This window comes from Providencia sp. PROV032, from assembly GCF_028484875.1.
Lineage (GTDB): Bacteria > Pseudomonadota > Gammaproteobacteria > Enterobacterales > Enterobacteriaceae > Providencia > Providencia rettgeri_E.
The window spans coordinates 57,672-107,229 of record NZ_JAMPSX010000021.1 but is presented as its reverse complement, the minus strand read 5'-3'; the positions used below and the strand labels follow the sequence as shown (position 1 = coordinate 107,229).

The 49,558-nt window shown below is 39.2% G+C and carries 46 protein-coding genes and 1 pseudogene (1 of these 47 running past the window's edge); 30 read left to right on the top strand and 17 right to left on the bottom strand.

The genetic code is table 11. The features are described from left to right. The 4 genes from PSF42_RS14955 to PSF42_RS14940 all read left to right on the top strand — a co-directional run. The coding region (locus PSF42_RS14955) for a hypothetical protein (protein ID WP_272680297.1) at positions 1-1,247 on the top strand (1,247 nt) is incomplete at its 5' end. A gap of 237 nt (positions 1,248-1,484) precedes the next feature. Beyond that, complete coding sequence (locus tag PSF42_RS14950; RefSeq protein WP_125891835.1) at positions 1,485-2,225, top strand: MurR/RpiR family transcriptional regulator; 741 nt, start codon at positions 1,485-1,487, stop codon at positions 2,223-2,225. A gap of 184 nt (positions 2,226-2,409) precedes the next feature. Then, a complete protein-coding gene (locus tag PSF42_RS14945) occupies positions 2,410-3,966 on the top strand; it encodes a PTS transporter subunit EIIC (protein WP_125891834.1) in 1,557 nt (518 codons plus the stop codon). A 14-nt stretch (positions 3,967-3,980) separates the two neighbouring features. Continuing rightward, positions 3,981-5,351, top strand: a complete 1,371-nt coding sequence (locus PSF42_RS14940; RefSeq protein WP_213914428.1) for a class-II fumarase/aspartase family protein — start codon at positions 3,981-3,983, stop codon at positions 5,349-5,351. Positions 5,352-5,411: 60 nt separating this feature from the next. Here the strand turns inward: PSF42_RS14940 and ytfE are convergent, their stop codons facing one another. Together ytfE and norV are read right to left on the bottom strand one after the other, a co-directional pair. After that, positions 5,412-6,074, bottom strand: coding sequence for an iron-sulfur cluster repair protein YtfE (gene ytfE / locus PSF42_RS14935; protein ID WP_125891832.1), 663 nt, complete (start codon positions 6,072-6,074; stop codon positions 5,412-5,414). A gap of 59 nt (positions 6,075-6,133) precedes the next feature. Beyond that, positions 6,134-7,330, bottom strand: a pseudogene (gene norV / locus PSF42_RS14930) (anaerobic nitric oxide reductase flavorubredoxin); the annotation flags it as partial. Between the two features lie 180 nt (positions 7,331-7,510). Between norV and norR the strand changes: the two are divergent. Further along, a complete protein-coding gene (gene norR / locus PSF42_RS14925) occupies positions 7,511-9,025 on the top strand; it encodes a nitric oxide reductase transcriptional regulator NorR (protein ID WP_272680296.1) in 1,515 nt (504 codons plus the stop codon). Positions 9,026-9,061: 36 nt separating this feature from the next. On the opposite strand, the gene PSF42_RS14920 is transcribed toward norR, so the two are convergent. After that, positions 9,062-9,685, bottom strand: a complete 624-nt coding sequence (locus PSF42_RS14920; RefSeq protein ID WP_125891830.1) for a TetR/AcrR family transcriptional regulator C-terminal domain-containing protein — start codon at positions 9,683-9,685, stop codon at positions 9,062-9,064. A gap of 141 nt (positions 9,686-9,826) precedes the next feature. On the opposite strand from PSF42_RS14920, the gene PSF42_RS14915 reads away from it, so the two are divergent. Both PSF42_RS14915 and PSF42_RS14910 read left to right on the top strand, forming a co-directional pair. Beyond that, complete coding sequence (locus PSF42_RS14915; RefSeq protein ID WP_213914430.1) at positions 9,827-10,909, top strand: HlyD family secretion protein; 1,083 nt, start codon at positions 9,827-9,829, stop codon at positions 10,907-10,909. Between the two features lies 1 nt (position 10,910). After that, a complete protein-coding gene (locus PSF42_RS14910) occupies positions 10,911-12,425 on the top strand; it encodes an MFS transporter (protein WP_272680295.1) in 1,515 nt (504 codons plus the stop codon). Here PSF42_RS14910 and PSF42_RS14905 read toward each other — a convergent pair. Then, positions 12,415-14,271, bottom strand: coding sequence for an FUSC family protein (locus PSF42_RS14905; RefSeq protein WP_272680294.1), 1,857 nt, complete (start codon positions 14,269-14,271; stop codon positions 12,415-12,417). The genes PSF42_RS14910 and PSF42_RS14905 overlap by 11 nt on opposite strands. A 108-nt stretch (positions 14,272-14,379) precedes the next feature. Here PSF42_RS14905 and PSF42_RS14900 point away from each other — a divergent pair, with 108 nt between their 5' ends. Beyond that, entirely contained in the window at positions 14,380-14,841 is a 462-nt protein-coding gene (locus PSF42_RS14900; protein WP_248467348.1) for a MarR family winged helix-turn-helix transcriptional regulator, read from the top strand. A gap of 102 nt (positions 14,842-14,943) precedes the next feature. Here the strand turns inward: PSF42_RS14900 and PSF42_RS14895 are convergent, their stop codons facing one another. From PSF42_RS14895 to PSF42_RS14855, 9 genes are all read right to left on the bottom strand, one after another. After that, positions 14,944-15,390 carry a YbaY family lipoprotein gene (locus PSF42_RS14895; protein ID WP_248467349.1) on the bottom strand — a complete coding sequence of 149 codons (447 nt, stop codon included), beginning with the start codon at positions 15,388-15,390 and terminating at the stop codon, positions 14,944-14,946. A gap of 26 nt (positions 15,391-15,416) precedes the next feature. Then, positions 15,417-15,845 carry a winged helix-turn-helix domain-containing protein gene (locus tag PSF42_RS14890; protein ID WP_125891847.1) on the bottom strand — a complete coding sequence of 143 codons (429 nt, stop codon included), beginning with the start codon at positions 15,843-15,845 and terminating at the stop codon, positions 15,417-15,419. Between the two features lie 317 nt (positions 15,846-16,162). Beyond that, on the bottom strand, positions 16,163-16,642 hold the full coding sequence (locus tag PSF42_RS14885; RefSeq protein WP_125891824.1) for a hypothetical protein: 480 nt from the start codon (positions 16,640-16,642) through the stop codon (positions 16,163-16,165). Further along, positions 16,620-17,282 carry a hypothetical protein gene (locus PSF42_RS14880; RefSeq protein ID WP_213914434.1) on the bottom strand — a complete coding sequence of 221 codons (663 nt, stop codon included), beginning with the start codon at positions 17,280-17,282 and terminating at the stop codon, positions 16,620-16,622. Before PSF42_RS14880 ends, PSF42_RS14885 begins: the two co-directional genes overlap by 23 nt. After that, the gene (locus PSF42_RS14875) at positions 17,254-17,811 is read right to left on the bottom strand and encodes a hypothetical protein (RefSeq protein ID WP_125891822.1); all 558 of its coding nucleotides are present in this window, start codon (positions 17,809-17,811) and stop codon (positions 17,254-17,256) included. The genes PSF42_RS14880 and PSF42_RS14875 overlap by 29 nt, the downstream gene beginning before the upstream one ends. Next, positions 17,795-18,544 (bottom strand): type III secretion system inner membrane ring lipoprotein SctJ, encoded by a 750-nt coding sequence (gene sctJ / locus PSF42_RS14870; RefSeq protein ID WP_272680293.1) that lies wholly within the window; start codon positions 18,542-18,544, stop codon positions 17,795-17,797. Before sctJ ends, PSF42_RS14875 begins: the two co-directional genes overlap by 17 nt. 3 nt (positions 18,545-18,547) lie before the next feature. Continuing rightward, complete coding sequence (sctI, locus tag PSF42_RS14865; RefSeq protein ID WP_272680292.1) at positions 18,548-18,844, bottom strand: type III secretion system inner rod subunit SctI; 297 nt, start codon at positions 18,842-18,844, stop codon at positions 18,548-18,550. A gap of 52 nt (positions 18,845-18,896) precedes the next feature. Then, positions 18,897-19,217, bottom strand: coding sequence for an EscF/YscF/HrpA family type III secretion system needle major subunit (locus PSF42_RS14860; protein WP_125891819.1), 321 nt, complete (start codon positions 19,215-19,217; stop codon positions 18,897-18,899). Positions 19,218-19,251: 34 nt separating this feature from the next. Then, complete coding sequence (locus tag PSF42_RS14855; protein WP_272680291.1) at positions 19,252-20,472, bottom strand: PrgH/EprH family type III secretion apparatus protein; 1,221 nt, start codon at positions 20,470-20,472, stop codon at positions 19,252-19,254. Between the two features lie 227 nt (positions 20,473-20,699). Between PSF42_RS14855 and PSF42_RS14850 the strand changes: the two genes are divergently transcribed. From PSF42_RS14850 to PSF42_RS14745, 22 genes are all read left to right on the top strand, one after another. Then, on the top strand, positions 20,700-21,479 hold the full coding sequence (locus PSF42_RS14850) for a helix-turn-helix domain-containing protein (protein ID WP_125891817.1): 780 nt from the start codon (positions 20,700-20,702) through the stop codon (positions 21,477-21,479). Beyond that, a complete protein-coding gene (gene sctC / locus PSF42_RS14845; protein ID WP_125891816.1) occupies positions 21,469-23,172 on the top strand; it encodes a type III secretion system outer membrane ring subunit SctC in 1,704 nt (567 codons plus the stop codon). The genes PSF42_RS14850 and sctC overlap by 11 nt, the downstream gene beginning before the upstream one ends. Beyond that, positions 23,163-24,263 (top strand): type III secretion system gatekeeper subunit SctW, encoded by a 1,101-nt coding sequence (sctW, locus tag PSF42_RS14840; RefSeq protein ID WP_272680290.1) that lies wholly within the window; start codon positions 23,163-23,165, stop codon positions 24,261-24,263. Before sctC ends, sctW begins: the two co-directional genes overlap by 10 nt. 21 nt (positions 24,264-24,284) lie before the next feature. Further along, the gene (locus PSF42_RS14835; protein ID WP_125891814.1) at positions 24,285-26,351 is read left to right on the top strand and encodes an EscV/YscV/HrcV family type III secretion system export apparatus protein; all 2,067 of its coding nucleotides are present in this window, start codon (positions 24,285-24,287) and stop codon (positions 26,349-26,351) included. A 96-nt stretch (positions 26,352-26,447) separates the two neighbouring features. Next, positions 26,448-26,852 carry a type III secretion system protein gene (locus tag PSF42_RS14830; RefSeq protein ID WP_272680289.1) on the top strand — a complete coding sequence of 135 codons (405 nt, stop codon included), beginning with the start codon at positions 26,448-26,450 and terminating at the stop codon, positions 26,850-26,852. A gap of 6 nt (positions 26,853-26,858) precedes the next feature. After that, positions 26,859-28,151 carry a type III secretion system ATPase SctN gene (sctN, locus tag PSF42_RS14825; protein WP_272680288.1) on the top strand — a complete coding sequence of 431 codons (1,293 nt, stop codon included), beginning with the start codon at positions 26,859-26,861 and terminating at the stop codon, positions 28,149-28,151. Continuing rightward, the gene (locus tag PSF42_RS14820) at positions 28,151-28,606 is read left to right on the top strand and encodes a hypothetical protein (RefSeq protein ID WP_272680287.1); all 456 of its coding nucleotides are present in this window, start codon (positions 28,151-28,153) and stop codon (positions 28,604-28,606) included. Before sctN ends, PSF42_RS14820 begins: the two co-directional genes overlap by 1 nt. Then, entirely contained in the window at positions 28,578-29,900 is a 1,323-nt protein-coding gene (locus tag PSF42_RS14815) for a SpaN/EivJ family type III secretion system needle length determinant (RefSeq protein WP_272680286.1), read from the top strand. The genes PSF42_RS14820 and PSF42_RS14815 overlap by 29 nt, the downstream gene beginning before the upstream one ends. A gap of 2 nt (positions 29,901-29,902) precedes the next feature. Continuing rightward, positions 29,903-30,835 (top strand): FliM/FliN family flagellar motor switch protein, encoded by a 933-nt coding sequence (locus tag PSF42_RS14810; protein ID WP_272680285.1) that lies wholly within the window; start codon positions 29,903-29,905, stop codon positions 30,833-30,835. A gap of 10 nt (positions 30,836-30,845) precedes the next feature. Beyond that, positions 30,846-31,502 (top strand): EscR/YscR/HrcR family type III secretion system export apparatus protein, encoded by a 657-nt coding sequence (locus PSF42_RS14805; protein ID WP_413776240.1) that lies wholly within the window; start codon positions 30,846-30,848, stop codon positions 31,500-31,502. Between the two features lie 13 nt (positions 31,503-31,515). Further along, on the top strand, positions 31,516-31,788 hold the full coding sequence (gene sctS, locus PSF42_RS14800; RefSeq protein ID WP_125891807.1) for a type III secretion system export apparatus subunit SctS: 273 nt from the start codon (positions 31,516-31,518) through the stop codon (positions 31,786-31,788). Then, positions 31,785-32,579: a type III secretion system export apparatus subunit SctT gene (gene sctT / locus PSF42_RS14795; RefSeq protein ID WP_125891806.1), complete on the top strand. Its 795-nt coding sequence runs from the start codon at positions 31,785-31,787 to the stop codon at positions 32,577-32,579. Before sctS ends, sctT begins: the two co-directional genes overlap by 4 nt. A gap of 20 nt (positions 32,580-32,599) precedes the next feature. Further along, positions 32,600-33,709, top strand: a complete 1,110-nt coding sequence (locus PSF42_RS14790) for an EscU/YscU/HrcU family type III secretion system export apparatus switch protein (RefSeq protein WP_272680284.1) — start codon at positions 32,600-32,602, stop codon at positions 33,707-33,709. Between the two features lie 116 nt (positions 33,710-33,825). Beyond that, positions 33,826-34,338 (top strand): type III secretion system translocator chaperone SicA, encoded by a 513-nt coding sequence (gene sicA, locus PSF42_RS14785; RefSeq protein ID WP_272680299.1) that lies wholly within the window; start codon positions 33,826-33,828, stop codon positions 34,336-34,338. A 10-nt stretch (positions 34,339-34,348) separates the two neighbouring features. Then, on the top strand, positions 34,349-36,262 hold the full coding sequence (gene sctE / locus PSF42_RS14780) for a type III secretion system translocon subunit SctE (protein ID WP_272680283.1): 1,914 nt from the start codon (positions 34,349-34,351) through the stop codon (positions 36,260-36,262). 29 nt (positions 36,263-36,291) lie between these two features. Next, complete coding sequence (locus PSF42_RS14775; RefSeq protein WP_272680282.1) at positions 36,292-37,620, top strand: type III secretion target, IpaC/SipC family protein; 1,329 nt, start codon at positions 36,292-36,294, stop codon at positions 37,618-37,620. Positions 37,621-37,623: 3 nt separating this feature from the next. After that, complete coding sequence (locus PSF42_RS14770) at positions 37,624-38,763, top strand: hypothetical protein (protein ID WP_272680281.1); 1,140 nt, start codon at positions 37,624-37,626, stop codon at positions 38,761-38,763. Between the two features lie 76 nt (positions 38,764-38,839). Beyond that, on the top strand, positions 38,840-40,423 hold the full coding sequence (locus tag PSF42_RS14765; RefSeq protein WP_272680280.1) for a hypothetical protein: 1,584 nt from the start codon (positions 38,840-38,842) through the stop codon (positions 40,421-40,423). A gap of 8 nt (positions 40,424-40,431) precedes the next feature. After that, positions 40,432-40,686 carry an acyl carrier protein gene (locus tag PSF42_RS14760; protein WP_125891799.1) on the top strand — a complete coding sequence of 85 codons (255 nt, stop codon included), beginning with the start codon at positions 40,432-40,434 and terminating at the stop codon, positions 40,684-40,686. A gap of 253 nt (positions 40,687-40,939) precedes the next feature. Further along, positions 40,940-42,325: an MFS transporter gene (locus tag PSF42_RS14755; RefSeq protein ID WP_125891798.1), complete on the top strand. Its 1,386-nt coding sequence runs from the start codon at positions 40,940-40,942 to the stop codon at positions 42,323-42,325. A gap of 76 nt (positions 42,326-42,401) precedes the next feature. After that, positions 42,402-43,403, top strand: a complete 1,002-nt coding sequence (locus tag PSF42_RS14750; RefSeq protein ID WP_125891797.1) for a LacI family DNA-binding transcriptional regulator — start codon at positions 42,402-42,404, stop codon at positions 43,401-43,403. Between the two features lie 24 nt (positions 43,404-43,427). Next, on the top strand, positions 43,428-44,402 hold the full coding sequence (locus PSF42_RS14745; protein ID WP_272680279.1) for a nucleoside hydrolase: 975 nt from the start codon (positions 43,428-43,430) through the stop codon (positions 44,400-44,402). Between the two features lie 40 nt (positions 44,403-44,442). Here PSF42_RS14745 and PSF42_RS14740 read toward each other — a convergent pair whose 3' ends face one another. From PSF42_RS14740 to PSF42_RS14725, 4 genes are all read right to left on the bottom strand, one after another. Next, positions 44,443-45,828 (bottom strand): amidohydrolase family protein, encoded by a 1,386-nt coding sequence (locus tag PSF42_RS14740; RefSeq protein WP_125891795.1) that lies wholly within the window; start codon positions 45,826-45,828, stop codon positions 44,443-44,445. Positions 45,829-45,968: 140 nt separating this feature from the next. Then, entirely contained in the window at positions 45,969-46,919 is a 951-nt protein-coding gene (locus PSF42_RS14735; RefSeq protein WP_213914457.1) for a carbamate kinase family protein, read from the bottom strand. A gap of 76 nt (positions 46,920-46,995) precedes the next feature. Beyond that, a complete protein-coding gene (locus PSF42_RS14730) occupies positions 46,996-48,558 on the bottom strand; it encodes a xanthine permease (RefSeq protein ID WP_125891793.1) in 1,563 nt (520 codons plus the stop codon). Between the two features lie 251 nt (positions 48,559-48,809). Further along, on the bottom strand, positions 48,810-49,558 hold the 3' portion of the coding sequence (locus PSF42_RS14725) for a DUF1116 domain-containing protein (protein ID WP_125891792.1). 667 nt of this gene lie beyond the right edge of the window; only the last 749 of its 1,416 coding nucleotides appear in the window; the start codon falls outside the window, past its right edge; its stop codon occupies positions 48,810-48,812.

Genomic DNA, 49,558 nt, shown 5'->3' with positions numbered 1-49,558 from the left:
AAGGTATGACTATGAAAAAGACCTCTTCTATCTTCTCCCGCTATCTAAGCATGAGTCTTTCTTATGCAGTATTGTTAGGTTGTGCATTTACAGCCTCCGCTGCTGGAGATAAATTAACTGTCAGAGCAGGTCAAACAGGATATTTAGGTGAGTTATACCCTTCGAATCGCAGTGCTTATTTAAGTACTCATGCACAGTATTGGTCTATTACATCAGGTCCAATCAGTGATCCCAACGTCAACTATCCGATGTTACCTAAGAGAGATACTTATCTTAAATTTGCCACTGTCGCTAATAGTGTGATCCAATCTAATTTTCCCAAATATAACGGGGCGCCAGGGATCCGATTGATTAATGAAAATGATAGCAGCCGGATTATCATTTTATTATTAAATGGGACTGTTTCAACCTCTTATAAAAACTCAAGCTATCGATCTGTTGTCAAAACGGCCACTTTAAAACAATCACAGCAAATTGCAGGCGATTTGAAGTCCAGCGGGGACTTAGCTTGGGGATTGGAATACAGCCCAACACCGATTAATAATTATTTCCAAGCAGGAGGCACCCCGACGGGGTATATTCGTGCAGATATTACGAGTTTTTCGGCTTTTGCTAGTTCTCAATCAGGCGGGCCCACTGCGGTGGTGAAAGGGCGTTATAAGCTCTCCTCGGGGGAGCAACTGGTATTTGGGCAAGGTTCAATCTACTCCTACATGGGGTTCAGTACTTCAAACACTAAATTACTGTCGGATAGCACGCTGAGTATTGAAGCGTTGGATTCTTGTGTTGTTACCCCCATTACAAGTAACAATATTATCTTTAATACCCAGTTGGCGGGTAATAAGCAAAATGAATTATTGGAAACTCGGCCAGCCAGTATGAGCATTAACTGTGTGACCACTGGAAAATTGTTGATGGTATTATCTGCAAATCAACAGTTACACGGCCAAAGTAGTTCAGGAACAACCTCGGGTACTAACTTAGCGGGAATGGCGCTGGATAATACTTCGGGGGACTCATCGGATACAACGGAGCGCCCGTATATTGTGACCTCCCAAACGGTACCTTCTGCAGATATTTGTCGTCGAGGAAACGCGGATGCGATCCAGTACTATGAACGCATTAAATTAGGGGATATCACGACGACGAGTTTGAAGAAGAACCTGTATTTTAACTTGTGTCGTAACGGTAATGTCAAAGCCGGTAGCTATCACGGCAGTATTGATGTGTCGTTTTTCCTTGAGTAGCGATGGTCATTCTAAGCTGCCATTGAGTATTGTATCGATGAATGATGCTAATGGCAGTGATTTTCTCTATATCAAAATCACCTTTCGTGATAGGTACCATTAGTATTTCACAAATTTCCTCTTAAACTCAGCGAAAAATAGTAATCTGACGTATAATCAACCAATTGAATGCCTTTGTTAACTTTATTATCATAAAAAATAATCACTTATAGGCTGGGTAAGTTCATTGGAGGGGATATGTTAGATTTTTTAAAAAACTACGATAATTTAACGATTAGCGAAAAAAAAGTTTTAAAATACCTGACCGATAATATTACGGATATCCCCTACTTAAATATTAATGAGCTTGTCGCTAAAACCTTCGTGTCTAAAACAGTGATCATTAACTTATCTCAAAAACTAGGCTTTAGTGGCTTTAAAGAGCTTAAATTTCAGATTAATAATTATATTTTAACGAAAAATAAAACCGAAAAAACAATTCCCTCATCGTATAAAAAACAGCTCGAAAAAAACATTAATAAAAGTTTTACATTAATTAATGAGGCTCAAATTAATGATTGCGCTAAAATATTGCATAAATCGAGGAATATTTTTATTGTGGCAAGAGGGACAAGTAAAGCGGTTGGTTATTATCTTGAACATTTGTTATTTGCATTAGGCTTGCATTGTTTTTTTATTAATGACTACAACTTATCTGATTCCTTCACACGACTCGTTAGCAAAGATGACACTGTCATTTTTATCTCACTGTCTGGCGGCACTAAAAAAATCATTGAAACAGCCAAAATTGTACAATTGAAAGGGGCAAATATCATTAGTATGACTGCGTTTAATACGAATGAATTAACCAGTTATACAGATAATACGCTGTTTTGTTTTGCTGATGATTTTGATACCAAACGGGATGATACAAAATCCAGAATCGGATTTTTTATACTGGTTGATTTACTTATCAATGAATTAGAAAATCTACTTTAACTTACCGTTTTATTATCCCATCTATTTTTTATGGTTAGATTCATTCATTAATGCGTTATAAGAAATGACTTGGGTCATAATTTCTGACCTAAGATAATTTTTAAAACCGCGACATCATTTCTTTTATAAAACCCCCAAGCTAGTATGCCCTTAATTCTAATAATAGAAGTCATAAGGAAATAGTATGGCCAGAAGAAAGTTTGGTGAATCAATTCAACGCTTTGGGAGAACATTACTCCTTCCGATCGGTGTATTAGCACCAATTGGGATGATATTGGGGATCAGTGGTGCGTTAGTGCAAACTTATATGATTGCACGTTTTCCATTTCTCGGTAATGAAACGGTTAACGCATTACTTGTTAGCATTCGTTCAATTGCAGGTGTCATTTTTGATAATATTCCCTTGCTGTTTGCAATGGGGGTTGCTTATGGTATGAGCCATCGAGATAAGGGGATTGCTGTCTTCGCGTCGGTTGTCGGTTATTTATCGCTGATCATCACCATGAATATTTGGCTAGTGCTTACCGGTAAACTTGCAGATCCTGCAATGATGGGTCAAGTGGGACAAATTAAAGTTCTTGGTATACAAACCTTAAACATCAGCGCCGCCGGGGGAATTATTACCGGTTTGATTGCCGCTTGGGCGACCGATAAGTTTTATAACCTTGAATTACCTACCGCATTTGCTTTCTTTTCAGGTAAAAAATCCGTTTCTATTATCATGATAGGATTGATGATCGGGGTGGGGGCGTTATTACCGTTTATTTGGGAAGTATTAGTTCAAGGATTAATGAAACTCTCCTCTGTATTTTTAAGTCCAGTGGGGCCATTTTTTACCGCAGGTGGTGAACGTTTATTTATTCCATTTGGTTTACACCATGTTTGGAACGTTTTATTTAGATTTACTGAAGCAGGTGGTACTTATGTTATTGATGGCCAAACCTTTGTTGGTGTTGTCCCCGCGCTAACAGAAGTGCTATTTAACCAAGGCCCGGATAGTGAATATTGGGCGATGATGCCAAGTTTGACTCGCTTTATGGCGCAGCAACAAATGTTGGTCACATTATTCTTATTCCCCGCGATTGCTCTCGCTATTTATAAAACATCGAAGAAAGAAAACCGTGCAGAAGTGAAATCCATGCTTGTCACGATGGTATTAACTGCCATGCTTGGTAACGTTACGGAGCCACTCGAATTTACCTTCGTATTTATCGCGCCATTACTGTATTTAATTTACGCCATTATTGTCGGTATCGGTGCGGTACTGCTTTCTTTGGCGGAAGTTGGTATTGGTTATATTCGTGGAACGGTATTTGATTTCACTATTTTTGGCCTACTGTACGAAAACACTAACTGGATCTTCTTGGTTATTATCGGTAGCTGTTTAGCCGTCGTCACTTACTTTATTTTTTACTGGGCAATTATTAAGTTTGATATAAAAACTCCGGGCCGTGAAGAATCGAGTAATCTTAAAAATACCTTAATTAAAGAAAAACGTTATGGGGAAATCGCAGAAATTTTAATCCAAGCGTTAGGTGGAAAACAAAATATTCGAAACGTAGATAACTGTATTACCCGTATGCGTATTGATGTCGGAGAAGTGAACCAAATTGATAAAGATTTAATGTTGGAATCAGGATGTACCGCATTCTTCTTTCCATCGGCAAACCACGTCCATGTTGTGTATGGGCCAAAGGTTGAATTTGTTCGCAATGCTGTTGATGACGCAATGAAGAAATAAAGAAGGGATACGAAATGAGAGCATTATACGATTCTAAAAGTAAAACAATTGATGACCGTGGAATTAAAGATTTATTGTCTGATGAAGCAAAATATTCTACTTGGTTAATGTTTGAATCCATGTTGGCCCAAGCTCAAGCGGAACTCGGGTTTATTCCCCAGTCAGCGGCAGATGAAATTAAAGAAAAGGCTGTAATCGAAAATATCGATTTTGAAGAAATGAGCCGTATCTACCAAAAAATAGGCCATGGCTTTGTACCTTTCTTAAAAGTGTTAGTGAATGCGTGTTCTGAAGAAAGCGGTAAATATATCCATTATGGAATTACCACGCAAAATATACAGCAAAGTTCACAGCTCTATATGATGAAAACGGTACACCATAAATTTATGTTGTTACTGGGTGAAATCATCGAAAACTTGGCAGATTTGGCCGAAAGAACCAAACATATGGTGATGCCGGGAAGAACGCATGGACGTCATGCCATCCCTATCACCTACGGCTATAAAGTTTCGGTGTGGATCAGCGATTTTATTGATTGCTATCAACGCATGAAAGAGTGTGAAAAACGCGTTTTCACTATCATGATGGGGGGGGCAGTTGGTGCATTTAACTCAATGCCTGGTGTTGGTATGGCAGTACAAAAACGTGTCGCTGAACTGGTGGGTATGGAAGCCATGGAAGTACCATCCAGAAACTTGAGCACACATAAACTTGAATATATGGCAAATTTAGCGTTAATGGCGAACATTTGTCATAAAATTGGTGAAGAAGTTTATAGCACGACGTTAGAAGAAATTGCAGAGGTTTCTGAAGGGTTTACCAAAGGAACCGTGGGCAGTAGCACCATGCCACATAAAATTAACCCGAAATTAGCCAAGGGAATTATTGCCAACTCGCAGAAACTTTATTCCTTACCAAGCGTGGGGATGTATTCTGCGGTAAGACCTTATGAGGGCGATAGTAGTTCTTATATGTTATTTGATGGGTTAATCGAAGAAGCTTTGGAATTGACCACGGAAATCTTATTAAGAACCGAGGAGCTTTCGAGGACGATTGTGCCACATGAAGAGAGAATGCTTCATAATGTATTGCGAAACAAAGGGTTGGATAATACCGAGTATGTCATGATGAAGATGGCGGAAAAATTGGGTAAAGATAAAGCGCACTCTCTCCTGTATGAAGAAGCCATTAAAACGGCGGCGGATGGGGAAGATTTCTATACAAATTTAACCAAAAATAGTGTGATATCAGCGGCATTTAGTGATGAAGAAATTAAAGCCATGCTTGACCCGAGGTCTTATATCGGGTTATCCGTTGAAATTGCAGAAAAAGAAGCAAAACGTGGGCGAGTTACGGCACAAGAAATTAAACAACAATATAAATAGATATTTTTAGCAGGATTAAAAATAAGGGCCTATCTATTATATAGATAGGCCCTTGCTTATTTATTCACCCGCGAGTGCTCTTGGGAATAATAAATTATTTTCTAGGTTAATGTGATTCATTAAATCATCAATCAGTTCATTGATACCATTATACAATACACGCCAGGTGGTACAGGCTTCTGGTGGTGGTGTAACATTATTGGTAATACCTTTAATGGCCTCTAAGATATCACCCGCATCGTCATGTTCTTGTTCCATAACGCTGATTGGGCCGGCTGCGTTTTTGCCCATTCCGTTTTTTATCATAGGAAATAAAACACGTTCTTCTTTCATCATATGGCTAGTCAACTCTTCTAGTAATGCTTCTAAGTATTTTGATAGCCCTGCTGGTACGGTTGGCTTGTTTGCATGAACTCGTTCAACCTTTTGTGCTTGTAGAATAAGTTCAGGTAATTGCTCTCTATGCCTATCATGGTAGCGCACAATAATGAAATCAATAATGTCACTGAGTGGAGCTTCTCGCCAATCTTTCTCTAAGGTTTCTGTCGATAACTCAAGTAATTGGCTTTCTAATAGGCCAATATCCAAATTTAATTTTTCTGCGCTGCGGCTGAGTGTTTGTTTGCCACCACAACAGTAATCCATATTATATTGGCGGAATAGAGAGGAAGCTCTGGGAATGGATAATGCGAGCTGTCCAAGTGTTTTATCTCTAAATTGCATATGAGGTATCCTCTAAAAAATCATAAAATTCTGATGCTCTTTTCTAAATAAATTTATGCAGATAGCGCCCATTGACGAGCAATATTACGCCCATATTCACGGCAGTCATCTAATGTTTTTGAATCAGGCTTCCATTTTGCTTTTAAAGATAATGCAGTATCAAAACCGGCATCCATTAAACGTGTTTGAACACGGTCAACAGCACCACCATTCCAGCCAAAACTACCAAAAGCCGCTGCTTTTTTATTTAAAAAACGTAAACCAGTAATTTCTTCCAGCATACCTGCAATTTTGGGCATCATGACATTATTCATGGTTGAAGTACCGATTAAGGCTGCCTTGGAGCGAAAAAGATGGGTAATAATGTCGTTTTTATCACTGCGTGCAACGTTAAATATTTTGACGGCGACATTAGGATCAGCTTCATTAATGCCTTGAGCGATTGCATCCGCCATTAAGCGGGTATTATTTGACATGGTATCGTAGAAAATAGTAATGCGATCCTCTTGATAATCTGCTGCCCATTTCAAATATAATTCAATGATTTGATTTGGATTATCACGCCATACTACGCCATGAGACGTGGCTATCATATCGACAGGTAGGTTAAAGCCTAATATTTCATTTATTTTTGGCGTTACTAAGCGGCTAAACGGCGTAAGAATATTCGCGTAGTAGCGTTGGCATTGTTCAAATAACTCATTTTGGTCGACTTCATCATTAAATAACCGCTCATCACAATAGTGCTGCCCGAAAGCATCATTGCTGAAAAGTACTGCATCTTCAGAAAGATAAGTCATCATGCTATCAGGCCAGTGTAGCATTGGTGTTTCAATGAAAATTAATTGCTTATTGTTACCTATATCGAGTGTATCCCCTGTTTTAACGATTTTGAAATTCCATTCAGGGTGGTGATGGTGACCATTTATTGAATCAATAGCATTGGCGGTGCAATAGATTGGGGCATTCGGAATAAAGCGCATTAATTCAGTTAACGCGCCCGCGTGATCTTCTTCTGCATGGTTAATGACGATGTAGTCAATGTCATTTAAATCAATTTGTGAGCGTAAATTTTCAACAAACTCACGGCTAAATTTATGATCGACAGTATCAATGAGGACATTTTTTTCTTCGCGGATTAAATAACTATTATAGCTACTTCCCTTTAACGTTTTGTACTCGGTTCCATGAAAATCACGAACTTCCCAATCACGTTGGCCCACCCAATGAATGTTATTTTTTACATGAATCGTCATATTAATTTTGTCCTATATTTTTCAAAGTATAAGAAGACATAATCAACATTCATGCCAACATTTAATACGTTGATTTATAAATGAATTAAAATATTTTTTTTAGATTGTGGTCATAATGACTATATTGGTCATAGTCATTATGACTATAATGATTGTCAAATTGACTATGGGGAATGGATCATGGGTTTTTCTGTTGAGGCATTAGCAAAGATTGCAATAGAATTACAAGATGGTATGGGGCATGCAGATCGTTTTCAGCGTTTGATTACCACGCTAAGGCAATCATTGGGGTGTGATGCTTGTGCGTTATTACGCTATGAATCTGGTCAATTTATTCCTTTAGCAATAGACGGATTAATGGCTGATGTTTTAGGTCGCCGATTCTCTTTGGCTGGGCACCCTCGGCTAGAGGCCATTGCAAGAGCCGGTGATGTCGTGCGTTTTCCAGCGGATAGTCAGCTTCCTGACCCATATGATGGGTTAATTCCTCATCATCAGCACTTAAAAGTTCATGCTTGCGTCGGCTTACCCTTATATGCGGGGCAAAATCTTATCGGCGCATTAACATTAGATGGCATGGAGCCTGATCAATTTGATGCATTTAGTGATGAATCACTTAGATTAATTGCCGCATTAGCCGCAGGTGCATTAAATAATGCATTGCTTATTGAACAGCTTGAAAACCAAAATATATTGCCGAATAACACCGTACTATTTAAACCTGCAGGTGAAACTGAAATTATTGGCTTATCCCTTTGTATGCAGCAATTAAAAAAGGAAATTGATATTGTTGCAGGGTCAGAATTAAATGTTCTGGTTGGCGGAGAAACGGGAACAGGAAAAGAGTTAGTTGTTAAATCTATCCATGAAAAATCTCTTCGGGCTAAACATCCTCTTATTTATTTAAACTGTGCCGCATTACCTGAGAGTGTGGCAGAAAGTGAATTATTTGGTCATGTTAAAGGTGCGTTTACTGGGGCAATTAGCCACCGCAGTGGTAAATTTGAAATGGCGGATAATGGCACCTTATTTTTAGATGAAATCGGAGAGCTTTCATTAGCATTGCAGGCAAAATTACTGCGAGTATTGCAATATGGTGATATTCAACGAGTCGGTGATGACCGTAGTTTACGTGTTAATGTCCGTGTGTTAGCGGCAACTAACCGTGATCTACGCGAAGAAGTGTTAGAAGGTCGGTTTAGGGCCGATTTATTTCATCGTTTAAGCGTATTTCCTCTATTTGTTCCTCCATTAAAGGAGCGCGGAGACGATATTATTTTATTAGCAGGGTATTTTTGTGAGCAATATCGTCAGCGTTTTGGCTTATCCAGTGTAGTACTGAATACATCTTTACAGCGTTATTTACTTAATTATTCATGGCCAGGCAATGTGCGTGAATTAGAGCATGCGATTCATCGTGCCATTGTTCTTGCTCGTGCTTCCAGTGATACGGGGGACATTATCTTACAGCCTCAATATTTTATTTTTGGTAATAATGAATATGAGTTAACGGAAACACCACAAGAAGTCATATCACTTACTCAAAACTTACGTGAAGCAACGGATAACTTTCAGCGTACGCTTATTAAACAGGTACTGGAAAAAAAACACCATAATTGGTCTGCATGTGCTAGGGAATTATCTTTAGATATTGCTAATTTACATCGGTTAGCTAAACGACTAGGCTTGAAATAAAGTACTAAGGGCATCGTAATCGTTGCCCTTAGAGTCTTAATTCTCCAATCCCTTAATAATGAGCTGTAGGCCATCAATAAATTTTATATCGTAGTTGTCAGCAAACAATACTTCTTTAGCCTGCCATGTATAGGGGTATTTATCTTTAGATAACTGTGTAAATTCAGACTCTTTATTGATTAAATTACTGTCTGCTGAAAAGGTGGATGTTTGTTGTTCTATACAACAGCCTAAAATAAAATAAAATACGGTCATAGTGCAACTCGCTGCTTTTTCTACAGGGAGTTCTGCCTGCATAAAAGTTTTTATCAAAGCATTATTAATACGTAGTACATTGTCAGAAATAACGTATGTTCCAGCAAAAACACGAGCTCCGTCTCGGTGCTGCAATAATGCACTTCGTAGTTGCGACGTGATTTCAATGAGATTGGTTACCCAATAACTGTTATATTGAAAATCCACGGCGACCATGGCCACCATATGGTCGGCCATCCCTTCGAGTAAAGCCTGCTTATTACTAAAATGCCAATATAATGATGCAGCCTTAACATTTAGCGCATCAGCAAGCTTCCGCATGGTTAAACCTTCTATACCTTCCGTATTAAGTAACGTTAATGCGGCTTCAAGTACTTGTAAACGTGTGATTTTAGGATTTCTCATTAATAATTCTCATTTGATACTTTATTATCTAACAATGTTAGTTTAACATACTTTATAAACCTAACGATGTTAGATTACTGGTGTTATTTGTTGTGTCAAAAATATTTAATATGGTTATTGAGTGGTATTGAGGTTAATCCAATGACAACAAAAGAAGTGAAAACTTTTTCACAAAAGGTAATTTTTCTTACACCTTGGCTTAGTGTGTTATGCATTGGTTGTTTAATTTTGTTGACGACCTTGAATTGGGGACAATGGCAAGGAAACCGACGTTATCAAGAATCAAATAATGCGTATATTAAAGCGGACTCAGCCATATTAAAGTCACGTATGACGGGTTATGTCTCTCGTATCTTAGTTGATGATTATCAGTTTGTTCAACGTGGTGATGTCATTGCAGAAATTAATAACCAGGAAGAGCGTTTCAACCTGCAGATAGCGCAAGCTAACTACCAAAAAGCCCAACAGCAATTAAGTAACTTAGCAAATGAAATTAAAGAGCAAGATCTTACTGTTGAAATGTTACTGAACCGTTATCAAGCTGCATCGATTGAAGTGGAGCAAATGAAACGAAGCCCATTACTACGAAAATCATTAATTAATAGTGGGGCGATCACTCAACAAAATTATTTAGATGCTAATTCAGATTTACAGCGGTTAATTAAGTTAGAGCAAGCGGCAAAGGCACAGTGGGAGCAAGCAAAGCAGTCGCGACATATATTAAATCAGCAAGAAAAAATAAGAATTGCAGAACGGGATGTGACCTTGGCAAATTTAAAACAAGCTGAGACTCAAGTTTCCTATGCAACTATTACAGCTCCATTTGATGGTCAACTCAATAAAATTAAACTAAATATTGGTAGTCTTGTTATTTCAGGAACGGAAGTCGTCACTGTGACTCCCAATAAAACGCCTTATATTATTGCTAACTTAAAAGAAACTCAGCTTAAAAACGTTTATGCAGGGCAAGCCGTTTCTATCACCGTTGATGCTTTTCCTGATTTTGTATTTAAAGGAGTTGTTCGCGATATTGGGGCACAAAGTAGTGGGGAATCAGCGTTAATTCCTGCAGATAATAGTAGTGGAAATTTCACTAAAGTTGTTCAGCGTATCCCTGTTTATATTAGTTTTTTATCTGAGCAGAATAGCTTATCACGTTTACGTCCTGGGATGTCTGTGGTTGTAAATATCGATACACAGAGTATGGGCAAAAAAGGGGAATAAGATGTTTGCTAACTTATTTCAAGAAACAAAGGAAATAAGGCCCTCACTAGCTGTGGTTTCTGTTTTTTTAGGTGCTATTTTATCGACATTGTTTATTCGTATGTTTTCTCTGTCATTAGCTGATATCAGAGGTGTGTTTGCACTTGATGTACAAGAAGGAACTTGGATAAATATCGCTTTAAATGCAGCACAATTAGCAAGTATGACATTGACCCCTTGGTTTATGGTGGTATTTGGCGCAGAAAGAATACTCATGACGACGAGTGCTATCCTACTTGGTATTTTTTGCAGTTTTCCTGTTATTGCTGGGGACTATGGGTTAGTCGAGTTATTGGTGGTACATAGTATTATTGGGTTCAATCTAGGGGTTTATTTGCCTATGACAATTTCTTTAGCGCTAAGGAATTTACAACCGAGTATGTGGTTAATTGTCATGGCGGCTTATAGTCTAAGAGTTTCCCTGGGAATGGATGCTGGGGTTGGAGTGTCAGGACAATTTATTGAAGTTATTGGATGGCAATGGCTATATTGGGGATGTGCATTTTTTACTGTATTTATTTTTATATTGGCATGGAAAGGATTACCGTTAAGTGGAATTAATCACATTCTTTACGCTCAAACAGATTGGGGAGGAATGATACTTAAAATTTCCAGTTTATTATTACTATATATTGGCGTTGTTCAGGGGGAGAGTTTAGGTTGGGATGATTCTGGATTTATTATTTCTTGCCTTGTTAGCAGCATTGTTTTATTTATAATTTTCATTATACGAGCCTTATCTTTTGATAACACGTTTGCACATCCTCGTTGGTTAACAAATCGAAATTTATGTATTTGCTTTATTATTGCATGTTTATATGGCTTTTTAATGCTAGCTAATTCCTTGTTTATTCCATCATTTTTATCCTCTATTGGTGGTCTAAAACCATATCAAATTGGTGAAATCACCAACATCGCATTCATTGTCTATTTATTGTTTAGCCCAGTGGCAGTCTGGCTTGCCAAACGTATTGATGCACGATTATTGATGACCGTTGGCGTGGTTTTCATTGGGTGCAGCTGTATACTGGGAATGCAGGTGGATTATCAATGGGGTATTGATGAGTTTATTCCCCTAATGACGATACAGTCAGTTGGCGAATGTTTAGTGTTAATTGGTTTGATTTCGTCATTTGTTGTGAATATGCAACCACAATTCGCATTACATTTAGGCGCTTATGTTTCGATTGCGCGAGTATTGATGCCTGCTCTAGCAGGAGCACTAATGAATACGTATTTGCGAATTAAATTTGATGATTCCTTTGATACAAAGCGTGCATTAATCAAAACCACTGAGGATAATTTTCGCTCCGGCACAACAAATATTGATATATTGTCATTAGTGACTCGAGAAGCTCATATTGGCGCGTTTATTAATGGCTTTAATCTGACATTCGTTATTGTCATTGTCGTGCTTGTGCTCATCTTATTTCTAAAGCCTGCGCCACTTAATAATATCGTGCCATCTAAAGCGTAATGTTGGAATAAATATTTACCATATTATTAGCACTGTTCCCTTTCATATAGTGTTTTACATATTTTTTGAGTTGTTCAATTTCCTCATTCATTTCTTCATTATGTTGTAAGTAACTGAATAATATAGAGATTTTCTTTGAGTCAACGCGGTTTTGTTGAATACGTTTTTCAAGCGCAATAAGGGCTCTTTTCTTTGATGTGTGGTGTACAAATTGTTTGTGCAAAATAAGGAGGTACAACCAAATACTTTGCCGAGTTATAAAAAAATCGAATATAGGTGGATGAGGGAGATTTGCTTTTTGGGCTAGCAATAACGCACTAAATAAACGGTGCATAAATTGGGTGGTGGAAGGTTTATTTCCTTGAATTAAAGCCGTTATTCCCTGTTTAAATTGCTGCTCAGAGAGGTAAATTAATTGTTGATAGCGCTTGGTTGGGTTGGTTGGATAAATCCACGCGAAAGCAGCCATTGCAACTAATGGGCCAGAAACTATTGCAATGGCATTACCTATGCTTTGAGGGAGTGAAAGCGAAAAAGGATAGCTAGGTTGAAGTAAAATTAAAGAGACCATAATGTAATCAAAAGCAATTAAAATTAGGCGGTTGTGGGAAAAAATGACAACACCACTAATAATCACTGGAATAATGAAAAAGGTCATCTGCCATGATGAAGAGGCAAAGGGCCATAAGTACCATGTGCAGATTAACGCGGTAATAGCCCCCAATAATTGGCCTGTGAAAATATTTTTCATGAACTTAGCGGGGTAATCGAGGGAGGCGAATAGAGCCAACATTACCGAAAGACCAAGAGTAAGATAAGCCAATACCTGCCATTGCGTCCATAACCACAATAAACCAACTACAGCGATAGCCATAAAGGAGCGAGCAAAAGCATGCCACGCTGAAATTCTATCTTGATGTAGCTTCAGTTTATCCACTTTTTCAATGTTTTTCGTTGATTTACCTAAAATAGCGTAGTAAAGGGGGATTAATAGTGTTTTAAGCACTCCAGTGGGGCACAATGATAGAATATGTTTCCATTGGGTATTCGTTGGCGCTTTCGCAGGAAAATAAAAAGGGGCTATAGATTGGTATTTATCCAAGTGTAACAGTATTTGGCTTTGGAACATAAGTGTTTGACGCGCTTTGGCGACTTGCTTACGATGATAATGCCAACCAATACGGTGAGTTTCTAAAATTTCTTCATAGCTTGCCATGGTTTGCCAAAGATGGTCGATCTCGTATTGTTTAATTGGGCGCTTTTTCTCGAGTGAGTCATGTAATATTTGGAAGAATAGCGTATCAATTTGATTTTTAAGGGTGATGACATTATCTTGTTCACGCTTAGGCGTAAAAAGGAAATTGAAAATCACGGCTGAGAGTACGCCAACCAAAATCGTCCATAGCCGATCCCAAGCGACCATAAATAAATTATCAGTAATGTGAACGCTCAACATACTCACCATCACAGCGGAGTAACCTGCTAGAAAAGTACCATAAGCAACAAAGCCCTTTTGTAATTGGCCAATACCACTGCACATACCTAACCAACTCGCGAGCCCAATAATAAATAGTAATGGGTGAATAAGGTGAAGTTGAATTAAAACGGCGCCAGCGAGTACACCAAAAACCGTTCCTGCAAAACGCCACCAACTTTTTTCCAGTAAATTTTCGCGCCATGGTTGTGCTGAAGCCCAGACGGTCATCGCTGCCCATTGGGGATGCACCAACTCTAAATATTGAGCGATAAACAGTGCTGCAATTGATGCACAGGCCGTAATAGCAGCAAAACGAAAGCGTGCGGGGTTAAATCCCAAGGAATTCAGTAAAGTTATTATTTTTGACATAGAATATGAGTAAATTTGGCGTGTTAAAAAGGTGTTTAGTTGATAAAATCAACTAAACTTAGGGGGATTATTCACTAATTGGTTGATAAAATCAACTAAAGAGGAATTATGCGTACAGAACAGGCTCGCGTATTTGGCGTGATTAGCCGAGCAGCTCACCATTATATGAAATGGATGGGGGAACCTTACGGTATCAATGCTATTGAGTGTTTGATGATTTTACATATTGACCAGTATGATGCATCGACCTTAGAGCAGATCACAAAAGCAATGGTTGTAGATAAATCCGTGACGACTCGAGGTGTGAGCAAATTTTTATCTAGCGGGTGGGTGGCTAAAACGAATAGCGCAGTGGATAAACGGGTTTATCATGTTTCGTTGACACCACTCGGCAAAACGATTGTGAATGAGTTAAATTGTAAATTAAATAAGTGGAATGATTATTTAGCTGCGGACTTGCCAGAACAAGAGGCTGAGCAGTTATTTAACGCGTTAGAAAGTTTGGCAAAGCGAGCCATTGAAAGCTCAGCAGCAGATTTTCCACGTTTATTAGAAGATCCAGCTGAGTGATGTTTGGTGACTAATGTTATGGCTTGCTTGAAAATAGGTAAATATTATTTCTCATTAAGTGTAGAGAATGCTTCTAATTGATATTGGGTGAAATATAGATTGTTATTGTTGAATCGCGGACACCGGAAGTAATACGATTTCAGATAAATTCTCAGGGATCGGGCTTAGCTTATTACTCATCATGATTAGTTCACCATCTTTTTCAATTCTTGCACTTATTCCGAATGTATATCTTTTGGACTGAAACTCTTCAGGAAGGGTGATCGCAAATTCTATACTACGTCCTGTGTTTTGCGTTTTAAAGCTGTAATCCAAATTAGATTTTGCATTATTTTCGTTTGGCTGGATTGAGGTCAACGATAATGTTACTGTCGCATTCTCAGGAATATCATAAGAGTGAGAATAAATATTACCATTGATATGGTAAGCGGGGGTATGAGTAAAGTAACTCATTAAAGTATGACTACAAGCAGATAACATGAAAGTTACAATAAGTATAAATAATGGGAAAAAACATTTTTTTGGTAAGTTAGGATTAATATTTAACATTAAAATTACTCTCTAGAAAAATATAATTATAGTGATGAACGAATAAACACTTTCTGAAGAAGATATCGTATATAAGTATAAATGCTTTTTCTTGTATCATATTTAGAGAGTGTTGGCATTTCTGATTTTTCTCCTGTGTATAAGATACCTATTCGAGGTAAAGTCATAATTAAATTTTCATCAAGATCGACTTTTTTAAAGGATTGTCGCAGTTGTCTGACAAGTTTGTAATAGCTACTTTCAGTCACGATTGTGCCTCTTTTTTCCCAGATTTCATACATGACCTCTCTTTTACTATTTGTTTTTATTAATAATAATTTAAGTAGGCATGATTCATTTTCGGAAAGGTTAACGACATTTTTTTCACGAGAAAGTGTTCGCTTGAGTGGGTCATATACGACATTCCCAGATAAGAGGATCATTGATTCCTTTTCATTGTAGTCAATATTATTCATAAAATTTTGTACTGTTGATAAATCGGTCATAATTTATATCTATCCTGATTATCGATGAAATATATATCAATACAAAAAACGATGTTAGATAAGATGATTTAAAAATAAAATCGTTTTTTGATATTGAACTCATATGTTTTGATGGGGTGAATTTAAACTATATTTGGAGGTTGTATATATCAATTTTTATTTGTATTTTTTATATTTTCTGATTTTTGCTAAGTAAATAGGCTTAGAATATTAAAAAAATAGACTAAACCTATAAATATTAGTCGAGGATGATGAATGTAAGATGAGAATGGTAGGGAGAATAAATATTAAATTAGTAATTCTTCTTCCTCATCATCATTCCCTTCCAAATTAAAACTAGTCATATTATGACGAATTTGGTTGTTAAGAGGAGCACTCATCAAACTGATAGACATATAATGGCTGAGTGAGCGCTTAAATTTTTGATTTAGTGAGGCAATTTCAGGGTCACTTGATGAGCCCAATGTTTGGTGAACACCGGTAATAAAGTTTTGTTTCTCATCTCTACCCAACTTAATCATTGTTTTAAAGACATGCGCAAAAAATATTTTGTCATCTTCTTTTGACTTAAGCTCATCAATGAACTTGTTAATTTTATTTTTTTCTTTGGGGGATAAATCTATTTTTTCGCTGTATTGATGCTTGTTTTGGATCTCCATATTTTTCTTCTGCCATAATGAAGTCATTTTACTTTGAATATCTTCAGGATGAGTTTGAGGCTCGCTGTGTTGAGAATTGATAGCCTTAGATTGTAGATTGGTTAGCATCTTTGTGTTTTTCCTGTATTGAATTTATTGTTTTTATCAAGCTTTGATAGGCTTCTTTATGCATTTTTAAAATTTGGCACTGTATTGGAACAGAAAATACATGAGGGAAAATATTTTTAGAGGCAATAATAGGGGAGAAATAGGTAATCTTATTATCAACCTCTAATGCGATGGTATTATCAGAAGAGGTTGAAAATTTCATATCAGAGTCATTCTTAGCAATACGAGCTTGCATGTTTGCAGGTAGGTGTAATGTAGAATTGGTTATTTTTGCGTATTTTTTTTCAAAATAGGCTGCAACCGTCTCTTGTAAATGGTTATCACCAAAAAGCTCATTCAATATTTTCATCAGCTGCTCTTTACTTTGACTCGTATTTTCTTGGTACTGAATTTCACTGTTCTCTATCGCAGTAATAAAATCCGTTAACAATTGTTTAATGCCATCGTTATAGCCTTGGTGATAAGCCGTTTGGTAGAGCGCTTCTTGCTGTTGTTTTGCTTGTTGGTAATGTTCACTCGCCTTTTTTTGAGCTAGTTGAATGATAGTTCTGTGGTATCTATCGGCACTTAATGCTTGATATTTGATCAAGACTTTTTCAGACATTGTCTGTTTAACATTCAGGGGTGCTTTCTCTGACATATCGGCATGTTTCTTCAATAGTATTCCAAGGTAGCATCGTTTTTATGGATGGCGGAATAAGTTGTTGGGTTTCAAGACTAAACATATATTTAGCTCGAAGGGTATAAGCGGGGCCAAAGGGCGCTAAACACTGTAGTAATTGTTGTGCTCCAAGGGCTGTTAAGACTTGCGGTGAAGTTGTAGGTTGGTTTTCTGATTGCCAAAGTGGGCGACTTAACTGTGTATGTAATACACGGTATTTGGAAAGCTCAACCCACCAAGGGAGCGGTTCAGCGTGTAACAGAACCCCTAATCCTAACGCCACCTCCGGTAGTAAAGCCCAATGTTCCGATAATGTTTTGGGTAATAAGGGGGTTCTCTTATTAGGCAAAGGTAATGCATATCGCTGAATTAACTGTTGGTTATGCTTACGTTGCAGCATCGGGGGAAAGTCGTTATATCCGACTCCATTAAATTCACTATGAAAATAGCTGCCTGGCGCTAGGAATATATTCCCTTGCGTAATTAGTAGGTTATTCAGCGTAGTCATCAACAGGTTTCTCCAACAGACCAGTTGTGGACTTTTTGCTACTTAGTTGGCGCCACAGTAACAGTAAAATAGAAAATAGAATGGTAATCGCAGCGATAATCGCGCTAATTATAATTGGATTAAATGTATATTCTGGCTCAGATTTAATTTGATATTGTAATGGTGGCCGGTTGACGACGACGACAGAGACATTATCGTAAGTTGCTTCAGCAAAACTGTTTGTTAGAAACAATTTAATTTTATGCATCATCATCTGGGGGTCATCACTTCCAGAATAGGTCACCAAGCTAGAGACGTTTTGTATTTGCTTGGTCGGATTATTGCCATTTAATGGGTAGCTGACATGAACTCGCGCATTAATGATATCGGGAATGGTGAGCAATGATTGCTCAAGGCGCTGTTCAATTAAAGAAAGCAAGCGGGTACGTTCTGCTTGCGGTGATGCCACCAAAGAATCGCCAGGGAATGCTTGGATGATTTCTATTGGATCTTTTGAGGGCAAATTATATTGGCGTAGTAAATCTACCGCAATCACAAAATCACTAGGTTGAACACGGATGGAATCCCCGTTTTTATTATTTTGCTTACGTGTAGCTTCAACACCATGTTCTTGTAGTATGGCTAATACTTCATTGCTTTGTCGTTGGCTCAACTGACTGAGTAATAACTGATTATCGCAACCAACTAAGAAGCTAATAACTCCAATCAAGATAAATTTCTTTAAAATATTCATGGTTTATTGGGCTTTTAAGACAGTATCAATCGCAGAGACACTTTTGTGCGTCAGTGTACTAATCATATTCATCGTCAGGCTGTAATTACCGACGCGGTTTTGAAATTGCAGTAATTCGGCTGGGTTACTTGGGTCAATATTGTTTACACTCTCAGTTAGTGCTTTTTTTTCTTGGCTAATAGTGGCTGTGTATTCAGCAAATAACTTTTTGACTTTGTCTTCAATCGGAGCTGGTGATGAGAAAGCCGATGATGCTTCTGTTGGAACCGTAAGCGGTAAATGTGGTGTAATAGCTAACATAGATTATTTCCTTAATAAAATAGAGCATTATATTTAATAATGCTCTTTAAAATTAAACGTTACGAATAATGGCTTGGTCAGTATCTTTAATTGATTTCATAAAGTTACTTTGTAGTTGGCGAGCCATATTATAATTACCACTCATAGCGGTGATTCGAGCCAGTACCACAGGGTTATCGACTTCTAAAGTTGAGGAGGAAAGAATGGTATTTAATTCATCTCCGAACAGCTTAGCTTTTTCACTAATACTTGCTGAAGTACGATAGATCATACCTAGATTATTTTTATCTTTCCCCTCGGTTTCTAAAGCTGAGCTTACCCAGCGGCCATTATCTAAGCCTGGAATAACTGTAGCTGCACCTGTATTTGACATATGTGATTTCCTTTATATTAAAAAATTATTTCGATTAAAAAGTAAATAAATTTAAAGACCAATGATTGTTTCCTAATAAAATATAACCATTTGCATTGGTGACAAATGATTTCCCCAAGAGTTTGTTATTTGCAAGTGAAATAGAAAATTGAATGTGATTCTCCCCCCATTTTTTATAAAATGTATTTGTGAAGTTAATTAATGAGACGGTCTGGTTATCATCTAAACTATCTTTTATTATAAAGATAACCTTGTTGTCTTTCGTGATTTTACGCCATTGAACATTGCTTTCTGTTAATCCTAACTCTGCTTTTTGTAATAATTCACCCAATATTACTTTTTTTATTTCGCTTTTAGTATAACAACGAAAATAGCTGGATAATAGTTTGTCTATTTTCTTCTGTGTATCTGTTGATATATTATTATCTATAATTGTGATTGTGGGATTACATGGGTTACTAATATCTAATTTTAACGTATCTGGAAATACTTCAACGATTTTATTTTCAATTTCTTTTTCGAGTTTATTTATTATTCTAATTGAGAATTTTTCATTGTATTTAGCCTTGACTAGGCGTTGCATACTCCAATCTGCATCTCTTTGTGTTTTGACTAAAATGACACTTTCGTTGCTTACATTTTGAGTCACAGTTATAGGATAGTGGCTACCTTGAAGTATGTGTTCTAATGTTTTTACTTTTTTCTCAGCACTTTGATCTGGGATGTATTGAAAAATAACGTAAAAAATAAATATTGCAAATAAAGTAAAGAAAAAAAGCAGCATAGTTTGTTTATTAAAAAGAGGTGGTTTTTCTGTAGCTGATTTTCTTACCTTATTTCTGGTCGTCGTTTTGGTAGCAGGTAATGAGCCTTCCACTTCTGACATTAATGCATTTTCAAGTGGTTGGGGGCTTTGCCAATCAGTATCCTGCATTTTTATTGCGATAGGAAATATATCAGCTAAAAGTAATTGCTGGAAAATGATAGGAATTTCAGTACTTAATCCATTATTATTTAGGCGAATAGCTATACCGCTTTCAGTATATTGGCTTGCTGTAATAATTGAAAACTCACAAGTAATGCCATTGCTAGGAATTTGGTAAGTGGTAACCCCATCATTATTGATGTCAGTTTTGTAATCTAAGCCATCACCAATGATAATGAGATTGTTATCAGCATTAACCATTAATTCTTGGCCAGCCATTGGGCCACTAGCAATCTTTATTATGCATATTCGACTGTTTGTATCACTCATAAAAATAATCTCATGGAGTTAATTTAATTTTAGTTATGGATTGATTGGGTCTCGTTATTGGCCGAAAGTAAAACAAGAAATATTTTTTTTGTCAGTTGAATTGTTCTTATTCATTCACACCTTTAAGTTGGAACGGAAAGTATAAAGGATTCCAGAATATTCCCTTGAGGCTCTTTCCGCTATCGCTCATTCTGTATACACAAAATTACGTTAATAAGGCCTGTATAATGTTAAATAAAGATATTGCTACATTATTAGAAAGTAGAGGCTGTTGCTTTTCTTTGCAGGATAAACTGGTCTTGGCTATACCGAATAAGAATTCAGCGCCTTTTTTTTATAAATCCCTATATTCAAATTTAAATATCTCAATTGAAAACCAGTCTATATTTATTTGCCAAGAGAATGAGTGGGAGTTGATAGATAAGTCACATTGGAGGTTGTGTACAATGGATTTATCAGAATTAGTTGAGATATTAGCCGTTATTGACACCGCGACAGGGCAAGCATTTCTCGCTAAAAAAGAGAAAACGAAAGTTGATGAAAGCAGTCAAGATGAATTCATTGTGTTGTCTGAAAATTATCCCTTAACCACTTCGATTAAAAATATAGTGATTGATTTAATTATTAGAAATCATCCTGTATTTGATAGTTGGTGTGAAATATTGAGACGATATGAAGCCTACGGCATGATGAGATTTATTCTTACTTCCGCTCAAGATGATAAGAATGCCAACATTAATCAGTTATGTGCGCGTTATGGTATATCAGCTTCTTATTTTAGGCAGCTTTACCGAGAAAACTTTAATAAAACAGCAAAGCGAAAAATTATGAGTGTTCGTATGGCTAATGCCATTCTGCAACTAATTGAAAGTGACGATTCAATATTAGATGTCGGGTTGGAAGCAGGTTATTGCTCAGCCTCTCATTTTACGAATGATATTAAAAAAGAGTTAGGCCTAACACCATCAGAAATTAGGCACATTGGAGCGACATTATATGAGCAGTAAAAAAAATCGAGTGTTAGGGGTAACACTATTTTTACTGAGTATGAATTTCTATTCGGCACAAGCAGAAATTATTGTGGCGGAACCCGTTACGCAGTCAAAAAACCACGATACATTTGTCGCAAATAATATTGCGGTAGGTAAGGTGTTTGATGCGGTTGCTGAGCGTCTAAATAAACCGATTATTCTTAGTAAATTAGCCGCGCAAAAAAAGGTAACCGGTAATTTTAATTTGGCCAATGCAGATGAAATGTTTAAAGCATTAGCCCGACGAATTGCGCTAGTGTGGTATGACGATGGTGCAAGTATTTATGTTTATGATAACAGTGAAATGCGTAGCGCAATTATTCCAACGAATAATGTCAGTAGCAATCAACTGCTGAATTATATTCAACGAAATGGCATTTATGACTCACGCTTTCCTGTGCGTTCACAAGAGGGAGAAAGGCTATTATTTGTCTCTGGGCCACCTCTCTATATTGAATTAATAAAAGCTGCTTCTTTATATCTTGCAGAACAAATTAGGAAAGAGGAATTATCCAGCGGTGAAGTTGCTGTTATTCCATTAAAGCACGCCTCAGTAACCGATAGAAGCTATTCATTACGCGGGCAAAATATTACGATCCCTGGCCTGCTGAATGTCATCAATAATTTATTCAAAAATGGTGCTGAAATGGATGAAATACTCACTATCCAGCCTCCATCGGTAGCAATTAATTCAACAGGTGACTCAATAGATGAATTAATGGATGCGCCAATTGGTGACTCGTTGCCTACAGCGAATAAACTTCAGCAGGTAACTAAAAAGTCCTCTAATCGTTCTTTTTCTTTGGTGGCACACCCTGATAGTAATAGCTTGATTGTTAAAGGAAGCCAAGAGCAAATCCGTTATGTTCGCCAGCTAGTGAATACATTGGATATGCGTCGCCGCCAAGTGGAGTTGTCATTATGGATTATCGATATTACCCGTTCTGAGTTAGATAATTTAGGCGTGAATTGGGAAGTTGGCACATTTAATACGGGAAAGGGGTCAGTATCATTTAATCGAAGTACATTATCGAATAGTCAGCAATTCCTATTACAGATTGATGCACTGAATAAGACGGGCAACGGGCACATTGTTTCTCGTCCGGTGCTATTAACTCAAGAAAACATTCCTGCTTTATTTGATAACAACACTAGTTTTTACGCCAAATTACAAGGCGAGCGCATTGCAACTCTTGAGCAAGTGACTTACGGCACAATGGTGAGTGTGATGCCCCGTATCTCTGCAGGTAATAACGTTGAAATGGAAGTCAACATTGAGGATGGTGCAGAAAATCGCGATAGCATGGGGAAAACATCTAGCGTTGAAGGGTTACCTGCCGTTAATCGAACCAGTATTAACACAGTGGCGCGTATAGCAAAAGACAGTAGTTTGCTTATTGGTGGATATACACGTGAGCAATTTGTTGAAAATGAAAGCAAAATTCCTTTTCTAGGCGATCTTCCTTATGTGGGGGGATTATTTAGCCATTCATCGACTAACCAACAAAAAATGGTTCGCTTATTTTTAATCCAACCGCGTTTATTGGATGAAAATGAAGGGTGGGATGGGCGACAATTCTCCGAAAAGGCGCGGATCACCAGCCATGACAGTCAATTGCACGGTACGGTCCAATTTCTCCAACAATACATGAGTGAGTCATGGCAATAACACCACTGAGTTTTAATCACCGTTTTTCTGTTAATACTCAAAATAAAAGTCGCGCACCTGTGAGTAGCAGTAGCGATGACTCGGATGAAGTCGCTCGTGGTGCTGGCATCATTGATAGTTCCAGTGAATATGCATCGATGTCGATGTTGGCGGCAAGCCATATACGCCGAGGAAGCTCTAAAAAGGGCAGTGAAGAAGAGTGGATACAATTTTCTGAACGCATTTTAGATAAAGATGCGGATGATAAAGTATTACACATAGAAGGGTTATTGAGTAAGCAGTTAATGACCCCAAAGCAGTTGCGAGCCTTTTTATTACAATTTTTTACCGACCCTAGTGATTTATTGATGCTACTTGCTGCATTAATTAATCGAAAAAAATTAAAAAAAGAACAAATTGATAGCCTTGAAGCTTTGGTCGAATTACTGCAAGCGGAAGATACGAAACGGAGTGCTCAAGCTGGTATTAATATTGCGCTAATTGCAAAGGCATTCGCAGAAAAATTACATTTTAGTGCTGCAAATTTACGGACGTTATATCGCGAATTTATTAGTTATGACGGGCCAGTTGTTTATTTATATGAACAATGGGTTGAAGAAATGGAAATCCAAGAGCGTGAGAATATGATGCGTTATCTTGGTCGGGCGCTTGCTTGTGATTTACAAGCGTTGCCATTAGGTGATTTGAATATCAGTGCATTCGGAAGTTTTTTTAATCGTGTTGGCCGGTTACGGGAACTGCAGTCGTTAGACTATGTATTTTGTCAGCAATTTTTTCAATCTGGCTTTTTTCGCCATAATGAAAAATCAAATAAATCAAAGCTTGAAAAAGAGCTAAGTCAATTATTTACCCGAGGAATACGTAATCATATTGGCTTTGAAGAAGCCGTCATCACGTTTATTAATAATATATTGAATATAATGAGCTCCGATATTCGAGGCCAATTTTTACAATTACTCTTACTGGCGTTTTCTATCATTCCAGTTACGGTGTTTCCGTCATTGGAAGCACGAGAGGAACTTATTGTTCAATTAAAGAAACTCATGGACCCAATTATGGTGCAAGAGCTGTTTTTACACCGAAATTCGTAGTTTGATAGGAAAAGTAATTTAATGAAAAATATAACCGGATTTTTATTACAAATCCGTAATCGCCCAGAGCTAATGGTATTAGTTATCATGGTTATGGTTATTGCGATGTTGATTATTCCATTACCCACAATATTGGTCGACTTATTGATTGGCTTGAATATTATGATCTCAGTACTTATTTTTATGAGCTCTTTTTATATCACTCGGGTACTGAATTTTCAGTCATTTCCATCCATATTGCTAATTAGTACGTTATTTCGGCTTGCTTTATCAATTAGTACTAGCCGTCTAATTTTATTAGAAGCAGATGCTGGGGATATTATCGCAACTTTTGGTGAGTTTGTTATTCAAGATAACCTAGTCGTTGGTATGGTGGTATTTGCGATTGTTACCATTGTACAGTTTATTGTTATTACTAAAGGCTCTGAACGTATTGCGGAAGTCGCAGCACGTTTTTCTCTTGATGCGATGCCCGGTAAACAAATGAGTATCGATGCCGATTTACGTGCGGGGGTGATTGATGAGGCGGCAGTTAAAGAGAAACGTGGTGACCTTGAAAAAGAGAGCCAGCTATTTGGTTCTTTTGATGGTGCGATGAAATTCATTAAAGGGGATGCAATCGCAGGAATTATCATCATTTTTGTTAACTTAATTGGTGGGATCTCTGTTGGTACTGCTCAACAGGGAATGGATGTTTCAACAGCACTAAATACTTTTTCCTTATTAACTATTGGTGATGGCTTAGTCGCTCAAATCCCTGCGCTGCTCATTTCTATTAGCGCGGGTTTTATTGTGACTCGAGTCGGCGGTAATGATAAGAACCTAGGCGAAAATATTGTTTCAGAGTTATTTGCAAATGACTTTACGATTTTAATCACAGCATTTATTGTACTTTCCATGGGTTTTTTGCCTGGTTTTCCAACCGTTATATTTTTATTGCTATCGGGGCTTCTTATTGGATTATTTGCTTTTAGGTCTTTTAACAAGAAAAAAAATAAGCAAAAAACAGTGAAGGGTGAAGCTGAAATCATTAATTCAGATGTGATGGAAGGTGAAACGCAAAGAGAAAATAGTGATATTGTAGATGAATATATTCCAGAAACGTTACCGGTGATCATTTCTGTTAATCAGAAATATAAAAAACATTTAGAGGATAATAAGTTTTTGTCTCGAATGAAAAAAGATATTTTTATTCGTTACGGGTATAGGATCCCTGATATTGCCATTAATTATTCACCGATCATCCCTGAAAATAAAATGGTGGTTTTAATTAATGAAATTAAAGCAGGAGAATATGATATCTATTTTCATGGGTATCGTTTACTGACGATTAATGATGAACCCGAATATCTGGGTATGACATTGACAAAGTTTACGGATGAATATGGTTCAGTGAGTACGTGGTTTGAACAAAAGGACCGACTCAATATTGAACAGCTTGGTTTAATAGCGCGAGATGATGTGACAGAAGCGATTGATTGTGTCAGTACTTTGCTGTTGAGGTTTATTAATGAATTCTTTGGTATTCAAGAAACAAAAAATTTACTTGATGATCTTGAGAGAAAATATCCTGAATTACTAAAAGAGTGCTATCGCCATACTACGGTACAAAAAGTAACCGAAGTTTTCCAGCGCTTATTAATGGAAAAAATATCAGTTCGCAATATGAAATTGATTATTGAAACCTTAGTGCAATGGGTACCAAAAGAAAAAGACAGCTTAATGTTAGTCGAGCACGTAAGAAGTTCAATGGCACGTTATATTTCATCTTGTTTCTCTGTGGATGGGCGCTTGAATGTCCTCATGATTAACTCAGAGTTAGAAGACACAATACGCCAAGGGGTCCGGCAAGCTTCTGGTGGGGTTTACTTGCATCTTGAACCTGAAAAAACCAATGAGTTGATTCAGGCCGCTGAACTTGCTTTAGAAAATAGTTACTTATCTGTGAGGGATGTCAACATTTTAGTGCCGGTTGATATTCGTCGTTTTGTCAAAAAAATCGTAGAAGGCCGTTTTCCAGAGTTAGAAGTACTCTCTTTTAATGAAGTTTCTGAAATGGTCAAGGTCAATGTGGTCAAAACTATATAATCAAAAAATTGGCTTTATTAACAAATAAAGCAACCGAATTCAATATAAATAAAGATGTTGAATAATTAAAATATATTCAAAATATAAGGATTACCAATGAAATATAGATTTATAGAAATGCTTAATGAGTTTTTAAACTCTATGGGACGTAGTGATCTGGTTAATTCAAAACTAGATTGCCATTCTAATATTCAATTGGAAATGAATGATTTTCCTGCAATTAATATTGATTTATCAACAGATGATATTATTATTTGGTGTAATTTAGCTGATTGTAATTACAGTAAGCTGGATTTAGTCAGTGCATCTTTATTGAAAACATTATTAGAATACCCGCCAAATAATTTCCAGCCAGGCCAACCGGCATTGAATATTGTGGATGATGTTTACGTGCTCTCTGCTGTTTTAAAGCAATCATCTTTAAATGAAATGCAATTATTTGCAGATAGTTTTGAAGAGTTCTTTGAGCGTGCAAATGAGCTTAGCGCTCAGCTATCGTAGCCTATTATGACGTTATTCGATTTCTGCGCGCATCCTGCGCGCATTCATGGGTGCTTAATTGAAGCGCCCTTACACGGTGTTTTTATCGGTGAAATTTGTTTTATTGAGCGGTCTCTTACGCAGCCCGATATTATTGCAAAAGCACAGGTGGTTGGCTTTAAAGAAGGGCTCACGGTACTGAGTTTAATCGGTCGCACACAAGGTTTAACGCGAGAAGTGGTTATTCGCCCGAGTGGTTACCCGTTTGTCTTTGAAGTTGGTGAACATTTAGCGGGTAAAATTTTTAATGCAGCAGGAGAGCAAGTTGGTGCATTGAGTGAAGACCTATCTGAGACAATGTTACTCAATACAAAATTACTGCGTATTGATAGCCCTCCGGTTAGCGTTACACAAAGACGGCCAGTGTCTGAGCCGATGGTAACTGGGGTACGTGCGATTGATAGCTTACTGACATGTGGGTTAGGGCAACGTATAGGTATATTTGCTGCTGCGGGTAGTGGTAAAACCTCACTAATGAATATGATCATCAACCATGCTCATGCGGATATCCATGTCGTTGCTTTAATTGGTGAACGAGGTCGAGAAGTTATTGAGTTTATTGAAGAATTAAAAGAGTCGCCCCATGCGGCACAGACAATTTTAATTTATGCGACTTCAGACAGCCCACCGATTGAACGGTGTAATGCCGCATTGCTTGCGACTACGATTGCTGAATATTTTCGTGACTGTGGTCGTAATGTATTGCTGTATGTTGATTCAATGACTCGATATGCGCGGGCATTGCGAGACGTGGCTTTAGCCACCGGAGAACTCCCAGCCAGACGAGGTTATCCAGCCTCTGTTTTTGAACAACTTCCAATGTTATTGGAGCGCCCAGGGCAACTGAAACATGGCTCGATTACCGCATTTTATACGGTGTTATTAGAAAGCGAAGAAGAAGCCGACCCGATTGGGGATGAGATCCGTTCAATTTTGGATGGTCATATCTACTTGAGTCACAAACTGGCAGGACGTGGACATTACCCTGCGATTGATATCTTACACAGTATTAGTCGCGTATTTCAAAAGGTGACAACTCCAGAGCATCGCCAGTGCGCGATTGATTTGCGTGACATGATTTCAAGGCTTGAACAAATTCAGCTTTATCTTGAACTGGGTGAATATCAACGTGGAGAAAGTCATGAAAATGACCGAGCTTTAGATAAAAAAGATCAAATTGACGGTTTTTTAAAACAAGCCATGGATGAGCCGATGAGTTTCGAAAAAATGTTAAACATACTCAATGACTTGGCATCTTAATGATTTCTAATTTATTGGCTTTAACTGAGCGACGTTTTGACCGGACATTACAAGAACAATCGCAGCTAAATTCAATCATAAAGCAACAGCAACAGCAATGTGTGGATATTCGCCAGCGTATTTTAGTTCTGGCAACACAGGCCGCATCTTATGAAAAATCAGAAGAGTTAAGCCGAACTGCTTTTTGGGAAAGACAGCGGCTGAAGGCAGTGGTTTTAGCTGAAATTGCTCAATTTGAATTTCAAATAGAAACCCTCACAGGTGAAATATCAAAAAATAAAGTACAGCTGTCTGAAATTGCTAAACGTGCATTCGTATTACGTAATAAGTGCGAGAAATTCCGAAAATATCTCAAACAACAACGTATAGCAAGAAGGTTAAAATTAGAGCTTCAGCAGCAAAATGAAATTGAGGAGTTATTCGTACATGTCAGTCATAAGAACGAACTCAAATGAAAAAGTACCTCATATCGTTATCGAAGGAGCAACAGTATCATCTGAATATAGCACCACTGAATCTAACCATAAAAATATAACCCAAAAAATGGTAAAAGCAGTGAACGACAAAAATAGGATAAAGCTCTTTGAATATAAAAAGAAACATCAGCTAAAAGAAGCATCTATTTTCATACCTGTAGCCCTTCCTTTTATGCAACAAATATCGCAATTGAGTGACTTAGCAAAGGGCGTTATGGCATGGAAAGAAAATGGATACATTGGAGAAGGTATTCAAACGGTTGGCCAAAATAAAGAATTAGGCATCAAAGCGACGGAACTGCCAATTAATCACCCTGTATTTACGCAAGTGAATATAGCCGATGGTGATAGTCCATTGGCTGATTCAATGACGATGGCACCAATCGAAATTAACTGCGAATTCGTTGAGGACCCTCTGCCGGTGGCGTCGACGATCCCAGTTGAACAAAAGATTACCGACGAAGATGAGGTGCCTTTATTTAATATTCTGATATCTGGCGTCCCATTGCAAAATATTCCACCGAAAGTAAAGGGGAAATTTAACGGTAATTCAGTTCAATACGGGAACAATAAATTCCAATTAAGTGAAAATAGTCAGCTTAATAAGGAAACCCCGTTGGTGGAATTAGTCTCGAAGCGTGTTTTAGAACCAAAATCAAAAGAGTTAAAACCGCAGATTATTACTGAGCAGCCGCAGATTGAACATTCAGTCAATACTGCAATTAAATCAGCAATTGAACGAGAAATCGGTGGGGAGCAATCAAAGCCAATTAATAATCAACAAATTGATTCACCTGATACCACGTTATTAAATATGCACTCACAAAAAAACAGCCTATTCAAAGAGGCGCCATTAAAAGACGATCCATTAAAAAATAGCACCCTTCTTGGATTACAGCTAGCAACCCATCATGTGGATGGCCAACAGAGTATTAATCAAGGTATTAAAGATCATACCCATCATGATGTTGGCGCACAGTTTGAATTTGCTTTTACAGAAAATGCCCCTCTTTTAGGCGAGAACCAACAGCCGAAAGCGATGGCACGTAGCCTCACCTATACCTTTAGCCAATGGCAGAGTAGCCCATCAGTGACCTTTGAATTGGCAGCGAAAGGGGAGTTTATTGCTTCGACAGCGAGCCAAGAAGTTCAAATGGCATTGAATGAAAATAAGCATTTATTGAGTGATGAAAGTCGTGTGCATATTCGACGTGAAGACGGACGTCAGCAGCAGCGCAACCAGCAGCACGACCAACAGCAAGAAGAAGATTAATTATGTTAAAGATCCGACGGATTAGCTCTCAAGAAAAACAACTTAAAATTTGGCAGCAATGCTATACAGTTAATACACAAATAGAGCAATCTAACCGCAGTGTTCGTTATTTCCAATTATCGCTAGTCAGTGACAGACAGAAAATAAAGGCGTTAGTTGCTGTTGAAAGCTGGTGTCATTATCGTTGGCCTAAACTGCTTCATTATGCATGGAGCTCATTATCAATTAATGAGTTATGCGAGTTATTTGCCTCAGAATATATTGGAATGACATTTTTCTCCCAGAAATTCCGTTGTGAATCTGTCGAGATAGTTGATGATATGCGTATCAACTACCAGCCTTGGTTAATCGTGCAGGAAGTTAACCTTGGGGAAGTGTTATTAGCAAAGCCAATTGAAGGCCTCGAAAAAAAACAGCGAAGCGAACAGATATTTGGCTATGTAAAATTACACGCTGATTGGGTATTGGGATATAGCTATATCAGCGCCAAACTTCTGCAAACCATAGAATTACGTGATGTGCTGAGCATCCAACAATTACAGTTAAATATGTCTGTTACAGGGCAGACATTAGCGCGGTTTCAAAAGCAAGAAGAAGGATTACTTATGATTGAAGAATTAGTGGCACCAGAAGAAAAAGAAGAGTTTGTATTTTCTGAAGAAGATGAAGTGCAAGAAGTTGTTCGTCCCTTTAATGTGAACGAAATGAATATTAAATTAACCTTTGTTTTAGGTCATAGCGATATTACCGTTGATGAGCTTTCAAAGATAGAGCCTGGTTATATTTATTCTATCGGTGAAAATAAAGAACGTGAAGTTAAAGTCTATGCTAATAAACAACTTATTGCAGAAGGGGAACTTATTTATATTGGCAATAGCGACGAGTTAGGTTTGGAAATCACACATATTGTGAGCCTGGGTGATAAAAGAGTTTAATATGCCTACAATACCAGAAGGAATTCCATTATTAGCGATTATCGCATTTTCAACGTTACTGCCATTTATTATCGCTGCGGGTACCTGTTATTTAAAAATCTCTATTGTATTAATTATGGTACGTAATGCGATGGGGGTTCAACAAGTTCCTTCTACCATGGTATTAAATGGTATTGCATTATTGCTCTCTATTTTTGTGATGATGCCAGTATTACAGGATGTGAATAGTTATATGCGGCAAGAACAGGTTGATTTTAGTCATGCTGAATCAATCGATAATTTTGTTGATAATGGGTTGGGGGGGTATAAAGCGTATTTGAAAAAGTATTCTGACCCTCAGTTAGTTACTTTCTTTGAATCAATACAGCAAGGCCGAAGTGAAGAGGAAGTGGCTGCTGATGAAGGTGAGGCTACATTATTTTCTTTATTACCCGCTTACGCATTAAGCGAGATTAAGTCAGCTTTTGAAATCGGCTTTTATATTTATTTACCATTTGTTGTCGTTGATTTGGTGATTTCCAGTATTTTATTGGCGTTGGGTATGATGATGATGAGTCCTGTGACGATTTCGATTCCGGTTAAATTAATTCTCTTTGTCGCAATTGATGGATGGTCACTGATATCTAAAGGGTTAGTGATGCAATACATTGAATTAGCACAGCATTAAAGCGAATAACATTATGGATCAAATCGTTTATTTAAGTAATAAAACGATGTTATTAATCGTTATATTATCGGCAATACCAGTCATAGTGGCGACTGCGGTAGGGTTATTAGTGGGGTTACTACAAACGGTCACGCAACTTCAAGAGCAAACATTACCTTTTGGTATCAAATTATTAGCTGTTTTTGGCTCGCTCTTTATGATTTCAGGTTGGTTATCCGATAAGGTGATGAATTTTGCATTAGAGGCCTTAGGCGCAGCGATCCCTGCTATCGGGTTATTCGGATGAACCAGGAAGTGCTATCGCTGATGTCCTCACTCTATTTTATCTTTCAAGAGGGGTTGATAAAAATAGCGTTAGCTTGGCTAAGGATTGCACCAGTGATGTTTTTATTACCTTTTTTAAGTAATAAATTACTCAATGGTGGCGTGATTAAAAACTGTGTGGTGGCTTATATTGCGCTAGGTTTATGGCCTTTTTTTTCGTCCTATGAACTCCAATGGAATGAAATTAATTTTATTGATGTATTTATTTATGAAATTTCGATTGGGCTTGTATTAGCCTTGATATTGGCGTTGCCTTTTATGATAGCCAATGTCATTGGTGAGTTAATTGATACACAGCGCGGTGAAACGATCAGCAGTATTGTCGACCCAGCAAGTGGTTCAGAGGCCTCAGAGTTGGCTGTTTTATTAAGTCATATTACATGTATGGTATTTTTAGCCCAAGGGGGAATGTATCAACTTGCTAATATATTTGCACAAAGTTATCAGTTATTACCCTTTGCGCATGGGTTTACGTCGTTTAATAGCCTTCCATTAGGGGAATGGTTAAATAAAATGGTTGTTAATGGGGTTATTTTAACAGCGCCAATATTAGTGACATTGTTTATTACAGAGGTTGCTCTAGGGCTATATTCCCGATTTTGCCCTCAATTAAATGCATTTTCGTTATCTTTAGCAATAAAATCAATCATCGCCTTTTGTGTCTTTTTGCTTTATTTCCATAATGAAGTGCCTGACATTTTAGTGAATATGATTTCGATTTCACCATTACGAGATATATTTCTTTCTTCTTAAGTTTATAGATATAAATAAAAATGGCTGAAAAAACAGAGAAACCTACCGATAAAAAAATTAGAGATTCAGCTAAAAAAGGGCAAAGTTTTAAAAGTAAAGATAGTGTCGCAGCAATTGTGCTAGTCGTTAGTGCATTTGTAATCGAAGGGTTTTCTAGTTTATATGAACTCAGTGGGTTAATGCGTAAGATATTTTTACATCCAACAGAGATAAAAATTGATGCATTATTATGGCAATTTTTTACTGTCTTTTTAAGTATTGTTTTACCAGTGCTATTTGCCTGTTTTTTATCTGGTACGTTAGTTTCATTATTGCAAAGTCGATTTAGGTTAGCTAGTGAAGCTATTAAACTCGACTTTACAAAGTTAAATCCTATTGCGGGATTAAAAAAAATATTTTCATTGAATTCATTGAAAGAATTAATTAAAGCTATTTTGTATTTAATCGTTTTTATTGTATCAACATTAGTCTTTTTTATTGTCTGGCGAAAAGACATTTTTATGCTCTACCGAACGATGATAAATGGAATGATTAATCAGTGGGTCAAACTATGTGTAACATTTATTGTCGTTTTTTTAGCAGTCGCTCTTATTATTATATTGGTAGATGCAATAGCAGAATTCTTTTTGTACATTAAAAACTTAAAAATGGAAAAACAGGAGGTAAAAAAGGAACACAAAGATAATGAGGGGGACCCTCAAATTAAGAGCGCACGCAGAGGAATGCATCAGGAATTACTGTCGGAAGAGGTTAAAACAAATGTGCGTAATTCCACATTTGTCATGGCCAACCCAACCCATATTGCACTACTTATCTATTACGATTCGGATATTGCGCCATTACCTTTTTTGTTCTCTAAAAGTAAAGGTGTGCAAGCAAAAGCTATTGTTAAATATGCAGAGCAACAAGGCGTTCCCGTTATTAGAGATATAGTCCTAGCAAGGCAAATATGGCGGTCATATAAGAATGACAGTTTTATTGATGAAAAAGGATTAGAGGATGTTATGCAAATAATATCATGGTTAGTACGCATCGAATTAGTAAAAATGGGAATTGATGTTGATAATGCCCTAGAGAAAATAGCAATGAACGAAACACACGCACAAAATAATATCGGCATTAATTATTAAATCATTTATTACTTTAATCGTTTTTTTAAAGAAAGAACCCAACTGGTTAATTATGATGCAAGCATAATGTATACGTTATGCATTGCACGCAACAATAAGGTAAACATATGAATAAAATGGAAACAAAGAACTTTAAAGGTTCTGACATGGAAGGATTACTTGACAATATTACGTCCGCATTAATGGATGGGGCAACCTATAAAGATATTCATGGTATTCCACAGAGTACGATGGATGGTATTTATTCCTATGCATATGAATTCTATCAACAAGGAAAATTAAAAGAAGCGGAAACTTTTTTTCGATTCTTGAGTATTTATGATTTCTATAATACAGATTATGTGATGGGACTTGCTGCTGTCTATCAATTAACGAAACGATATGGAAAAGCAACTGAGTTATATGCCCTTGCATTTGTTTTAGCGAAAAATGATTACCGTCCACTGTTCCATGCGGGACAATGTAATTTAATGATGAAAAAAAGTAGTGCCGCAATTCATTGTTTTGAAAGTGTAGTAAAAAGCAGTACTGATATTGATTTAAAAAATAAATCTCAAGCTTATTTGACCGCATTGGAAAATAACCTGGAAAAAGCAAGCTCAGAGAATAAAAAACCGAATATGAAGTAGAGGAAATTATATGGGTCCAATTACCAATTCAAGTAATGAACGAATCAATAATATTCATACATTTCTACAAGGCAGTAATCCTATTGGATTAGGGGATGAATCCATCAAAGCGGTATTAGCTTTGGAGATGGCGTGTGAGGAGTTAGCGTCAACAGAGCAGATGAAGCGTAGTCGTATTGAGAATGCGCCGCAATTACCCGCACCTAAAAACAATTTATCCGTCATGTTTAAAGCTGCAGCAGCAAAAGAGGAGAAATTGTCGCTAAAGACAGAAGGGTTTAATGCGACTTCAGTGCTCGTTGGGAGCCTGACGACATTGCGCCAGCTATTACATGAGGGGAATATTAGTGAGTTGGCTAATCGCCTTCAATTGATGAATATAGAATCAAATGCACTTCGTGAAAAAGGCAATGACTTATTAAACTCTTTTATAAATCATACAGATAAAACAAATGCACTTAATAACGAAGCAAGTGCGTTAATACAAGAACGTACCGAAAGTAAAGCTCGTTTAGCGCACCTTCAGTCTCAGCAAGGTGGAAACCAAGAGAAGATTAAGCAGCAAATTGCAGCGGAAAATACCAAAATTACAAATTTGGGCACCAAAATTGATGATTTGCTGGAATTAGCTGGGAACTATGCGAAAGACGCAAGTGAGAAAGCTAACAAACTTAATCAATTTATAGACGCTGCGCCACGCCGTGTTGAGATTGATGGTGAAAAATGGGAAAACGCGCTGGCACTGCTGACTATGCTAACTGGTCAACTTAAAAAAGCGATGAATGAAGATTCGATTCGCAATATGAAAGAGCAAGAAGCCGTGATGGCGACAATCAATGAAGCTTCTCGCAAAGATTCAGACAAAAAGGCTAAAGAGGCGGAAGAAGCGCAGCGTAAAGCCGATGAAGCGAACAAAGCCGCCTCTTGTACCAGTAAAATTTTTAGTTATGTGATGCTTGCCGTGTCAGTTATCGCCACGGTTGCGACTTTTGGCGCAGCAGCACCATTAACGCTTGCCGTTGCCGCTATCGGTATTGCTATCTCAGTGGCTGATATCGTTTTGGAAGAAACGGGTCAAAGTAGCCTTATGCAGATGCTAGCCTCTGAAATCTCTAGCGCAGTGACTGACATGCTGATGACGTTTGGCGTTCCTGAGGAAAAAGCGAAGCAAATCGGGAGTATTGTCGGAATGATTATGGCAGCCATTGCGTTTTTAGCCCTCTCATTGGCGTCTATGTCCTCTTTTGTGAAAAACATCGGCAATATTGCGACTAACGCAGTAAAAATGCTTGCTAAAAACGCAGGGACATTACTGAAAAGCATCATCAAGTCGATACTAAATGGTTTGATGAACGCCTTAGGGAATATTGCGAATGGAGCCGGTAAGGTCGGAAAATCTGCGGATAATATGGCGGTGCTGACTAAGTTCAGCAAGTTGGCCGATAGTGTTGATGACTTGCAGCAAGCCGTAAAAACAACCACTAAAGTAGCGCAAAAAGCCGATGATATGAGAGACATAGCCAAAGCAGCAGATAAAGTTGCAGACCAAACTGACAGTATCGCAGACATCACCAAAAGCTCAGATAAGGCAGTAGACACGGTTAAAACGCAAAGTGTTGCAGCAGCTCGCCTTGAAGTGGGAATGAAAGGGACTGGGGCGGCATTGACGGTTGCGAATACGGCAACAACCGGGGGGTTAAATTTACATGCCGCAGGCCAGATTCGAGATATGAAAGAAATGCTTGCTGGTTTGATGCTTAATAGTGAAAGCATTCAGGTGTTGGATGAATTATTAAAAAACTTACTGAAATCCATGTCTCAAAATCATGAGAAATTTGAGGAAATGTTTAGCGGAATGCTGACGTCATTAAATCAATCTGGTCAAGCGAAAGCCAATATGCTGAAAACCGCCCGCTTTGCATAGTTAACATAGTTAATATAGGAATTTATCAAATGAGTCTTAATATTCAATCAGAACTGAATAAACCAGTTTTACGTCATAATCCTGTCAGCTTTGATGGTCTTTCCCCAGCAATTAGCAGCAATACAACAGCAGCTGTGACGCCTTTACTGCAAGGTGTGCAATTAAATGATGTGTATACAATGGCATCAGAGTCTGAAATGCGGATGGATAAGCCATTATTAAAAATGACGCAATTTTCAATGCATGATGACCAGATGCTAGCGGATATTTCTGCGTTAACGAACTCCGATAAGTTAGCCACACTGGATGATCTTCATGCCTTTCGAACACTGACGCCAGAAAATATTCAGCAGGCAATTGGCAAAGTGTTAATTGAAGAAAAAAGTCATATTGAACAGCTGGTTGGAGACGCGCAGTTACCCGATGAAACTGAGTTAAAACAGATGGCTCAAGCCGTTCAAGTCTTGATTGCCAGCAGTTTCTTTAAAGACCCATCTTCAGGGCAGATTTCCGGTGGTCATCAAGGCCAAGAGCCTATCGATAGCATTAAAAATAGCCCGTTTGTTGGAATTATTAGTAATGACTTATTGGTTGAGTTGTCAAAAATTCTTCGCAAAGTGATGACAGAGATAAACATTTCAGATCGTCGTATCAGTGCAGATTTTCTGCAATTAAATGCCAAAATGGTACAAGCGTCTGCGGATTCAACGATCCGTGAAGGTAAAGAAACCTTTAAAGGCGCCATGATGGGCTTTTTTACCTCCCTTGCGATCACGGCTGCCGGTAGTGCTTTCCAAGCAAGAGGGTTGCGTCAACAACAGAAGTCGATCAACCACAATTTGGTACCAGGAAATCAAAACATCAGAGGTGCCAGTAAGTTATCTGGGTTAAATGGAACAGTAGGAAACGATTCAACGAAATCGAATACGTTGAGTTTAACGGGGAAAGATGGCTCTACAGTGACACTGAGCGGTCAAGCTTCACAAAGCCAGAAAAATCTTGCAAGCCAACGAGTTGAAGAGGCTAGCAGACGAACAAGAGATCTGGGTGTATCACAACATGAGAAGCACGAGCAAATCATGAATAAATCTCGTGTACAAATGGGGGTGGCAGAGCAGGCTTCCCGAATGTCAGATAACGCCGGCCAATTAGCGACAGCGTCAAATCAAGTTAATGTAAAATCGGCAGAAGCGGACAAAATGATTGAACAATCCGTGGCGGACACCGCACGCTCAGTTTACGCCGATAAAGACAAACAAGTCGATAAGAGTCAGGACCTTGCAAAACAGATGCAAGAGCATTTACGTGAAATTCGCGAAAGTGGACTGAGAACAGTACAAAGCATGGTGAGAGGCTAAAGAATGGCGATTACCTCTCCTTCTTATTTAGATAATATTAGTCACTTTCAGCCGTTGGCGACACCAGCACTGACAGAGCAAGCACACCTCCCCCTTTTAGGGGGGGGCATTACATTTGATGAGTCACTTATGCCTCATCAGCAAGCTTTAGATGTATTCCGACAGATGGAATACAGAGTACCGGAGGACGTTTATCAGCCACGGTCACAGAATGATCCCCCTGAAGATATACTGAGTGGGGCAAGAATGCTGATACGTGAAAATAAGAGAGCGAATGATGCCTATGAGGAGGCGAAAGGACTCAGAGCCTCGAGAAGCGTGAAGAGTCTCGAAGATGGTCGCTCGCATATTAATGGATTGACTGGCCTAATTGATAATATTCACACGGATTATCAAAAAAAATACGGAGAATTAGTCAAAGCCTCGACACAATATATGCAAGATATGAATACCATGGCAAGTAAGCTATCTCGTTATATTGAAGCGGGTGAAGATGGTAAAATACATATCAAATTAGAAGACACTTTGAGAGTAATGGATGAAATAGTTGCGAAATATTCGGGTACGAGTGTAATCAGTGAGGTTGATGGTAATTCAGCAGAAATTCAGAAACTACGGGAACAATTAAAAAAAGTAGATTCAGCTCGATTTGGTATACTTGAATCATCTCTCTTGAAATATCAAATAGAAAACGAAAAAAAGAAACTTGACCTGAAAAGTGTTGGTGAATATTTCGGAAAATGGAAGCCTGATTTTGATAATGCTAAACCCTTAATGGAGATAAAAGGTACTGAGCAAGAATATGCTTTTTGGGAAAAAAAATTATCAGGGCAAGGGTTTATTATTGAGCGAATGAATGGAAAGTTATGCGTATTTCCAGATTTAAAACCCGTCAAGGAAATTTTTTATACATTGAACCACTCTTCGGCAACTTGGGATAAAGATGGTAGTGATATTTCATCTCAAGAGTTTCAAAGTTTACAAACCGCGATAGACAGCCAAAAAAATGCGATTAATAGCTCAGTTTCACGCTTATTAGAAACCTTTCGGCAAGATAATAGCCATTTTGAAACGTTAACTCAGCTGCTTATTCAGCTCTATAAAGATTTACAGCAATATAATAATGGCTACGTCAATATGTAATGTCAAAATTGTATTTTCCCTATAGAGTAAAAATAAATTTCTATTTAATTTTATATTAATCAATAAGGAGGGGGGGATGATTCACATTAAAAGTAATAGTCCACCTATGTCACCTATTAATAACCCATTATCAACATCTGAGAATAATAATAAATTATTTTCAAGTAATATAAGTTCAGTTAATAATGTAAATCAGGAAGCTCATTTCCCTGCAAAAAATCAAGTCTTCAATAAAACATATGAACTTTCAGAAAAGATTGAAAAAGTATATCCGAATAAACAAGGGCTACAAGAAAATATAATTAAATCGCTATTAAATGAAAAATATCCTGATATTAGTCTGGAGATGATAACTAATACCCTGAAACTTGGAGGTGGTGGGACTGCTGAATCGAAAGCGTTGAAGTATCAATGTAAAAATACACTGACTATTTTGACACTACTGACTGATAAGGAAATTAAAGATTCAAAGGTATTAGCCTGTGTGGCAAAACTCATTAAGCTAGCTAACAGTAGTCATGCTAATGAAAATTTGAAACAGATACTTAATGTATCGAAAGAAGCTTTTAATGAATTGCCATTCGATAATATTTGGAGTGATAGCAATATTGATAACGTGTCTCAACGTTTTCTCGATAAATATGTTAAACCCGCCATTAGAGAAAAATTAGCCCCTTTGTTAGCTGAAAAAAGTATTGAGGAACTACCATTCGACACATTACTTGATCCTTTGCTTCATGAAGGAAAACAGGGGTTAATTACGGAAGCAAAAAATCAACTGGAAAAACATAAAGAACCAGTTAATAAACACTTACATCTATATAATATCTTTTTGACGCTGGAGCAAAAAATTGAAATTATGGGGAAGTTAAGTGTCTCTATAAATACAGATGGTGAGACTGAAAATACGGATGGTAAGGCTGAAAATAGGATGGCACTAAATCCTGAGAATAATGCTAAACCGGAGGATTGCGTGGATGGTGGCCACGAAAGCACTTTTGATGACAACAAAGACATGCCTGCTTCGTTAACTAAAACTATAACGGTTAATGATAACTTTACCAGTATCTATAATGTGGCGAAGGAGGCCGCAGATGATCGCCCTGTAGAGACTAAAGAGCCGCTGGTTGAAGATGACAATCAAGAAAATGATCAAGTTGCTCATAAACAAATGATGAATGATAAAGCGCAGGAAAGGGCGAATAAAAAACCTGCAACGGTGTTTAATACATTATTTGGATTAAAAGATGCAGGCAAAAAAACAAAGCTTGATGTGGACCTAATAAGGCAGGAGATTCTGCTGGCATCGCGGCCTTTATTAGTGAGGAAACCGAATACGGTAGCTCAGGCGTCGCTTAACTCTTTCGAACCACCAAAACGGGAAACCACGTTTACAGCGAATACTTATCAAAAAGACAAAAATAACCACTGGGTGCCCAAAGAGCCAAAAGGACAAAAAGCGGTGACATTATCGGCGAATGGCGCGCTTACCCGTAATCTATCAGATAAAGCAGTCTACCAAGGCGACCGTGAAGCGGTTAAAACCGTACTGGATACTCACTCACACTTACCCAATATAGGTAAGCCAGTGACGTTAACGGAGAGAGGGGCGTTAACACGTGACCAAAGCAAAAAAGACGCTTACACCACACAAGAGTGAGAGACCACATGAAAAATGAACACGCGGCTATTCACTGGCAGTGGCTTTCAGAGCAAATTCAATCAATACGGACTTATTCGGGGATCGAAAATACTTATACGATAGACTCTGAGTTAATCCGAGATGTTCATATTGATTCACTGGAAATGTTAGAGCTGATAACGGCTATCGAACAGTATACAGGGCAGCCAATTAGTGATGAAGTTTGGATGAAATGGCATAATTTACGAGGTATTGTTGAGTACCTAGTGAGTGTCACATAAAAATAGAGAGCCACGGCATTTATGAACTGGCCCCAGTTTATTTATTTGAATGTGGCTCCTTTTACTTATTTTCTATTCCGTTATTTTCAGTCATATAAAATTCATCATTTTGTCATCAAGTGATAACGCTCACAAAATAGCATGGCCTCGTTTGCTTAAATCTACGCGCGTAGACTATCCTTTAAGTAAATAAAAACGCCAGTTAGATTTTTTTGATTAATAGGCTTAGCGCCAACACCAAGGGTTTATCACTATGGCTACACAATTAAATATCGAGGCGAACCAACAGGCCGCACAAGAACGGTTAAGTACGCCCGAAGGAAAAAAAGATTTCCGCCGGGCGATTTTTTCTTGTTGGTTAGGTACAACCATGGAGTATGCGGATTTTGCCCTCTATGGCTTAGCAGCAGGTATTATTTTCGGTGATGTTTTCTTCCCTGATTCAACGCCGATTATGGCGCTGCTATCCAGCTTTGCAGCTTATTCAGTCGGATTTATTGCACGTCCGATTGGCGCACTATTTTTTGGTTGGCTAGGTGATAAACATGGCCGAAAAATGGTTATGGTCATCACGATTGCGTTGATGGGGCTATCAACCACCCTTATTGGAGCGATCCCCAGCCACGCACAAATTGGTGTCTGGGCACCGGTTTGTTTGGTGATCTTACGGTTTGCCCAAGGCTTAGGTGCAGGGGCTGAGCTCTCCGGTGGCACGGTGATGTTGGGTGAATATGCCCCGGTTAAACGTCGAGGCCTTGTTTCGTCCATCATTGCATTAGGTTCAAACAGTGGAACACTACTGGCTTCAATGATTTGGCTGATCGTATTACAGATGGACAAAGAAAGTCTGATGTCATGGGGATGGCGTATTCCTTTCCTTGGCAGTATTTTAATTGCGTTGGCCGCATTATTTATTCGTCAACATATGCGTGAAACCCCGGTTTTTGAGCGACAAAAAGAGCAACTCGCCGAAGAACGTCGCCTCGCATTAGAGTCTGATGCGGTGGCTCACCCTGTGGACACCCGTTCATTTTGGCAAAAAACACGTGCGTTTTGGACAATGGTGGGGTTACGTATTGGTGAAAATGGACCATCTTATCTTGCTCAAGGTTTTATCATCGGTTATGTCACTAAGATATTATTGGTCGATAAATCCGTACCCACCACAGCTGTGTTGATAGCCTCTATTCTTGGTTTTGCCATTATTCCCTTCGCGGGTTGGTTATCCGACCGATTTGGCCGTCGTATTATCTACCGTTGGTTCTGTTTCTTATTAATGCTATATGCCGTACCTGCGTTTATGTTATTAGACTCTCGCGAACCGATGATCGTGATTCCGACAATTGTGGTTGGGATGGGGTTAGCATCTTTGGGGATTTTCGGGGTACAAGCAGCTTGGGGCGTGGAACTATTTGGTGTGCGTAATCGCTACACTAAAATGGCTTTTGCTAAAGAACTTGGTTCTATTTTATCCGGTGGTACAGCGCCGCTGGTGGCATCTGCATTGTTGTCTTGGACTGGTCAGTGGTGGCCAATAGCGGTCTACTTTATTGCTATGGCATGCATTGGCTTCGTGACCACATTCTTTGCTCCAGAAACCCGAGGCCGTGATCTAAACCTGCCTGAAGATGCGATATAAGTGAACGTGGCTGTATATAAAAGTCAAAGTGGCTGCTATTCTTTGACAAAGTCATGTTAGAAAAAGGAATTGCTGGGTGTCAGAGACGAATGACCGTAAAGTGACGCGGGTAGATGTTGCCCGCGAAGCCGGAACCTCGGTTGCGGTAGTCAGTTATGTGATTAACAATGGCCCGCGTCCTGTCGCAGAGGCAACGCGGCTAAAGGTGTTAGCTGCAATCAAAAAAACGGGGTATCGGCCAAATGGCATTGCTAAAGCCTTAGCTTCGGGTAGTACGCAGACCTATGGGTTAGTGATCCCTGATATTTCTAACCCCTTTCTTGCCTCTATTGCCCATGCATTACAGCGCGAAGCGTTTAAATATGGGCATGTTTTGTTACTCGGTGATGCAGGTGATTCACGGGTTCGAGAGAAAGAATTGATTAATAACCTTTTGCTCAGGCAAGTTGAAGGGCTTATTTATACCAGTGTTGATCGGCATCCCTATGTTGATTTAATTCAGTCATCGGGCACGCCTTGTGTGATGCTTGATAGAATTGAGGCCGCAGAAGGGATCAGTACCATTCAAGTGAATGAGAAACTGGCCGCCTATAAAATTACTCACCATTTAATTGAACACGGTTATAAAAACATTGGCATTATTTGCGGCCCGAATAACATGCTGAATACCCAAGACCGTTTAAATGGTTGGAAAACTGCACTATCTGAAGCCGATTTGATGATACAGCAAAAATGGATTTTATCGGGGGAATACACCCGTGATTGGGGTTATCACGCGATTTATCAGATGCAGGACATTGGTTTCCCTGATGCGATTTTTGCGACAAATGAATTACAAGCGTTTGGTTGTCTAAAAGCCTTAGCAGAATTAAACATGCGTGTACCAGAAGATATTGCTCTGGTGTGTTTCAACGGTACGGTGCAATCAGAATATACTGTTCCAACGCTTACAACGGTTCGCCAGCCCGTTGATAAAATCGCGCAAAAAGCGATACACATCTTACAAAATTGGCCACAAAAAGAAGCCATTTGTGAAGTGGAATTTGAATTACAAATCGGGCATTCATGTGGATGCTGATGATTTATTGTTTCAGGGAAATTTATGCGAGTGATTATAGATTGCGACCCCGGTAATGGGGTCGTTGGTGCGAATGTTGATGATGGCTTGGCACTTGCGCTGGCTATTGCTGCACCTGAAATCAAATTGGAAATGATCACCACCGTTTCGGGTAATACGCCCAGCGAAATTGGCTTTGACGTTGCTAGTCATTTAGTTAATTCGTTGGGGGAAAATATTGCTGTTTATCGTGGTGCATCGTCGGCCTTGGTTGAAACGAGTGCGCCATGGCGTGAGCTACTCGATAACGGCGCTGAACGGGCTCAACTTAAGCACCTGTGGGATGGCCTTCCCTCCGTACCTAGCTTGCCGACGTCTATTCCAGAAGCGGCGTTACGTATTGGCGAGCTAGTTTGCCAGAACCCGAAACAAATCACGATTATTGCCATTGGCCCATTAACCAATATCGCAATAGCAATGCAGCTGTTTCCTGACATGGCTCAAAACGTGGCGGAAATAGTGATCATGGGGGCGGTTTTTAACGTACCTGGCTATCTGAAAGACACGAATTTTGGTATCGATCCTGAAGCGGCTTACGCAGTGTTGAACAGTGGCGCAAACCTGACTTTGGTGCCGATGGATGTTACGGTACAAACGCAGATGGTGCATGAGGATCTTGATAAACTTGCTCAAATCGATACGCCTCTGAGCCGTTTTCTTGAGGCCACAATGCGACCGTGGATGGACTATTCTCGCGCAACACGTCATTTAGCAGGGTGTTGGATACATGATGTGTTAACCGTTGCATGGTTATTGGATAAGCGCCTAGTGACGCATGAGCAAAAGCATGTCGGTATTGAGCTTCAAGGAGCACTGCGTGGCAAAAGTTTCTGTTATGACTCACTACGTCTACGAGTTGGGTTCCCTGAACCAAAAACAAAGCCAATCACGGTACTGCAATCCGTCGATAACTCGGGTTTATTAGACTTAATCTTTAATACGCTCAAGCGGCAAAAATAAGGTAAAAAAATAGCGCCTGAAGGCGCTATTTTTATCGCGTTTAGGCGGACTTCGACATCATTCCGTGGGCTAAATGGCCTTTATGGAACGTTGCAAATCGTGGGGAAATCCGCGCGACGGCCTCGGCAGAACAAGACGCATCAAGCAGCACAAAGCTGGCGTCATCCCCTTTGGCTGGCCACACTTGTTGGCCTTTCTCATTTAACGGCAAAATGTTGCCTGTTGCGATGGCAAGTGAACGGGACAGCGACAGTTCATCAGGGCGAGTATACAGCTGCGCGTACAAATTGGCTTTTTCTAGCATATCGCCTAGGCCAAAAGGCGACCAATGGTCAATTACACTGTCCGTTCCGGTCATCACAAATACCCCATTTTGATTTAGGGTTTTCAGTGGCATATGCAGTGTGCCAATGGGAACCGTCGAAGCAATAGTGATTTGCTGCTCAGCTAACTGTTTAGCTGTTTTTTCTGCTTGTTCAGGGTTAAGTGTTGCCAGTGCAAAGGCATGGCTGATGGTCACTTTACCACGCAAGCTGCGGTTTTCATCTACCGTTTTAATCATATAATCGATAGCGGCAACGCCTGCTGGGCTAGTTTCATGTAGATGAATATCCACGCCTTTGTTGTAGTCCAACGCAATTTGGAACATGGAATCGAGAGATTTTTCCATTGCGCTATCCACATTGGTTGGGTCTAAACCGCCAACATAGTGAGCGCCTGCTTGCATGGCTTCACGCATTAAACCTTCTGACTTGGAATGTAATAAGCCATGCTGTGGAAAGGCGACGATTTCGCAAGTGAGGTCTTGCTGGTGTTCACCAAGCACTTTTTGTAAGGCTTCTAAATTTTTCAAACCAGAAACGGGTTCGATATTACAATGGCTACGAGCAATGGTTGATCCTTGGGATTGGATCAGCGCGATCAGCGCATTCGCTCTTTCTTCCGTGAAAGGTTGTAACTCAGGTAGCAATTTTTGCTCTAACGCGATCATGTCCATAATCGTTTTACCTTCACGTGACTGTGGCGCTTGCCATGGCCCACCATAGAAGGTCTTATCGAGGTGGATATGCATGTCACGAAAGGCCGGTAGCATCAGTTTGCCTTGCGCGCTATAAGCATTTAATGTGCCATCTGCATGCTGTTTATTCGGTAAAACAGCCGCAATTTTACCGTCACGGATTTCGACAGTGTGTAAGGCGGTTTGGGTGCTGGTAACCGTCGAATCCTGGTAATTAAAGCCCGTTTCGAGCAACACGTCATCGAGGTAATAATGTTTGTCCGTAATACTGGATTGGCCTGTTTTAAGGCTAACTTGGCTTTGAGCGGAAGCAATGCCTGATACTGCACCGAATAAAGTGCAAGCGGCCGCAACTTTGGCGCTGGTGGAAAGGAACTCTCTTCTGCCTGATGATTTTTCTGCTTTCATAGAAACTCCTAGTGATATCCATTTACTGCCGAATTTCCTGTTTTTAAGCGATACTTATTTACTCAGATCGCCATCAAACGATCTGAGTGATACTGCATTTGCGATTAACAAAAAATTCGCATGAGCTAGATTATAGAAATTTACCCTTGAACAATATGGGTTCCCGTTTCACCGCGTAAGGCTTCTGGTAGTTTTTCAGGGGTGGTGATGATCACACGTTTACCGCCATTAGCAATAAACGATAGGCTGGCTTCAATCTTCGGTAACATGCTACCCGCAGGGAAATGGCCTTCTTCCATGTAGCGTTGCATGTCGCGGGTGCTGGTTTCGCCAAGTGCTTTTTGTTCAGGTTTGCCGAAGTGAATGCATACTTTTTCGACACCTGTGGTGATAATTAAAATATCGGCATTGAGCTCTTTCGCCAGTAAAGTTGTTGATAAGTCTTTATCAATTACCGCATCAACACTTTTGTAGCCGCCATTGCCGTTATCAATGACTGGGATACCGCCACCGCCCGCTGCAACCACCACATAATTATGTTCTGTTAAGGTACGAATAGCTTGTGATTCAATGACACGTTTGGGTTCAGGGGAAGCTACGACTCGGCGGTAACCGCGGCCAGAGTCTTCAACAAAATGCCAGCTTGGATTTGCTTGCTGTAATTGCAGAGCTTGCTGTTCAGTGAAAAATGCCCCAATCGGCTTGGTTGGCGCGCTAAAGTTAGGGTCGTTTTTATCGACTTCAACTTGTGTTACTACCGTAATCGCTTGGCGGTTATGGCGTTTTGCTAAGACGTTAGTCAGCGCTTGTTGAACTAAATAGCCGATTCCACCTTGCGTATCCGCTACGCAGTTAGCGAGAGGTGTTAACGGCAAACCTTCGGTTTCATGGGCGATCTCGGAACGACGCAAATCTAATCCAACTTGAGGTCCATTTCCATGGGTCAAAACAATGTTGTAATTACCTTCAAGCATGTCACCAATATGGTGTGCGACTTCTTGAACGGCTTTTTCTTGAGCTTCGATAGACTGGCTGTTGTTATCTTTGATAATACTGTTGCCCCCGATGGCAACAACCACGAGTTCTTTCATTGTTAATGTTTCCTGAGACAGAGATTTAGCTGATAGTAGGTGTACAGCGCACACCTACTATAAAAGGTTAGCTTGGTTACACTGACTTACTGAGTTTCTCAGATTTTTCAGCTTGTTGTTCTTCCACCGATTTTCGGCTGTCTAAAAAGTGTTTGAGTACAAATAAAGCTGCCATCATGAGGTATGCGTAAACAAACATCAAGGTTGAACCGGTGGCAATTCCGACCGCTGGGGAGTGAATAATTCCGAAGAAGACTAATATTGCTCCCGCGGCAGCGGCAATAGCGCCACGCAGCGGCTGGTTGAGGATAGCAAAGATAGCAATACAGCCCCATAACATACTGGCTAACGGTGCCCCGTTTCCTAAATGGACCAGACCTTGGTAATAAACCCCTTTGTGTAGCAAGGTTTCAATACCAATTGCACTCGCAGAGGTGCCTGCCGCGCCAATGACACTATTAACCATCGTCAATGCCCAGTTAGCAATCCATGGGAACAGACAGATAAAGATAACGGGGACTTCAATTTTCGGCGTTTCTCGTACAACTTGGTTGGCGGTGACGACCCCGATAAACACCAGTATTGGCACGATAGCGGTCATTGGAATGATAGCTAACATAAAGGCGCCGATACCGAATAATGGTACGATAAACATGGTGATACCGGATGCTAGCGTATAACCCACGCTTGCGCCCATCGCTTTCCAACCCGCGTGACCCACATAAACGGTGACTGGGAATGGGTTACCTAGGAAACAACCGACAGTCGATGATAAACCGTTAGCTAACATGACCTTACGTGTATTATATTCATCACCCGCCGCGTGGGCACTTTCAATATTTTCCAGGTCGAATATATAGTTTGCTAAGCCAAGTGGTACTGCAGACGCTAGGTAAGGCAGAGCGTGTGGCAGGCCTTGGAAGAAGCTATCAATATGGATACTTGGAGGGTTAAAGCCAAATGATGCCATTGAGTCTTTGATTGCTTCTGCACTTTGCAAACCGGAAGCCCATGCCAACACTGTACCCGCAATGAGAAGCAATAAGCCGGTTGGGATACGCGCAAAAATTGGTTTTTTACCAAACCAGTTAATGAAAATTAATAACAGCACAATGAATGAAACCGTTGGTGCTTCAAACGCTTGCAGCATTGGGTTCATCGCCAGTAACAGTAATCCTAAGCCAGACAAACAGGATAACAGTACGGTGCGTGGGATCATCTTACGGATGGTTTCACCTAAGAAAGAACCACCGACGAGGATCATTGACTCGACAAAACACCAAACCAGTGCGATTTGGATCGCAAATTCGGCATTTTGTGTTGTTTGGTAGACTGGCATGATGACTAAGAACGTCACCGTAAAGATAGAAGGGGCACTCGGGCCTGATGGAAGAGCTGTAACGTCATCGCGCCCGGTTTGTTTTATCATTTGCTGGCCAAAATAAGCGTAGCTCACACTGGCAAGTAAAACAGCAAAACCAAAAGCAGGTGCAATCGTGCCATAAACCATTTCAGATGGGATACCGACAACGAAAATTAAGAGACCCATCATGGTGAGGAGGTTGGTTAGGTTATTGGTCATTAAGCCAAAGTAGGCGGCTAAGTCCCCACGTTTCCACTTGATGCTAAGTATACTCATATATATATTCCCCCTGCATACCCGTCATACTTTGAACCGCAGTGTTGTTGGCTGCATTCACTCGGCCTAGCCGCATACTTATATATGCGACTAGGGCCTCGTTTACTTACCGCCTAGCTGCAATTCAAACTATTTAGGTTATGTTCCTATATTTTGAGTTACAGCACTGTTTTTCAAATAAAATCAATCAGGGTATTCGTTTTATTCTTATTGCCCATCCGAAGATGGGCGTTATTTTTTATGACTGGAAACTACGCGTATTTCTGCGCGTAAGACAGCATAGCTTTTTCAAAGCAATCAAACGGTGGGTGAACAATACCTGCTCCAATCATACCGATACCCGCGTCTTTATGGGCAATGGCCGTGTTGATGACAGGTAAAATACCACTGGCTGAAACTTTCGTAATATCAATGGCTGTAGGAATACCCATAAAGCCTAGTAATGGAATAGTGACATTCGGGTTTTCACCTAACGTGATTTCACGCATCTGGCGGGAGAAGTCGACGGCTTCTTCTACCGTACCCCCCACCAGTGCCACGATAGCGGGGGCTGTTGCCATAGCAAAACCACCAATACCGTAGGTTTCTGTGATTGCAGAGTCACCGATATCTAAACCAGAGTCTTCTGGTTTGTAACCTGCAAACATCGGACCGATAACTTGCTGAGAAGGTCCTGTGAACCATTGACCCGGTAACCCACTGATACGTAAGCCAAACTCATAGCCATTACGCGCCATGGTGGTGACAACGGTGCTGTATTCGATACCGTGAGCGGCATCCATCGAAGCTTTACACATCGCCATCCACGTTGGGCCGGAGAAGTAATCGCTGCTTGCAACAAAATCAAATACTTCTTTTTGCTGGGCGACAGAGAAATCAGTTTGAATGATCCCCGTTGTAAGCGCTTGAATCAGTAAGGTTGTCCCTGCATTGTTGCGGTTATGGCACTCGTCTCCCATATGCAATGCTTGGGCTAACATTAAGCGCAGGTCGATTTCAC

Bases quoted from the DNA above. Each gene is read 5' to 3' on its own strand.
- PSF42_RS14875 (WP_125891822.1), bottom strand. From the start codon at position 17,811: ATGACTACGCTGAATAACCTACTAATTACGCAAGGGAATATATTCCTA.
- PSF42_RS14880 (WP_213914434.1), bottom strand. From the start codon at position 17,282: ATGTCAGAGAAAGCACCCCTGAATGTTAAACAGACAATGTCTGAAAAA.
- ytfE (WP_125891832.1), bottom strand. From the start codon at position 6,074: ATGCAATTTAGAGATAAAACACTTGGACAGCTCGCATTATCCATTCCC.
- PSF42_RS14740 (WP_125891795.1), bottom strand. From the start codon at position 45,828: ATGAAAGCAGAAAAATCATCAGGCAGAAGAGAGTTCCTTTCCACCAGC.
- PSF42_RS14745 (WP_272680279.1), top strand. From the start codon at position 43,428: ATGCGAGTGATTATAGATTGCGACCCCGGTAATGGGGTCGTTGGTGCG.
- PSF42_RS14850 (WP_125891817.1), top strand. From the start codon at position 20,700: ATGTTAAATAAAGATATTGCTACATTATTAGAAAGTAGAGGCTGTTGC.
- sctC (WP_125891816.1), top strand. From the start codon at position 21,469: ATGAGCAGTAAAAAAAATCGAGTGTTAGGGGTAACACTATTTTTACTG.
- PSF42_RS14855 (WP_272680291.1), bottom strand. From the start codon at position 20,472: ATGAGTGATACAAACAGTCGAATATGCATAATAAAGATTGCTAGTGGC.
- PSF42_RS14905 (WP_272680294.1), bottom strand. From the start codon at position 14,271: ATGTCAAAAATAATAACTTTACTGAATTCCTTGGGATTTAACCCCGCA.
- PSF42_RS14755 (WP_125891798.1), top strand. From the start codon at position 40,940: ATGGCTACACAATTAAATATCGAGGCGAACCAACAGGCCGCACAAGAA.
- sctS (WP_125891807.1), top strand. From the start codon at position 31,516: ATGGATCAAATCGTTTATTTAAGTAATAAAACGATGTTATTAATCGTT.
- PSF42_RS14735 (WP_213914457.1), bottom strand. From the start codon at position 46,919: ATGAAAGAACTCGTGGTTGTTGCCATCGGGGGCAACAGTATTATCAAA.
- PSF42_RS14890 (WP_125891847.1), bottom strand. From the start codon at position 15,845: ATGAATAATATTGACTACAATGAAAAGGAATCAATGATCCTCTTATCT.
- PSF42_RS14885 (WP_125891824.1), bottom strand. From the start codon at position 16,642: ATGCTAACCAATCTACAATCTAAGGCTATCAATTCTCAACACAGCGAG.
- PSF42_RS14810 (WP_272680285.1), top strand. From the start codon at position 29,903: ATGTTAAAGATCCGACGGATTAGCTCTCAAGAAAAACAACTTAAAATT.
- PSF42_RS14940 (WP_213914428.1), top strand. From the start codon at position 3,981: ATGAGAGCATTATACGATTCTAAAAGTAAAACAATTGATGACCGTGGA.
- PSF42_RS14760 (WP_125891799.1), top strand. From the start codon at position 40,432: ATGAAAAATGAACACGCGGCTATTCACTGGCAGTGGCTTTCAGAGCAA.
- PSF42_RS14765 (WP_272680280.1), top strand. From the start codon at position 38,840: ATGATTCACATTAAAAGTAATAGTCCACCTATGTCACCTATTAATAAC.
- sctT (WP_125891806.1), top strand. From the start codon at position 31,785: ATGAACCAGGAAGTGCTATCGCTGATGTCCTCACTCTATTTTATCTTT.
- PSF42_RS14860 (WP_125891819.1), bottom strand. From the start codon at position 19,217: ATGTCAAATACAGGTGCAGCTACAGTTATTCCAGGCTTAGATAATGGC.
- PSF42_RS14730 (WP_125891793.1), bottom strand. From the start codon at position 48,558: ATGAGTATACTTAGCATCAAGTGGAAACGTGGGGACTTAGCCGCCTAC.
- sctI (WP_272680292.1), bottom strand. From the start codon at position 18,844: ATGTTAGCTATTACACCACATTTACCGCTTACGGTTCCAACAGAAGCA.
- sctJ (WP_272680293.1), bottom strand. From the start codon at position 18,544: ATGAATATTTTAAAGAAATTTATCTTGATTGGAGTTATTAGCTTCTTA.
- PSF42_RS14770 (WP_272680281.1), top strand. From the start codon at position 37,624: ATGGCGATTACCTCTCCTTCTTATTTAGATAATATTAGTCACTTTCAG.
- PSF42_RS14820 (WP_272680287.1), top strand. From the start codon at position 28,151: ATGATTTCTAATTTATTGGCTTTAACTGAGCGACGTTTTGACCGGACA.
- sctE (WP_272680283.1), top strand. From the start codon at position 34,349: ATGGGTCCAATTACCAATTCAAGTAATGAACGAATCAATAATATTCAT.
- sctN (WP_272680288.1), top strand. From the start codon at position 26,859: ATGACGTTATTCGATTTCTGCGCGCATCCTGCGCGCATTCATGGGTGC.
- PSF42_RS14950 (WP_125891835.1), top strand. From the start codon at position 1,485: ATGTTAGATTTTTTAAAAAACTACGATAATTTAACGATTAGCGAAAAA.
- PSF42_RS14945 (WP_125891834.1), top strand. From the start codon at position 2,410: ATGGCCAGAAGAAAGTTTGGTGAATCAATTCAACGCTTTGGGAGAACA.
- PSF42_RS14815 (WP_272680286.1), top strand. From the start codon at position 28,578: ATGTCAGTCATAAGAACGAACTCAAATGAAAAAGTACCTCATATCGTT.
- PSF42_RS14920 (WP_125891830.1), bottom strand. From the start codon at position 9,685: ATGAGAAATCCTAAAATCACACGTTTACAAGTACTTGAAGCCGCATTA.
- norR (WP_272680296.1), top strand. From the start codon at position 7,511: ATGGGTTTTTCTGTTGAGGCATTAGCAAAGATTGCAATAGAATTACAA.
- PSF42_RS14895 (WP_248467349.1), bottom strand. From the start codon at position 15,390: ATGTTAAATATTAATCCTAACTTACCAAAAAAATGTTTTTTCCCATTA.
- PSF42_RS14900 (WP_248467348.1), top strand. From the start codon at position 14,380: ATGCGTACAGAACAGGCTCGCGTATTTGGCGTGATTAGCCGAGCAGCT.
- sicA (WP_272680299.1), top strand. From the start codon at position 33,826: ATGGAAACAAAGAACTTTAAAGGTTCTGACATGGAAGGATTACTTGAC.
- PSF42_RS14835 (WP_125891814.1), top strand. From the start codon at position 24,285: ATGAAAAATATAACCGGATTTTTATTACAAATCCGTAATCGCCCAGAG.
- PSF42_RS14830 (WP_272680289.1), top strand. From the start codon at position 26,448: ATGAAATATAGATTTATAGAAATGCTTAATGAGTTTTTAAACTCTATG.
- PSF42_RS14910 (WP_272680295.1), top strand. From the start codon at position 10,911: ATGTTTGCTAACTTATTTCAAGAAACAAAGGAAATAAGGCCCTCACTA.
- PSF42_RS14915 (WP_213914430.1), top strand. From the start codon at position 9,827: ATGACAACAAAAGAAGTGAAAACTTTTTCACAAAAGGTAATTTTTCTT.
- PSF42_RS14775 (WP_272680282.1), top strand. From the start codon at position 36,292: ATGAGTCTTAATATTCAATCAGAACTGAATAAACCAGTTTTACGTCAT.
- PSF42_RS14790 (WP_272680284.1), top strand. From the start codon at position 32,600: ATGGCTGAAAAAACAGAGAAACCTACCGATAAAAAAATTAGAGATTCA.
- sctW (WP_272680290.1), top strand. From the start codon at position 23,163: ATGGCAATAACACCACTGAGTTTTAATCACCGTTTTTCTGTTAATACT.